The sequence below is a fragment of the Kitasatospora sp. NPDC056138 genome (assembly GCF_042264695.1).
Classification (GTDB): domain Bacteria; phylum Actinomycetota; class Actinomycetes; order Streptomycetales; family Streptomycetaceae; genus Kitasatospora.
In genome coordinates, this window is sequence record NZ_JBHJVK010000015.1 from 1 (window position 1) to 57,671 (window position 57,671).

The window sequence follows — 57,671 nt, forward strand, 5'->3', positions numbered from 1 at the left end:
CCAGCTTATCAGATGTTTTCCGCTCCGTTTTCCGGAGTTTCACTCACCCGATCCGCTTTCCTTCGGCCTTTCGGCGATCCAGACTCTATCAGATCACTCTGACCGTCTTTCGCGCTTCCCGGGCTTTCAGGAGGCTTTCGCCGAACCGACCTGACGGCCTGTCCGACGCCTTGAACCTTAGCCGATCGCCGCTCCGAGAAGCGAACCCGACCACAATCCAGAAAAACACACAACAATTCCAGCCAAGACATGCCGGAGCACGACTCAGCTCGAACAGAAGAAGTGGTGTTTCAGAGGATTGGCCGCCCCGGGACCGTCCGCGCCGATGCGTGTCCGGTGCTCCCTGCCGAGCGACTAGAGAACACTACCCCCATCGGGGACCGGGGGCAAACCCGAGCTGGTCCGGCCGGGGGAAGGCGAGTCCGAGCATCGGGTGCGCCCGCACCTGGAGCCGGTCGACCGGTCGACCCGGTCGACAGCACGTACTCGTCGCCCCCGGAACGGCGGGATGCCCGAGTGCGGCGGCGCCGCTCGCGCGCCCGGTGTGCTGGGCGCGGAAGCGGGGGCGTCAGGCATTGAGGTAGGCGAGGACCGCGAGGACCCGCCGGTTGCTGTCGCTGTCCGGGGGCAGCATGAGCTTGACGAAGATGTTGGAGATGTGTTTCGCCGCCGCGCCTTCGGTGATGAAGAGGCGCTGGGCGATGGCGGTGTTGGAGCAGCCCTCGGCCATGAGTTCCAGTACGCCCCGTTCACGTGCCGTCAGCGCGCCGAGCGGCTCGTCGCGGGCGTGGCTCACCATCAGCTGCGAGACCACGGCGGGGTCCATGGCGGTACCGCCGGCGGCCACCCGGCGGATCGCGTCGATGAACTGTTCGTTGTCGAAGACGCTGTCCTTGAGCAGGTAGCCGATCCCGCCGGTGCCGTCGGCGAGGAGCTCCCGGGCGTACATCTGCTCGACGTGCTGAGAGAGCACGAGGATCGGCAGGCGGGGGATCTCGCGCCTGGCCTGGAGTGCCGCCTTCAGGCCTTCGGTGGTGAAGGTCGGCGGTAGCCGGACGTCGACGATCAGGATGTCGGGACGGTGCCTGGCGGCGGCTTCGAGCAGGTCCGGACCGTTGTCCACGGCGGCCACGGTCTCGAATCCGTATGCGTCAAGGAGCTGAATCAGCCCCTGCCTCAGGAGGAAGAGGTCTTCGGCGAGGACAACACGCACGGTATCTCCATCTTTATTACGGTCGGACCGCCCGGAGGGCTGCTGATGTCCAGGGTTCCGTCGAACGTGGCCAGTCGGCGGCGGATGCCGTGCAGCCCGGTGCCCTTGCTGGCGTCGGCGCCGCCGCGGCCGTCGTCGGTGACCCGGGTGTGCAGCACGCCGTCGTCGTGCCAGGCGGCGACCTCGACGTGGTCCGCACCGGAGTACTTCAGTGCGTTGGTCAACAGCTCCGACACGGAGAAGTACACGGCGGACTCGAGCGGCGGGGCCGGCTGGCCGGGGATGTCCACCGTCACCTCGACCTGGAGCGGGCTCGCGAGTCCAAGGGCCCGCAGCGCGTCGGCGAGACCGCGTTCGGCGAGGACCGGGGGGTGGATGCCGCGGACCAGGTCACGCAGCTCCCGCAGGGCCGACACGGAGGACGCGCGGGCGTCGAGCAGCAGTCTGCGTGCCTCGTCCGAGTTGCTGTCGAGGTGCCGCTCCACGGCCCCGAGGGTCATTCCGAGGCTGACCAGCCTGGCCTGGGCGCCGTCGTGCAGGTCGCGTTCGATGCGGCGCAGCTCGGCGGCCGCTGCGTCCAGCGCGCCGGACCGGGTCTCGGCCAGGTGCCGGACCCTGGTGGCGAGCACGGCCCGTTCGGTCGGGCCGAGCAGGAAGCGGGTGAAGTACGCGTGCGCCTTGAGGATCGGCGGGCTGACCCACATCCAGGCGAAGAACAGGGCCACCGCGGCGACCGCGGCCAGCAGGGCGCTCGGCGAGCCCTGGACCGGGACGAAGAAGTACTCCCGGCCGCTGCCGCGGGCCTGCAGCACGGGCCGCCAGAGGCCGCCGGCCAACGCCAGCCCTTCGAGGACGTAGTAGAGGATCGCGGCGGGCAGGAATCCGATCATGCCGACCACCGAGTTGAGCAGCAGCCACAGCAGGTCCCGCCAGCTGGCGGGGTCGGTCAGAATCCATTTGCAGCGGCGGATCCACCCGACGATGTCCTTCTCGAACTCCTTGGGCTCCGGCCGGTACGGGACGGCGACCGGGACACCGGACCGTCCGGCGGTGCGACGGCTGGCGTTGCAGAGCCAGCGGACCGCCTTGGTGACGATCGGCAGCATGACCGCGCCGATGCCGATGACGAAGAGGATCACGAAATAGGCGGTGACCAGGAACAGGCAGACGGACGCCATGGCCCCGAGTGCGATCATCACGCCGACCACCAGGTCTCCGCAGGCCCGGCGGAACCGGGCGGGCACCTCGCGGAGCAGGGCTCCGGTGCTCACCGGGAGTCGTCCGGGGCCGTGCGTAAGCCGGAGCCGGAACCTGAGGAGCCGGGCCGTACGTTCGTGCGGTAATCGAAGCACACCAGAGTGATCGTCCATCCGTGACAGCAGCGATCCCGCGAGCCCCGCGTCCTTCGGGTGCGTAGACGCACCGCCCGGACGAGGCTAGCGGGTTTTCCCGGTGATCGCCACGCTACTAAATCTCAACGAGCCGTGACGAGTTGACTGGTGGTCGGCCGGATCCGGGCCACGTGCGGCCGGTCGCACCACGGGGCCGCTCCCCCGTCCGACGACGGAGGAGCGGCCCCGGGTTTCCGGTCAGGCGGGGGTCCTGGCCGTCTCGATCGGCGGCGTCCGCATCCCCCTCCAGGAGGGGAACAGGGTCGCGCCGAAGATCAGTGCGAGAGCGCCGCCGATGATCGCCAGGTAGATGCCGATCGAGCCGGACGGCAGCGGCGAGTCCGCCTTGACCAGGCTGTACGGGACGATCGTGGTCGCCGCGGCGATGGTGCCGAGGACGGTCGCGATGACCGCGACCAGGGCGCCCTCGACGCTCAGCATCCCGATCACCTGCGCCCGGGTGGCGCCGGTCAGCCGCTGGAGGCCGAACTCGCTGCGCCGCTTGCGGGTCACCGCCACCAGGGTGTTGATCACGGTGATCGCCGCGTATCCGACGATCATGGCGACGATGGTGTAGTTGGACGAGACCAGGATCTGCTGGATCTGGGAGTTCTCGCTGGTCAGCGTGGAACGGTCGGCGATCCTGGTGCCGGGCACCGAGGCCGCCACCGTGTCCAGGTGGGCCTGGAGCTGGCCGGAGTCGGCGCCCGCCTGGGCGCGGACCAGGATCTGCTTCGGCAGGCCGGCGGTGGTGTGTGCGGCCAGCACGGTGGAGGGCAGCAGCAGGTACTCCTGCTTGGGGTTGTCGGCGTAGAGGGCGACCACCTTCGGGGCGGCCGCGACGCCGTCGCCGAAGTGGATCTTCAGCGAGTCCCCGATCCGCACGCCGAACTTCTCCGCCTGCTTGTCCGACAGGGCCACCGTGTCGCCCTGCAGTTCGCCGATCGAGCCGGTGAGCGAGTCGAGCGCGATGGTCTGCCCGGCCCCGTCGGCCGACACGCCGCGCAGGTCCATGTCGGTGCTTCCGCCGGAGGCGTCCACGAAGCCCTTCGAGGTGACCAGTTCCGAGGCGCCGGCCACGCCGGGGACGGCGCGGACCGTACCGACCACGTTCGGGCCGAAGCCGCCGGTCGAGGAGTCGAGCACGTAGTCGGCGAGCACGTTGCTGGAGTAGCTCTTCGCGGAGACGTGGTCCTCCGTGGACTGCATGTACAGCGTGCCGGTGGCGATGCCGATCAGCAGCACGATCGGTGCGACCGCGCCCGCCATCCGGACGTTGTTCGTGGTGGCGTTGCGGATGGCCATGTACCCGGACAGGCCCGTCAGCAGGCGCACCGGCCAGCTCAGCGCCACCACCACGGCCTTGGTGATGCCGGGCGCCAGCAGCGCGAGGCCGATCGCGAAGAGCACGGAGGCCGGTCCCGCAGTGCTCGCCAGGGTCGGGCCGTCGGTCATGACCGTCGCCGTGATGACCGACAGGGTGACACCGTTGACCAGGAAGAACAGCGCCAGCAGCAGCCGGGTGAGGGTGAACCAGCGGGTCTGGACGGTGCTCTCGGCCAGCGCCGCGACCGGCTTCGTCCTGGCCGCCTTCCGGCCGGCGAACAGGGTCGCGCCGAGGGCGGCCGCGATCGCCGCGAACGCACCGACCGTGATCGGGATCCAGCCCTCGTGGAAGGTGATCGCCTTCGACACCACGCCGTTGCCGGTCAGTTGGTCGAACAGCAGCTTGCCGACGACGTACCCGGGCGCCACCGCCAGGGCGGTGGCCAGCACCGACAGCACCGCGGTCTCACCGAGGATCATCCGGCGCACCTGCCGGGAGGTGGTGCCGATCGCCCGCAGCAGCGCCATCTCGTGCGCCCGCTGCTGCAGCGACAGCCCCAGCGTCGAGGCGACGCCGAACATCACGATCAGGACCGCCCAGCTGCCGAAGATCGCCGCAAGGATGGTCACCGTGCGCTGGCTGGAGAGGGTGCCCGGCAGGTCCGCGAGGCCGCGCCGCTCACCGGTGAGCACCATGGCCTTGCCGCTCACCGCCGACTCCACGGACCTGCCGAGCTCGGGCACGTCCACTCCCGGCGTCGGCAGGACGCCGACGGAGTCGAACCTGCCGCCGGAGCCGGCCAGTTGCTGCGCCTCGGCGTCGGAGAAGAACACCGCGGGCTGTGTCGTTCGGTCGGCGTCCTGCCGGGCGATGCCCGCCACCGTGAACTTCCGGGTGGCGCCGTGCACCGCCAGGTCGACGCCGGAGCCGACCGAGGCACCCGAGTCGGCCGCCAGCGTCGCGTCGAGGACCACCTGGCCGGTGCCCACCGGGGCCGCGCCCTGGGTCAGGGTGTAGGGCGTCAGGCCCGAGCTGGTCCAGTTGTGGCCGGCCGACCCGGTGGAGACCGGCTTGCCGCCGGTCAGCACGGTCGCCGGGAAGGACAGGTCGGTGATCGCCCGGGCGACGCCGGGAACCGCCTTGACGGCATCGACCACGCCGGAGTCGATCCGGTTGCGCTCGGTCAGTGCCGTGGAGTCGTAGGTCTGCTGACCGGTCACCACGATCGGTACCCCGGCGAGCCGCTGCGGCGGGGCCGCCATCCGGACGCCGGTCTCCATGAGTCCGCCGCAGGCCATCACGATCGCGGCACCGAGGAACATCGCAACGAAGGTGGCGATGAAGCCGATCTTACGGAACTTCAGGGTGCGGAACGCCAGCATCCACATCAGCGTCCACCCCCCGCCAGTGCCGAGGAGGACTCGTGGTTCTCGTCGTCCCAGGCGCCGAGCCTGGTCATCCGCGCCGCGACCGCCTCGGCGGTCGGCTGGCGCAGCTCGCCGACGAACCGGCCGTCCGCGAGGAAGACCACGCGGTCGGCGTACGAGGCGGCCACCGGGTCGTGGGTGACCATGACGAGGGTCTGGCCGCTGGCGGTCACCGACTCGCGCAGCAGGCCGAGCACCGCCGCCGCGGTCCGGGTGTCCAGTGCGCCGGTCGGTTCGTCAGCGAAGATGACGGCGGGCCGGGTCACCAGGGCGCGGGCGATCGCCACCCGCTGCTGCTGACCGCCGGAGAGCTGGCCGGGCAGGTGGTTCAGCCGGTCGGCCAGGCCGACCCGGTTGACCACCATCAGGATCTGGTTCTTGTTCGGACGCTTGCCGGCCAACTGGAGCGGCAGCACGATGTTCTGCATCACCGTCAGTGCCGGCAGCAGGTTGAACGACTGGAAGATGAAGCCGATCCGGTCGCGGCGCAGCTTGGTCAGCCGCACCTCGTCGAGGTCCGCGAGGTTCGTGTCACCGACCAGGACCGCGCCCGAGGTGGGCTGGACCAGACCGGCGGCGCAGTGCAGGAACGTGCTCTTGCCGGATCCCGAGGGGCCCATGACGGCCGTGAAGGTGCCGGTCTCGAAGGTCATGCTCAGTCTCTTGAGCGCGGCCACCTCGTTGTCGCCCTTGCCGTAGATCTTCTCGACCGCTTCCAGCCGCACGGCCACTGTCTGCTGACCGCTTTCCTGAGTGTGCACTGGAACTCCCCACCGGATTGTCACGCACCTCGCGCTAACTGACATCCACGGTAGGAGCGGAGGCAGTTCGGCACATTGGCACTGGTTGGCGTATCCGAGGTAGAGGTTTCTCTACCATCGCCGTCGTTGCACGGGTATGCGAAGGGGCGCGGGGCCGCTGCGTCGAGCAGGGCCCCGCGCCCCGGGTGAACGGGTCAGCGTCCGAGGGTGGACAGCCAGTCGTCGATCGCCTCGGCGGCGGCCGGCGCGGACTCCTCCAGGATGGTGAAGTGGGTGCCGGGCACCTCGCGCAGCACGTGCTCGCCGGGCCACGAGGCGCGCCAGTTCTCGGTACCCGGTCCCTCGGCGAAGGACTCGGCCGGGCGGACGAACAGCACCGGGGCCGACAGGGTGCCGGGCAGGCAGTCCACGATCAGGTCGCTGTAGCGGCTCATCGCGGCGAGCCTGGCGGCGCTGAACCGGCCGAACGAGGACTCGCGGTCCAGCATGCCCCGGAACATCTGGGGCCAGAGCTCGTCCTGGCCCTCCGTGTCGGGCAGGTAGGTGTCCATCAGCACCACGCCGTCGGCCGGGGTGCCCGCCTTCTCCAGCGCCTCCGCGGTCGCGTGCGCGAACTGGCCGCCGGAGGAGTAGCCGACCAGGACGAAGGGCTCCCCCGCCGCCGCGGCCCGCACGCCCTCGGTGAAGAACTCGACTGCGGCGTCCACCGAGAGCGGCAGCGCCTCACCCGGGCCGAATCCCGGCACGGGTGGCACCAGCACCTCCCGGCGGCCGCGGAAGTGCGAGGCGAGGCGCGCGTACTGGTGGGCTCCGCCGAGTGCCATCGGGGACGGGAAGCAGATCAGCTTGGGTCCCTGGTCGCCCTGGGCGAGGCGCACCGGCTCGGCCGGCCGGGGCGCCCCGGCCGCCGAGGAGAACGAGGGGAGGATCTCGGCGACCGCGTTGAGCAGGCTCATCCCCTTCATCATCCGGCCGTCGGCGGCCGCCCTGCGCAGCAGGCCGCTGATCGACTCCAGGTCCTCGGCCGCCGCCGCGGGCGGCCGGGAGCCGCCGTGGAGCAGTTCGGTACGCAGGTGGCCGGCCAGTTCGGCCGGGGTGCGGTGGTCGAAGACGACGCCGGCCGACAGGGCCAGCCCGGTCGCCGAGGCCAGTGCGGTCCGCAGTTCCGTCCCGGAGACCGAGTCCATCCCGGCCTCCAGGAAGCCGAGGTCCGGCTCGATCCACTCCGGCCCGGGGTGGCCGAGGACGGCGGCCGCCTGCGCGCGCACCAGCTCGACCAGTAGCTGCTGCTGCTCGGCCTCGGACGCGCCGGCCAGCCGCTCGCGCAGCGGTTCCCGCTCCTCGGCCGCGGGCTGCTCGGGCGTGCTGAGCGCGCCGACGGTCAGGGCGACGTCCGCCGCCAGCCAGTACCGCTGGTGCTGGAAGGCGTAGGTCGGCAGCGGGGCCTGCCCGGTGCCGGGGAACACCGCCTGCCAGTCCGGGGACAGGCCGTCCACGTAGAGCCGAGCCAGTCCGGACAGCAGGGCCGCGGTCTCCGAGCCGCGTCGGCGGCCCAGCGCGACGAAGGCCGCGTCCGGTGCGCCGGCGCTCTCCCGGGCCATCCCGGTCAGGACGGCGTCCGGACCGAGCTCCACGAACCGGCCGACGCCGGCCTCGGCCAGCGCGCGCACGCCGGCTTCGAACCGGACCGGTTCGCGGACGTGCCGGACCCAGTAGCCGGGGTCGCGCAGCAGCTCCGGGTCCGCCAACCGCCCGGTGAGGTTGGACACCAGGGGGATCACCGGCTCGTGGTAGGTCATGCTCTCGGCGACCGCGCGGAACTCCGCGAGCATCGGCTCCATCAGCGGCGAGTGGAAGGCATGACTGACCGCCAGCCGCTTGGTCTTCTCGAAAGCCCCCGCGATCCGCAGCACCTCGGCCTCGTCACCCGAGACCACCACCGACGCAGGACCGTTGACCGCCGCGATACCCACCCGCTCGTTCAACAGCGGCAGCACCTCGCCCTCGGACGCCTGCACCGCCACCATCGCACCACCGGCGGGCAACGCCTGCATCAACCGCCCACGAGCAGCCACCAACCGACAGGCATCCGCCAACGACAGCACACCCGCCACATGCGCGGCAGCCACCTCACCGATCGAATGACCCGCCAGGAAATCCGGCCGCAGACCCCACGACTCCACCAACCGGAACAACGCCACCTCGAAGGCGAACAGACCGGTCTGGGCGTACAGGGTCCGGTCGACCTGCTCGGCGTCCGTACCGAAGAGGACGTCGGCGGTGCCGACCCCGAGGTGTTCGTTCAGCTCGTCGAAGGCCGCCGCGAACACCGGCTGGTGGGCGCGCAGTTCGGCGCCCATCCCGAGCCGCTGCGCGCCCTGCCCGGTGAACAGGAACGCGGTCCTGGTACCGGTGCGCGCCCGGCCTCGGACGACGTTCGGGGAGCTGTCCCCGGCGGCCAGCGCCCGCAGGCCGAGCAGGAGTTGCTCCCGGTCCGCGCCGACCACGGCGGCCCGGTGCTCGAAGACGGACCGCCTGGTGCCCAGCGCCCTGGCCACCGCGCCCGGTTCCAGCTCCGGCCGGTCCGCCGCGAAGGCGTGCAGCCGCTCGCCCTGGGCGGGCAGCGCCTGCGGCCCGCGTGCGGACAGCGGCCACAGGACCCTGGCCGGCGCGGGGTCGGGCGCGGGGTCCGGCGCGGGCTCGGTGGCCGGGGCCGCCTCGATGATGACGTGGGCGTTGGTGCCGCTGATCCCGAACGAGGAGATCCCGGCCCGGCGCGGACGCCCGGCCTCGGGCCACTCCCGCGCCTCGGTCAACAACCGGACCTCACCCGCCGACCAGTCCACCTTCGTCGACGGCTCACCCACGTGCAACGTCCTCGGCAGCACACCGTGCCGCATCGCCTGCACCATCTTGATCACACCCGCCACACCCGCAGCCGCCTGCGTGTGACCGATGTTCGACTTGACCGACCCCAACCACAACGGCCGCCCCTCCGGACGGTCCTGACCGTACGTCGCCAACAACGCCTGCGCCTCGATCGGATCACCCAACGTGGTCCCCGTACCGTGCGCCTCCACCACATCGACATCCGACCCCGACAACCGGGCACTGGCCAACGCCTGCCGGATCACCCGCTGCTGCGACGGACCGTTCGGCGCCGTCAGACCGTTCGAAGCACCGTCCTGATTCACCGCGGAACCCCGCACGACCGCCAGCACCTCGTGCCCGTTGCGCCGCGCGTCCGACAGCCGCTCCAGTACGAGGACACCGATGCCCTCGGCGAAGCCGGTGCCGTCCGCACCGTCCGCGAACGCCTTGCACCGGCCGTCCGGGGAGAGCCCCCGCTGGCGGCTGAACTCCACGAAGGTGCCGGGCGAGGCCATCACGGTGACCCCGCCGGCGAGCGCGAGCGTGGACTCGCCCTGCCGCAGCGACTGCGCCGCCAGGTGCAGCGCGACCAGCGACGAGGAACACGCCGTGTCGATCGACAGCGTCGGCCCCTCCAGCCCCAGCGTGTACGCCACCCGCCCCGAAACGATGCTCCCACTGCCGAACGCACCGAAGTAGTCGTGGTACATCACCCCGGCGAACACACCGGTCCGACTCCCCTTCAACGACAGCGGATCGATCCCCGCACCCTCCAACGCCTCCCACGAACCCTCCAGCAACAACCGCTGCTGCGGATCCATCAACAGCGCCTCACGCGGCGAGATCCCGAAGAACCCCGCATCGAACTCACCCGCACCGTGCAGGAACCCGCCCTCGGCGGTGTAGGACCTGCCCTCCAGGCCCGGCTCGGGGTCGTAGAGGTCGGTGTCCCACCCCCGGTCGGCCGGGAAGGGGGTGATTCCGTCCCCTCCCCCGGCCACCAGGTCCCACAGGTCCTGCGGCGAGGCCACGCCGCCCGGGTACCGGCACGACATGCCCACGATCGCGATCGGCTCGCGCAGGGTCGCGGTCAGCTTGCGGTTCTGCTCCCGCAGCCGCTCGGTCTCCTTCAGCGAGGCGCGGAGCGCTTCGAGCATCCTGGTGTCCGGCTTCTCGGACTGAGCCACGTTCCCACTCCTTGTCACAGGGCGTCGTCCTCCCCGGCGAGGTCGTCGAGTGCCAGGCTGATCAGGCTCTCGGCGTCCATCGCGTCGATCGACTCGCCGCTCTCGGCCCGCTCGTCGCTCTCCGGCTGCGGCTTCAGCCCGGCCAGTTCGAGCAGGCTGTCCAGCAGGCCGGAGTCGCGCAGCCGGGCCAGCGGGATCGCTCCCAGCGCCCGGCGGACGGCGTCCTCCTGGTCACCGCCGCCCGCTCCGTCGGCCGGGGCCAGCTCGGCCTCCAGGTGCTGCGCCAGGGCCGACGGGTTCGGGTAGTCGAAGATCAACGTGGCCGAGAGCCGCAGCCCGGTGGCCTCGTTGAGCTGGTTGCGGAACTCCACCGCGGTCAGCGAGTCGAAACCGAGCTCGCTGAACGCCCGGTCGAGGGCCACCTCGGCGGTTCCGAGCACCCCGGCCGCCTGGGTGCCGACCAGGTCGAGGAGCCGCGCGGTACGCTCCTCGGCCGGCAGTTCGGCCAGGCTGCGCCGGAGCGCGGCCGAGGCCGTCGAGGCGGCCTGCACGACCCGGCGCGGGGACGACGAGCGGACGAGTGAGCGCAGCAGCGGCGGGACCCGGTTGCCCTGTGCCAGTGCGGCGAGGTCGAGCAGGGCCGGCATCAGGACGGCTTCGTCGCTGCCGACGGCGGCGTCGAACAGGGCGAGGCCGGCCTCCTCGGTGAGCGCGCCCACCCCGGACTGTGCCAGCCGGCGGCTGTCGGCCTCGCCGAGCCGGTCGGCCATGCCGCCGCTGCCGGACCACGCGCCCCAGGCCAGCGAAGCGGCCGGGAGGCCGACCGCCCTGCGGTGCCGGGCCAGGCCGTCGAGGAACGCGTTGGCGGCGGCGTAGCTCGCCTGTCCCGGGCTGCCGAGCAGGCCGGCCGCCGAGGAGAAGAGGACGAACGCCGTCAGCGGCCGGTCCTTGGTCAGCTCGTGCAGGTTCCACGCCGCGTCCACCTTGGGCCGCAGCACGGCGGCCAGCCGCTCGGGCGTGAGCGAGGAGACCGTGCCGTCGTCGAGCACACCGGCGGCGTGCACGACTCCGGAGACCGGGTACTCGGCCAGTACCTGCGCCAGTTGCTCGCGGTCCGCCAGGTCGCAGGCGACGACGGCCACGTCGGCGCCGAGCCCGGTGAGCTCGGCCTGCAGCTCCTGCGCGCCGGGGGCCCGCAGACCGCTCCGGCTGAGCAGCAGCAGGCGCGGCACCTCGTGCTCGGTCACCAGGTGGCGTGCCACCAGGCGGCCCAGCGCACCGGTCCCGCCGGTGATCAGGACGCGGTCGGCCCAGCCCGCCGGAGCCCCGGGGGCGGGCAGCGCGGCCCTGGTGAGCCTCGGTGCACTGAACACGTCCGAACGCAGCGCCAGTTGCGACTCCCCGGAGGCGACGGCGGCCGGCAGCAGCCGGTACCCGGTGTCGGAGTCGTCCAGGTCGACCAGCACGATCCGGCCGGGGTGCTCCGACTGCGCCGAGCGGATCAGCCCCCAGGCCGCCGCACCGGCCAGGTCGGTGACGTCCTCACCGGCGAGGCCGACGGCTCCGCCGGTCACCACGGCCAGGGTCGAATCGGCGAACCGCTCGTCGGCCAGCCAGGACTGCACCCGGCCCAGCAGCACGGCCAGGCCGTCGCGGACCGCCTGCGGGTCGTCGCCGCCCGCGAAGGGCAGCACCATGACGTCCACCGGGTCCGCGAACGCGGTCGCCGCCTCGTCGAGGCCGCCGACCGCGGTCACCACCGCGACCTCCCCGGCCAGGACGTCGACCAGCCGCTGCCGGTGCGTGCCGAGCACCGCCCAGCGTCCGGCCGTCGGGGTCGCGCCGCCCGGCGTCCTGACCCACTCCACCGCGAACAGCGAGTCGTTGCGGTTCGCGGCGGCGGCCAGCCGGTCGGCGGAGACCTCGCGCAGCACCAGCGACTCCACCCGGGCCACCGGGACGCCCGCCCCGTCGGCGGCCTCGATCCGTACCGCGTCGGAGCCCGCCGGGCTGATCCGCACCCGCAGCGCCCGCGCGCCCACGGCGTGCAGTTCGACCCCGGTCCAGGCGAACGGCAGCGTCATCCGCTCCGCCGCCCCCTCCCGCAGTCCGATCGCGTGCAGGGCGGCGTCGAACAGCGCCGGGTGGATTCCGAACTGCTCGGTCTCGACGGGGAGTTCGACCTCGGCGAACACCTCGTCGCCCTGCCGCCAGGCCGCCCGCAGCCCCTGGAACCCGGGGCCGTACCCGGCACCGAGCCGCGCCAGCCGCTCGTACGTGCCGGCGAGTTCGACCGGCTGGGCTCCGGCCGGCGGCCAGGCCGTCGGGCCGGACGGGGCCGGGGCCCGGCCGGCGCCCAGGACGCCGGTGGCGTGCGAGGTCCACGGGTCGCCGTCCGCCGTCCGGGAGTACACCCGGAACGTCCAGGTGTCCGGGCCGTCCGGCTCCACGGTGCACTGCAGGCGGACCGTGCCGCTCTCCGGCAGCACCAGGGGTTCGGCGATGGTCAGTTCCTCGACCGTGCCGCACCCCAGCCGGGCACCGGCCGCGAGCGCCATCTCCACGAAGGCCGTCCCGGGCAGCAGCACCACGCCGCCGATGGCGTGGTCGGCCAGCCAGGGGTGGGTGTGCAGCGACAGCTGTCCGGTGAACAGCGTGCCGTCGGCTCCGGCGAGTTCCACGGCGGTGCCGAGCAGCGGGTGGTCCGCCGGCGCCCGCAGGCCCGACGCGTCGCTCGCCATCCAGTACCGGCTGCGCTGGAACGCGTACGTCGGCAGGTCGACCGCGGGCCCGGACGGCAGCAGCCGTGCCCAGTCGACCGTCCCGCCGTGGACCCCGACCGCGCCGAGTGCGGCGAGGACCGCCGCCGGCTCGTCCCGGTCCTTGCGCAGCACGGGGACCAGTGCGGCGTCGCCGCTCAGGCACTCGGCGGCCATCGCGGTCAGCACGCCGCCCGGGCCGATCTCCACGAAGCGCCGCACGCCCGCGTCCTCCAGGGCCCGGACGCCGTCGGCGAAGCGCACCGCCGAACGCGCGTGCCGCACCCAGTACTCCGGTGAGCACAGCTCCTCCGGGGCGGCCTGCGCGCCGGTCAGCGTGGAGACGATCGGGATCCGCGGCGGGGCGCAGTCCAGCCCCGCGGCGATCTCCCGGAACTCGGCGAGCATCGGCTCCATCAGCGGCGAGTGGAAGGCGTGGCTGACCGCCAGCTCCCTGGTCCGCTCGAACCGGCCGGCGATCGCCCGGACCGCCGCCGCCTCGCCCGAGACCACCACGGAGGTGGGCCCGTTGACCGCCGCGATGCTCACCCGGTCGGTCAGCAGCGGCTCGACCTCGGCCTCGGCGGCCTTGACGGCCACCATCACGCCGCCCCCGGGCAGCTCCTGCATCAGCCGGCCGCGCGCGGCGACCAGCCGGGCGGCGTCCGCCAGCGACCACACCCCGGCCACGTGGGCGGCGGCGAACTCGCCGACGGAGTGCCCGGCGAGCAGGTCGGGGCGGACACCGAAGGACTCCAGCAGGCGGAACAGCGCGACCTCGACCGCGAACAGCGCGGGCTGGGTGAACTCGGTCCGCTCCAGCAGCTCGGCCGAGGCCAGCACCTCGCGCAGCGGCCGGTCCAGCAGCGGGTCGAGCACCGCGCACACCTCGTCGAAGGCGGCCCCGAAGGCGGGGAACGCCTCGGCCAGTTCCAGTCCCATGCCGGCGCGCTGCGAGCCCTGTCCGGAGAACAGGAACGCGGTCCTGCCCTCCTTCGCGGTGCCGACGGTGACCGCCGGCGAGGCCGCGCCTTCGGCCAGCGACCGCAGACCGTGCAGGAGTTGCTCCCGGTCCGCGCCGCTCACCGCCGCCCGGTGGGCGAGCGTGGTCCGCGCGGTCGCCAGCGCCGCCGCGACCCGGCGCGGATCGAGCTCGGGCCGCTCGGTCAGACGGGTCAGCAGCCGGTCCGCCTGGGCCCGCAGCGCCTGCGGGCCGTGCCCGGAGAGCAGCAGCGGGAGCTGCCCGGCCGGCAGCACCGCGCCCGGCTGGTCCTCGGCGGGCGCCTCGGCCGGGGCGGCCTCGATCACCACGTGCGCGTTGGTTCCGCTGATCCCGAACGAGGAGATCCCGGCCCGGCGCGGGTGGTCGTACGCGGGCCACTCCCGCGACTCGGTGAGCAGCCGGACGTGGCTGTCGGTCCAGTCGACGTGCCGGGACGGCTCGTCCACGTGCAGGGTCCTGGGCAGCACCCCGTTGCGGATGGCCTGCACCATCTTGATCACACCGGCCACCCCGGCCGCGGCCTGGGTGTGGCCGATGTTCGACTTGATCGAGCCCAGCCAGAGCGGGCGCTCGTCGGTGTGCTCGCTGCCGTACGTCGCGATCAGGGCCTGCGCCTCGATCGGGTCGCCCAGCGTGGTGCCGGTGCCGTGCGCCTCCACCACGTCGACCTCGCCGCCCGGCACGCCGGCCGCGGCCAGCGCCCGACGGATGACCCGCTGCTGCGCCGGACCGTTGGGGGCGGTGATGCCGTTGGACGCGCCGTCCTGGTTCACCGCGGTGCCGCGCACCACGGCCAGCACCTGGTGGCCGTTGCGGCGGGCGTCCGAGAGCCGCTCCAGGAGCAGCACGCCCGCGCCCTCGCCGAAGCCGGTCCCGTTGGCCGCGTCGGCGAACGGACGGCACCGCCCGTCCCGCGACAGGCCGCGCTGACGGCTGAACTCGACGAAGGTCCCCGGGGTCGCCATCACCGTGACACCGCCGGCCAGCGCCAGCGTGCAGTCGCCCTGCCGCAGCGACTGGACCGCGAGGTGCAGTGCCACCAGGGAGGACGAGCAGGCGGTGTCCACCGACAGCGTCGGCCCCTCCAGGCCGAGGGTGTAGGCGACCCGGCCCGACACCACGCTGCCGGAGCCGTAGCTCTCGAAGTAGTCGTGGTACATCACGCCGGCGAACACCCCGGTCGCGCTGCCCCGCAGCGAGGCCGGGTCGATGGACGCCCGCTCCAGCGCCTCCCAGGACGTCTCCAGCAGCACCCGCTGCTGCGGGTCGGTGACCAGCGCCTCGTCCGGCTCCATGCCGAAGAAGCCGGCGTCGAAGTCGCCCGCGTCGTAGAGGAACGCACCGTGCCTGGCGTAGCTGGTGCCGGGACGGTCCAGGGTCGGGTCGTAGAGCGACTCCAGGTCCCAGCCACGGTCGGCCGGGAACTCGCCGACGGCGTCCACCTCGCCGACGACCAGCTTCCACAGGTCCTCGGGCGATTCGACGCCGCCGGGGTAGCGGCAGCTCATCCCGATGATCGCGATCGGCTCGTCGTCGAGCGCCGCGGGCGCCGCCGCCACCGGCGCCGCCACCAGGTTGCCGACCAGCTGGTCGAGCAGGTACCCGGCCAGCTCGGCCGGGGTCGGGTAGTCGAACACCAGGGTCGCCGGCAGTCGCAGGTCGGTCGCCGCCGTCAGGGCGTTGCGCAGTTCGACGGCGGCCAGCGAGTCGAAGCCCAGCTCGCGGAAGGCCCGGTTCTGCTCCACCGCGTCCACCGAGCGGTGCCCGAGCACCGAGGCGGCGCGGGTGCGCACCAGCTCGACCAGGACCGCGCCGCGCTCCGCCGCCGGGAGTGCCGCGAGCCTGCTCCGCAGCGAGTCGGCGCCCGAGGCCGGACCGTCCGAGACGCTCTGGCGCTGGGTGCGCACCAGGGCGCGGAAGAGCGGTGCCAGGGCGTCGCCCTGGGCCCGCAGGCCGGCCGGTTCCAGCTTCATCGGAAGCACCGCCGGGTGCTGCGCCCGCATGGCCGCGTCGAACAGGGCCAGGCCCTCGTCGGTCTCCAGCGCCGCCACGCCGCCCCGGGAGATCCGGGAGAGGTCGGTGTCGTCGAGGGTTCCGGTCATCCCGCTCGCCTGCGCCCACAGCCCCCAGGCCATGGACTGCGCGGGCAGTCCGAGCGCCCGCCGGTGACCGGCCAGCGCGTCGAGGAAGGCGTTCGCCGCCGCGTAGTTGGCCTGGCCCGGCGAGCCGAGGGTGGCGGCGGCCGAGGAGAACAGCACGAACGCCTTCAGGTCCAGTTCGGCGGTGAGCTCGTGCAGGTGCCAGGCCGCGTCCACCTTGGGGCGCAGCACGGTGTCCAGGCGTTCGGGGGTGAGCGAGGAGAGCACGCCGTCGGCGAGCACGCCGGCCGCGTGCACCACGACGGTCAGCGGGTGCTCGGCCGGGATCCCCGCCAGCACCTCGGCGAGGCCGTCGCGGTCCGCCACGTCGCAGGCGGCGGTGGTGACCCGGGCGCCGAGTCCGGTGAGCTCGGCCACCAGGTCGGCGGCCGCACCGCGGCGGCTGACCAGCAGCAGGTTCCGGGCGCCCCACTCGGTCACCAGGTGACGGGCGATCAGTCCGCCCAGCGCGCCGGTCGCACCGGTCACCAGGACGGTGCCCTCGGGGTCGAACCCGGCCGGGCTCCCGTCCTCGGCCGGATCGGCCCGGACCAGCCTGGGCAGCCGGATCACGCCGTCCCGGATCGCGACGTGCGGTTCGCCGACGGCGACCGCGGCCGCCAGCAGGGCCGGGGAGGCCGGGTCCTCGTCGAGTTCGACGAGGACGATCCGGTCGGGGTTCTCCGTCTGGGCCGAGCGCACCAGTCCGGCGACCGCCGCTCCGGCCAGGTCGGCGCCGGTGGCCACCACCAGGGTGGCGTCGGCGAGTTGTTCGTCGGCCAGTTTGGCGCGCAGCTCGTCCAGGACGGTCCCGACGGCTGCCCGGACCTCGTCGGCACCGGTACCGGCCGGGGTGCGCAGCACCTCCAGCCGGCGGTCGGGGCCGGCGGCCGGTGCCGGCGCGGGGACCCAGTCCACCCGGTAGAGCGAGCCCGCCCGCGCCGACCTGGCGGCGGCGGCGAGCTGGTCGGCCGGGATCGGCCGCAGCGCGAGCGAGCCCACGCTCGCCACCGGCAGGCCGGCGGCGTCGGCGAGGTGCAGCGACACCGCGCCCGTCCGGTCCAACGGCCGTACCCGGACCCGCAGTTCCCTGGCGCCGGTCGCGTGCAGCTGCACCTCGGACCAGGCGAACGGCAGCAGTGCGTCGTCCGCGGCGATCCCGGTGAGGCCGACCGCGTGCAGGGCGGCGTCCGAGAGGGCCGGGTGCAGGCCGAAGCCGTCGACCTGCTGGGCGACCGCCACCTCGGCGTACACGTCCTCGCCGTGGCGCCAGGCGGCGCGCAGTCCCTGGAAGGCCGGGCCGTAGCCGAGTCCGGCCCCGGCGAGCTGCTCGTAGAGCCCGTCCAGCGCGATCGGCTCGGCGCCGGCGGGCGGCCACGCCTGGAGTTCCGGCTCGGCCGGGGCGCCGGCCGGGGCGAGGACGCCGTCGGCGTGCCTGGTCCACGGCAGCTCGTCCTCGGCGCTCTCGGCCCGTGAGTAGATGCCGACCGGGCGCCGGGAGTCCTCGGCCGCGCCGATCACCACCTGGAGCTGGACCGCACCGTGCTCCGGGAGCACCAGCGGGGCGTGCAGGGTCAGGTCGGCGACCCGGCCGAGGCCGACCCGGTCGCCCGCCTGGACGGCGAGTTCGAGGTAGCCCGTGCCGGGGAACAGCAGCTCCCCGCCGACCACGTGGTCCGCCAGCCAGGGGTGGGTGCCCACCGAGAGGCGGCCGGTGAGCACCACGCCGTCGGTGTCGGCGCGGGTCATCGCGGCGCTGAGGATCGGGTGGTCGGTCTGGGTGAGGCCGGCCGAGGTGACGTCGGCGTTGCCCGACACGCTGTCCAGCCAGAACTGCTCGTGCTGGAAGGCGTAGGTGGGCAGCTCGACCCGGTTCGGGCGCGGGCCGTCGAAGAACGTCTGCCAGTCGACCGCGATGCCGTGGGCGAACGCCTCACCGAGGGCGGCGGCGAACCTGGCCCGGCCGCCGTCGTCCCGGCGCAGCGAGCCGATGGCCCGGACACCGTCGAAGGTCTCCTGGAGGCCGACGGTGAGCACCGGGTGCGGGCTGGACTCGACGAAGACGCCGTGCCCCTTGCGGACGGCGGCGCCGGCGGCCTGCTCGAAGAGCACCGTCCGGCGCAGGTTGGTGTACCAGTACTCGGCGTCCAGCTCGGTGGTGTCGATGACGTCACCGGTGACGGTCGAGTAGAAGGGCACCTCGGAGGGGAGCGGCCGGACGTCGGCCAGGGTCTCCAGCAGCCGGCCGCGGATCGACTCGACCTGTGCGGAGTGCGAGGCGTAGTCGACCGGGAGCCGCTTGACCCGGATGCCCTCGTCCTTCAGCTGGGCCTGCAGGCGGTCCAGGGCGTCGACGAAGCCGGAGACCACGACCGAGCCCGAGCCGTTGTGGGCCGCGATCGAGAGCTGTCCGTCCCAGGCGGCGAGCCGCTGCTCCAGTTGCTCGACGGACTGGGCGACCGACATCATGCCGCCCCCGCCGGACAGGTCCTCGGCGATCGCCTTGCTGCGCAGGGTGACGATCCTGGCGCCGTCCTCCAGGGAGAGGGCCCCGGCGACGACGGCCGCCGCGATCTCGCCCTGGGAGTGCCCGATCACCGCGGCGGGGCGCACCCCGTACGAGATCCAGGTCTGCGCCAGCGAGACCATGACCGCCCAGAGCAGCGGCTGGACGATGTCCACCCGGTCCAGCGAGCCGGACAGCTCGGCCAGCAGGTCCCACTCGACGTGGGGCGCGCAGGCGGCGGCGCACTCGGCCATCCTGGCCGCGAACACCGGTGAGGACGCCAGGAGTTCGGTGGCCATGCCCTGCCACTGCGAGCCCTGGCCGGGGAAGACGAACACCGGCCGGGACCCGGCGGCGACCCCCTCGACCAGCCCTGGGGCGGTGCCGCCGGAGGCCAGGGCGGCGAGCGAGTCGCGCAGTTCGGCGCGGTCCGCCCCGGTGAGGGCGGCGCGGTACTCGAAGTGCGCGCGGGTGGTGGCCAGCGAGAAGCCGATGTCCGACGGCTCCAACCGCGGGTCGGCGTCGACGAGGGCCAGCAGCCGTTCGGCCTGGGCGGGCAGCGCCGCGCGGGTCTTCGCCGACAGCAGCCACGGACCCGTCGCGGGCGCGGCCTGGTCGGCCGGTGCGGCGGCGGTGCGCTCGGTGGCCGGGGCCGCCTCGATGATGGTGTGGGCGTTGGTGCCGCTGATCCCGAACGAGGAGATGCCGGCCCGGCGCGGACGCCCGGTCTCGGGCCACTCCCGGGCCTCGGTCAGCAGCCGGACCTCACCCGCCGACCAGTCGACGTGGGTGGACGGCTCGTCGACGTGCAGGGTCTTGGGCAGCACACCGTGCCGCATCGCCTGCACCATCTTGATCACCCCGGCCACGCCGGCCGCGGCCTGGGTGTGGCCGATGTTCGACTTGATCGAGCCGAGCCAGAGCGGCTGTCCCTCGGGGCGGTCCTGGCCGTAGGTCGCCAGCAGGGCCTGGGCCTCGATCGGGTCGCCCAGCGTGGTGCCGGTGCCGTGCGCCTCCACCGCGTCGACGTCGCTCGCCGTGAGGCCGGCGTTGGCCAGGGCCTGCTCGATCACCCGCTGCTGGGACGGGCCGTTGGGCGCGGTCAGCCCGTTGGAGGCACCGTCCTGGTTGACGGCGGTGCCCCGGACCACGGCCAGCACCTGGTGGCCGTTGCGCCGCGCGTCCGACAGCCGCTCCAGCACCAGGACACCGACGCCCTCGCCCCAGACGGTGCCGCCGGCGGCGGTGGCGAAGGGGCGGCAGCAGGCGTCGGGCGCGAGCGCGCCCTGCCGGCTGAACTCCACGAACGGGTCCGGGGTCGACATCACCGCGACACCGCCCACCAGCGCCATGGTGGACTCGCCCTGCCGCAGCGACTGCGCCGCCAGGTGCAGCGCGACCAGCGACGAGGAACACGCCGTGTCGATCGACAGCGTCGGCCCCTCCAGCCCCAGCGTGTACGCCACCCGCCCCGAAACGATGCTCCCACTGCCGAACGCACCGAAGTAGTCGTGGTACATCACCCCGGCGAACACACCGGTCCGACTCCCCTTCAACGACAGCGGATCGATCCCCGCACCCTCCAACGCCTCCCACGAACCCTCCAGCAACAACCGCTGCTGCGGATCCATCAACAGCGCCTCACGCGGCGAGATCCCGAAGAACCCCGCATCGAACTCACCCGCACCGTGCAGGAACCCACCCTCGCGGACGTAGCTGGTGTCCGGGCGCTCCCGCGTCGGGTCCCAGATCCGGTCGATGTCCCAGCCCCGGTTCTCCGGGAAGCCGCTGATGGCGTCGGTCTCGGCGGCCACCAGGTTCCACAGTTCCTGCGGCGAGGTGACCCCGCCCGGGTACCGGCACGACATGCCCACGATCGCGATCGGCTCGTCGGTCCTGGTCGCCGTGGTCCGGCCGGACCTTCGGGGACCGGACTTCGCGCCGCCGAGCTGGGTGGCGAGGTAGCCGGCGAGCGCCTCGGGCGACGGGTAGTCGAAGACCAGCGTCGCGGGCAGCCGGTGCCCGGTCTCGGCGGTGAGCGCGTTGCGCAGTTCGACGGCGGCGAGCGAGTCGAAGCCGAGGTCCTGGAACGCGCGGCCGGGGTCGATCGCCTCCGGGGAGGTGTGTCCGAGCACGGCCGCGACCTGGACCCGGACCAGCTGCAGCAGGGCGTCCGCCCGTTCCTGGTCGCCGAGTTCGGACATCCGCTCGGCGAACGAGAACTCGGAGCCCTCGGCCGCCGCCTCGCGCCGTACCGTCCGGCCCACCAGGGCGCGGAACACCGGGGCGAGCGCGGCGCCCTGGCCGCGCAGCGCCGCCAGGTTCAGCCGCACCGGGGCGAGGGCGGGCAGCGCGGTGCGGCGGGCCAGGTCGAACAGCGTCACGCCGTCCTCGGCGGACAGCTCGGCCATGCCGCCGCGGGAGATCCTGGCCCGGTCGGCGCCGTCGAGGCCGCTGGTCATCCCGCCGACCGGCACCCACGGGCCCCAGGCCAGCGAGAGCGCGGGCCTGCCGTGCGCGGCCCGGTGGGCCGCGAGCGCGTCGAGGAACGCGTTGGCGGCGGCGTAGTTGCCCTGCCCCGGCGCGCCGACCACGCCTGCGACCGAGGAGAACAGCACGAACGCCCGCAGGTCCGCCGCCGCGGTGAGTTCGTGCAGGTTGAGCGCGCCGTCGACCTTGGGCCGCAGGACGGCGTCGATGCGCTCGGGGGTCAGCGAGGCGACCACGCCGTCGTCGAGCACACCGGCGGCGTGCACCACGGCGGTCAGCGGGTGCTCGGCCGGGATCCCCGCCAGCACCTCGGCGAGGCCGTCGCGGTCCGCCACGTCACAGGCCCGGACCGTCACCCGGGCGCCGAGGGCGGTGAGTTCGGCGACCAGGTCGCCCGCGCCGCCGCTCCGGCTGAGCAGCAGCAGGTGCCGGACGCCGAGGGCGGAGACCAGGTGCCGGGCCAGCACGGGACCGAGGCCGCCGGTCGCGCCGGTCAGCAGCACGGTGCCCTCGGGGTCGAACTCCACCGCCGTGTGGGAGGCGGTCTCGACCCGGCTCAGCCGGGCCGCGTACACCGCCCCGGCCCGGACCGCCAGCTGCGGCTCGCCCGAGGCGAGCGCGTGCGGGACGAGTGCGTCGGCGTCGGCGGCGTCGTCGAGGTCCAGCAGGACGAAGCGGTCGGGGTTCTCCGACTGCGCCGAGCGCAGCAGGCCCCACACCGCGGCACCCGCGAGGTCCGGTACGTCCTCCCCGGTGGCCGAGACCGCGCCACGGGTGACCACGACCAGGGTCCGCGCGTCGTCGGCCTGCAGCGCCTCCAGCGCCGCGCCGGTGGCCGCCCGCACCGCGGCGGCGTCGGCACCGGCGGCGCTGTGCAGGACGCGGTACTCGGCCTCGGGGGCCGCGTCGTCCAGTCGGACCGGGTTCCACCCGAGCCGGAACAGCGCGTCGGCCGAACCGCCCTGCGGCCGGCGCAGGTTGGTCAGCGGCCGGGAGGCCAGCGAGGCCACCGTGGCGACCGGCGCGCCGGTCGCGTCGGCCAGGTCGACCGAGAAGGAGTGGGGACCGGACGGAAGCAGCCGCACCCGCAGCACCGAGGCTCCCACGGCGTGCAGCGAGACGCCGGAGAACATGAAGGGCAGGCGGGCGGTCTCGTCGTCCGAGCCGTCGCCGAGCAGGGCGAGCGCGTGCAGCGCGGCGTCGAAGGCGGCCGGGTGCAGGCCGAAGCGGCCGGCGTCGGCGGCGGGCCGCTCGGCCAGCCGTACCTCGGCGAACAGTTCGTCACCGCGCTGCCAGGCCCCGTGCAGGGCCTGGAAGGCCGGGCCGTAGTGCAGGCCGGAGGCGGCGTGCCGCTCGTACAGGCCGGTGGTGTCCAGCTCCTCGGCGCCGGCCGGGGGCCACTCGGCGAGGCGTTCGCCCGCGGCCGCCGGTCCCCGGCCGAGCAGGCCGGAGGCGTGCAGGGTCCACGGCTGTTCGGCGGCGGCGTGCTCGGCGCGCGAGTACACGCCGACGGTACGGCTGCCGGCCGCGTCGGGGGCGCCGACCGTCACCTGGACCCGGATGCCGTCCTGCTCGGGCAGGATCAGCGGCACCTCCAGGGTGAGCTCCTCCAGGTGGCCGCAGCCGACCTGGTCGCCGGCCCTGATGGCCAGTTCGACCATGGCCGTACCGGGCAGCACCACCGAGTCGCCGACGACGTGGTCGGCCAGCCACGGGTGCGTCCGCACCGAGAGCCGGCCGGTGAGCACCGCGCCGTCCGAGTCCGCCAGCATGGTGGCGGCGCCGAGCAGCGGGTGCTCGGTGGAGTCGAGGCCGGCCGAGGCGACGTCCCCGACCGAGGCCGGGATCTCGGCCCAGAAGCGGCTGCGCTGGAACGCGGTGGTGGGCAGGTCGATCCGGGCCGCGCCCGTGAACAGGGCGCCCCAGTCCGGGGAGAGGCCGCCGATGTGCAGCTGGGCCAGCGCGGTCAGCAGCGTCCGGGTCTCGGAGCGCTCGCGCCGGGTGGCGGCGGCGAGCACCGTGCCCTCCTCGGCGGAGGACTCCAGGCAGTCCCGGGTCATCGCGGTCAGGACGGCGTCCGGACCGAGCTCCAGGAACCGGGTGACGCCCGCGGCCTCCAGCGCCCGGATGCCGTCGTGGAAGCGGACCGCCTCGCGGACGTGCCGGACCCAGTACTCCGGGGAGCTCAGCTCCTCGGTGGCGAGTGCGCCGGTCACGTTGGACACCACCGGGACGGTGGCCCTGGCGTAGGTCATGCTCTCGGCGACCGCGCGGAACTCCGCGAGCATCGGCTCCATCAGCGGCGAGTGGAAGGCATGACTGACCGCCAGCCGCTTGGTCTTCTCGAACGCCCCCGCGATCCGCAGCACCTCGGCCTCGTCACCCGAGACCACCACCGACGCAGGACCGTTGACCGCCGCGATACCCACCCGCTCGTTCAACAGCGGCAGCACCTCGCCCTCGGACGCCTGCACCGCCACCATCGCACCACCGGCTGGCAACGCCTGCATCAACCGCCCACGAGCAGCCACCAACCGACAGGCATCCGCCAACGACAGCACACCCGCCACATGCGCGGCAGCCACCTCACCGATCGAATGACCCGCCAGGAAATCCGGCCGCAGACCCCACGACTCCACCAACCGGAACAACGCCACCTCGACCGCGAACAGTGCGGCCTGGGTGGTGGCGGTCCGGTTCAGCGGCTCGGGGTCGGTGCCGAACACGAGGTCCCGCAGGCCGTCGTCGAAATGGCCGCAGACCTCGTCGAAGGCGGCCGCGAACGCCGGGAACCCCTGGTACAACTCCCGTCCCATGCCGGCGCGTTGGGAGCCCTGGCCGGTGAACAGGAAGGCGGTGAGGCCCTTGGCGGTCCGGCCGTGCAGCACGCCGGGCGCGCCCTCGGCCAGCGCGGTGAGGCCGCTCAGCAGCTGCTCGCGGTCCTGGCCGAGCACCACGGCCCGGTACTGGTGCGCGGTCCTGGTCGTGGCCAGGGAGAACCCGAGGTCGGCGAGGTCCGCCGTGTCCGCCACGGACACCAGGCGCCGGGCCTGCTCGCGCAGGGCCTCGGCGGTCCGTCCGGAGACCGGCCACGGGATCGTCGAGGGCGCGGTGCCGGGCTCGCGGTCGGGCAGGTCCTCGGCCGGGGCCTGCTCGATGATGGTGTGGGCGTTGGTGCCGCTCGCGCCGAACGAGGAGATCCCGGCCCGGCGCGGACGCCCGGCCTCGGGCCACTCCCGCGCCTCGGTCAACAACCGGACCTCACCCGCCGACCAGTCCACCTTCGTCGACGGCTCGCCCACGTGCAACGTCCTCGGCAGCACACCGTGCCGCATCGCCTGCACCATCTTGATCACACCCGCCACGCCGGCCGCGGCCTGGGTGTGGCCGATGTTCGACTTGATCGAGCCGAGCCAGAGCGGCTGCCCCTCGGGGCGGTCCTGACCGTACGTCGCCAGCAGGGCCTGGGCCTCGATCGGGTCGCCCAGCGTGGTGCCGGTACCGTGCGCCTCCACCACGTCGACATCCGACCCCGACAACCGGGCACTGGCCAACGCCTGCCGGATCACCCGCTGCTGCGACGGACCGTTCGGCGCCGTCAGACCGTTCGAAGCACCGTCCTGGTTCACCGCGGAACCCCGCACGACCGCCAGCACCTCGTGCCCATTGCGCCGCGCGTCCGACAGCCGCTCCAGCAGCAGCATCCCCGCGCCCTCGCCCCAGCCGGTGCCGTCCGCACCGTCCGCGAACGCCTTGCACCGGCCGTCCGGGGACATCCCCCGCTGGCGGCTGAACGCGATGAACGAGCCGGGGGTGGTCATCACCGAGACACCGCCGGCCAGCGCCAGCGTGCACTCGCGCTGCCGCAGCGACTGCACCGCCAGGTGCAGCGCGACCAGCGCCGAGGAGCATGCGGTGTCGATCGTGACCGAGGGGCCCTCGATACCGAGGGTGTAGGAGATCCGGCCGGAGATCACCGCTGCCAGGGTGCCCGTGCCGATTGCCGCCTCGGGGTCCTGCGGCAGCTTGGACAGCAGGTCCCGGTAGTCCTGGCCGTTGGTGCCGGCGAACACGCCGACCCGGCCGCCGCGCACCGAGTCCGGCGCGATGCCGCCCCGCTCCAGCGCCTCCCAGGCCACCTCCAGCAGCAACCGCTGCTGCGGGTCCATCAGCACGGCCTCGCGCGGCGAGATGCCGAAGAAGTCCGGCTCGAAGTCGGCGGCGTCGTGCAGGAATCCGCCCCGGCGGACGTAGGTCTTGCCGGACGCGTCGGGGTCGGGGTCGTAGAGCGCCTCGACGTCCCAGCCCCGGTTGTCCGGGAACTCCGTGATGGCGTCGGTGCCCTCGTCGACGAGCTGCCAGAGCTCCTCCGGGGTGCTGACGCCACCGGGGAAGCGGCAGCTCATCGCCACGATGGCGATCGGTTCCTGCTCCTCGGTCTCCACGTCGCGCAGCCGCTGCCGGGTCTGGTGCAGATCCGCGGTGACCCTCTTGAGGTAGTCGAGCAGCTTGTCATCGTTGGTCATCGAGTGTCGCCACTTCTGTGCGGAAGATTTGGCCTGACGTGCGGGGGCGGTGGGCGGGCCCGGTCACGCCGTGCCGAGTTCGTTGTCGATGAACGCGAAGATGTCGTCGGCGGACGCGTTCTCCAGCCGCCCCGCGATCGACTCGCCGTCACCGGCGGCCAGGGTCTCGGCCAGTGAGTTGAGCATGGTCTGCAGGCGGGCGGTGATCCGCCCCTGCTCGATGTCCTCGGCCGTCAGTTCGCCGAACCTGGCCTCCAGCCGGTCCAGTTCGGCGAGCAGCGAGTCGGCCGACGCATCGCCCGACTCGCCCAGTTCGGCGCCGAGGTGCTCGGCCAGTGCGGCCGGCGTGGCGTAGTCGAAGATCAGCGTGGCCGGCAGGGCCACCCCGGCCGCCGTGCTGAGCCGGTTGCGCAGGTCGACCGAGGTCAGCGAGTCGAAGCCGAGGTCCCGGAAGGCCGTGCTCGGCTCGATCGAGCCCGCACCGCCGTACCCGAGCACGGTCGCGGCCTGGGTGCAGACCAGGTCCACCAGGGCGCGCTTGCGCTCGCCGCCGGTCATCGCGGCCAGCTGCTGCGCGAAGCCGTCGGGGACCGAGGTGTCGCCACCGGACGCCGCCAGGCCCTGGACCTCGGGCAGGTCGGCCAGCAGCGGACTGCGGCGGGTGGATCCGAAGGCGGGCGCGAACCGGGTCCAGTCCACGTCGGCCACGGTCAGCGTGGTCTCGCCGCTCTCCAGCGCGCGGCGCAGCGCCGTCAGCGCCCGGTCGGGGTCCATCGCCCCGATACCGAGGCCGCGGCCCGCGTCGCGGACGGCTCCGTGGTCGGCCATGCCGCCGCCGCCCCACAGTCCCCAGGCGATCGAGGTGGCGGCCAGGCCCTCGCCCCGCCGGTACTCGGCCAGACCGTCGAGGAAGGCGTTGGCGGCCGCGTAGTTGGCCTGGCCCGCGCCGCCGACGGTGGCGGTGAGCGAGGAGAAGAGGACGAACGCCCGCAGGTCGTGACCGGCGGTGAGCTCGTGCAGGTTCCAGGCCGCGTCCGCCTTGGGCCGCAGCACGGTGCCGAAGCGCTCGGGGGTGAGCGCGTCCAGGACGCCGTCGTCCAGCACGCCGGCCAGGTGGACCACGGCCGTCAGCGGGTACTCGGCCGGTACGGAGGCGAGCAGCGCGGCGAGGCCGTCCCGGTCGGCCGCGTCGCAGGCGGCGAGCGTGACCTTGGTACCGGTCGCCGCCAGCTGCCGCAGCAGTTCGTCGGCGCCGGGCGCCTGGTCGCCGCGCCGGCTGGTGAGCAGCAGGTGCTCCGCGCCCTGCTCCGCCAGCCACCCGGCGACCCGGGCGCCGACCGCACCGGTGGCACCGGTCACCAGCACGGTGCCGGTGGGCTGCCAGGCGGTGCCGGGCCGGACGGGCGCGTGCTCCAGGCGGCGGGCGAAGACTCCCGACTCCCGGATCACCAGCTGGTCCTCGTCACCGGATCCGGTGAGCACGGCCGCCAGCCGGGCCGAGGTGAGCGGGCCGAACTCGGCCGGCAGGTCGAGCAGACCGCCCCAGCGCTCGGGGTGCTCCAGCGCGGCGACCCGGCCGAGTCCCCAGACCTGCGCCTGGCGGAAGCCGCCGGGCCGGGCCGAGGGCTCGTGCGCCATCGCGTCCCGGGTGGCGGCCCACAGCCTGGCGTCGATCCCGGCGTCGCCGAGGGCCTGGACGAGGGCGGCGGTGACGGCGGCCGGGGTGTCCAGTGCCAGCAGGGAGAGCACGCCGTCCACGGCGCTGCGGCCGGTGAGCAGTCCGGCCAGTTCGGCCCGGTCCTGGGCGGCGGCGGGCACCTCCAGTACGTCGGTGGTCAGGCCCCGGTCGGTCAGCGCCGCCAGCGCGGCCTCGACCCACGGGTCGCCGGCCAGGCTCTCGGGGACGGCCACCAGCCAGTGGCCGGTGGCGATCCGGTCCTCGGAGCCGGGCAGCATGCGCCAGCCGATCCGGTAGCGCCAGCCGTCCACGGTGGAGTTCGCCTGCCGCTGGTCGTACCAGGAGGCCAGGGCCGGGATGAGCGCGGCCACCGGGGCCTCGTCGTCCACGCCGAGGGTGGCGGCGACCGCGGCGACGTCCTGGTCCCGGACCAGGTTCCAGAACTCGCCGCCCTCGTCGGCCACCCCGCCCCGGCCGGGCGCCGTCGAGATGGACGGGGCGTTCTCCCAGTGCCGGTTGCGCTGGAAGGGGTAGGTGGGCAGGTCGACCCGGCGGGCGCCGCCGAACAGCGCGGACCAGTCGGGGCTGACGCCGCTGACGTGCAGCCGGCCGACGGCGGTCAGCAGGGCCCTGGCCTCGCCCTGGTCGCGGCGCTGGGTCGCGACAGCCTCGGGGACGATGTCCTGGGCCATGCCGGCGAGCACCGAGTCGGGGCCGACCTCCAGCAGCCGGACGACGCCCTCGGCGGCCAGCGTGCGGACGCCGTCGTGGAACCTGACGGCCTCCCGGACGTGGCGGACCCAGTAGTCGGGCGAGGTCAGCTCGTCGGTGATCTCGCCGGTCAGGTTGGACACCACGGGGAGCTGCGGCTCGTTGAAGTCCAGCCCGTTGAGCACGGTCCAGAAGGACTCCAGCATGTCGTCCATCCGGTGCGAGTGGAACGCGTGCGAGACCCGCAGCCTGGTGGTCTTCTCGAACTCGGCGGCGACGGCGAGCACCGCGTCCTCGTCGCCCGAGACGACGACCGCGCGGGCACCGTTGACCGCGGCGAGGTCGGCGCCCGCGGTGAGCAGCGGGACGACCTCCGCCTCGGTGGCCCGGATCGCGACCATCGCGCCGCCCTCGGGCAGCGCCTGCATCAGCCGGCCGCGCGCGGCCACCAGTGTGACGGCGTCGCCGAGCGACAGCACTCCGGCGACGTGGGCGGCGACCACCTCGCCGATCGAGTGCCCGCCGAGCAGGTCGGGACGGATGCCCCAGGACTCCAGCAGGCGGTAGAGCGCGACCTCGAAGGCGAAGATGCCGGCCTGGGTGAACACGGTCTGGTTCAGCAGCTCGGAGTCGGTGTCGAAGACGACGTCCCGCAGCGGCCGGTCGAGGTGCCGGTCGAACTCGGCGCACACCTCGTCGAAGGCCCGCGCGAACTCGGGGAAGTGCCGGTGCAGTTCGCGTCCCATGCCGGCCCGCTGGGAGCCCTGGCCGGAGAACACCACGGCGAGCCGGCCGGGGCCGGACGCGACCGTGGGCACCTCCCGGCCGTCGGCCAGCGCGCGCAGCCCCTCCAGCAGTTCGTCGCGGTCCTGGCCGACCACCGCGGCGCGGTGGGTGAACAGGGAGCGGGTGGTGGCCAGCGAGAAGCCGACGTCCACCGGGTCGAGGCCGTCCGCGACGGCGAGCAGCCGGCTCGCCTGGGCCTTCACTCCGTCGGCGGTCTTGGCGGAGAGCACCCAGGGCACCGCCGGGAGCGCCGCGCGCGGCGTCCCGTCCTCCGGTTCGGCGGCCGGGGCCTCCTCGATGATGGTGTGCGCGTTGGTGCCGCTGATCCCGAAGCCGGAGACGGCGGCGCGGCGCGGCTGGCCGTGGCTCGGCCACGGCCGGGCCTCGGTCAGCAGCTCGACGTCGCCGGCCGACCAGTCCACCGCGGGGGTGCGGCGCTCGGAGTGCAGCGACTTGGGCAGCACGCCGTGGCGCATCGCCATGACCATCTTGATCACGCCCGCCACACCGGCGGCGGCCTGCGGGTGGCCCATGTTGGACTTGATCGAGCCGAGCCACATCGGCCGGCCCTCGGGGCGGTTCTGCCCGTAGGCGGCGATGACCGCCTGCGCCTCGATCGGGTCGCCGAGCCTGGTGCCGGTGCCGTGCGCCTCGACCACGTCGATCTGGTTCGGGGACAGCTGCGCGTCGGCCAGTGCCTGCTGGATCACCCGGATCTGCGCGGGGCCGCTCGGCGCGGTCATGCCGTTGGAGGCGCCGTCCTGGTTGATCGCGCTGCCCCGGATCAGCCCGAGCACCTGGTGCCCCTTGCGGCGGGCGTCCGACAGCCGCTCCACCAGCAGCACGCCCACGCCCTCGGCCCAGGCCGCGCCGTCGGCGTCCTCCGAGAAGGACTTGCAGCGGCCGTCGGCCGACAGCGCCCGCCGCTCGCTGAACTCGATGAACATCTCCGGGCTCGCCATCACCGCGGCGCCGCCGACCAGGGCGAACTCGCACTCGCCCCGGCGCAGTGCCTGGGAGGCCTCGTGCAGGGCGACCAGCGAGGAGGAGCACGCGGTGTCCATGGTGACCGCGGGCCCTTCGAGGCCGAGGGTGTAGGCGATCCGGCCGGAGACGATGCTGCCCGAGATGGTGCCGCCGACGTAGTCGTGGTGCATCAGGCCGACGAACACGCCGGTCTGGGTGCCCTTCATCGACAGCGGGTCGATCCCGGCCCGCTCGAACGCCTCCCAGCTGACCTCCAGCAGCATCCGCTGCTGCGGGTCGGTGCCGGGTGCGTCCTTCGGGCTGATCCCGAAGAACGCGGGGTCGCACTCGGCGGCGTCGTGCAGGAAGCCGCCGTGCCGCACGTAGCTCTTGCCGGGCTTCCCGGGCTCGGGGTCGTAGAGCGCCTCCACGTCCCAGCCCCGGTCCACCGGGAAGCCCGACACCACGTCGGTGCCGTCGCTGACGATCTGCCAGAGGTCCTCGGGGGTGCGGATCCCGCCGGGGTAGCGGCAGCCCATCCCGATGATCGCGATCGGCTCCTGGTTGCGCTCCTCCAGCTCGCGCACCCGGCGGCGGCTGCGCTCCAGCTCGCTGGTCGCCCGCTTCAGGTAGTCGCGGAGCCTGTCGACGTTGGCCGGTTCTACCATCACTGGACTCCAAGTTCGTTGTCGATCGTCGCGAAGAGTTCTTCATCGGTGGCGGTGTCGAGGGCGTCCGGCGCCCCGGCGGCACCCGCGCTGCCGTGGGTGTCGCGCCAGGTCCGCAGGAGCGCTTCGAGGCGCGCGGTGATGCGGGCGTGCGAGCCGTCCTGGTCGGGCAGCGCGGTCAGTGCGGCCTCCAGCCGGTCCACCTCGGCGACCATCAGCCGGGCCTGGTCGGCGGGGCCGGGGACGAGTTCGGCCTTGAGGTAGGCGGTGAGCACGGCCGGGGCCGGCTGGTCGAACACCAGGGTCGCCGGGAGGGAGAGCCCGGTCGCCGCCCCCAGCAGGTTGCGCAGTTCCACGGCGGCGAGCGAGTCGAATCCCATCTCCTGGAAGGCGCGTCCCGGGTCGACCGACTCCGCCGAGGCGTGCCCGAGCACGGCGGCGACGTTGGCCAGCACCAGTTCCAGCAGCAGCCGGTCCCGTTCGGCGTCCGGCAGCGGCGCGAGCCGCTCCTGCCAGGAGGCCGGCGAGGTGCCCGCGCCGCGGGCCGCCCCGGCGGTCCGGCGCGGCGCGCTGCGGACCAGTCGGCGCAGCAGGGTCGGGACCCCGTCGGTCCTGGCCCGTACCGCGGCGACGTCCAGCCGCATCGGCACCACCAGGGCGTCCCCGGTGTCCAGGGCTGCGTCGAAGAGTTCCAGGCCCTGGGTGGCGGGCAGCGGCGGCAGGCCCATCCTGTGCATACGTTCGAGGTCGGCCGCGTCCACCTGGTCGGCCAGACCGCCGACCTCCGACCACAGGCCCCAGGCCATCGACACCGCGGGCAGTCCGGCGGCCCTGCGGTGCGCCGCCAGCCCGTCCAGGAAGGCGTTGGCGGCCGCGTAGTTGGCCTGGCCGCCGCCGACCAGCAGGCCGGCGGTGGAGGAGAAGAGGACGAAGGCGGCCAGGCTGCGGTCCCTGGTGAGCTCGTGCAGGTTCCAGGCTGCGTCGACCTTCGGCCGCAGCACCCGTTCCACCTGCTCGGGGCTGAGCGTGGCGAGCATCCCGTTGTCGACCACACCGGCCGAGTGCACGACCCCGCCGATCTCGTACTCGGCCAGCAGCGCAGCCAGTTGCCCGCGGTCGGCCGCGTCGCAGCGGGCGACGGTGACCTCGGCGCCGAGCCCTTCGAGCTCGGCCCGCAGCTCGGCCGCGCCGGGGGCGTCCTCGCCGCGCCGGCTGGTCAGCAGCAGCCGGCGGACGCCGTGCGCGGTCACCAGGTGGCGGGCGACCAGGCCGCCGAGGCCGCCGGTGCCGCCGGTGATCAGCACGGCCGCGTCGGTGTCCCAGACCGGTCGCTGCCCCGGCTCCGCCCTGGCCAGCCTCGGCGCCCACAACGCGCCGTCGCGCACCGCCACTTCGGGCTCGCCGGCGGCCAGCGCTGCGGCCAGGCCCGGCGTACCGTCGGTGTCCACGAGCAGGAACCGGCCGGGGTTCTCCGCCTCGGCGGCGCGGACCAGACCGGCCAGCGGCGCGTGCGTGAGCTCGCCGGCCCTGGTCACCACCGCCAGCCTCGACCGGTCGAAGCGCCGGTCGCCGAGGAAGCCGCGCAGCACGGCCAGGGTGCGGCCGACGGTCCCGTGCACCGCCGACGGCAGGTCCGGCGTCGTGCCGGGTACCGCCACCGGCAGCACCAGCAGGGCGGGCACCGGTCCTTCGAGCGACTCCAGGTCCGGGTGCAGCGGTGCCCCCAGGCCGAGGTCGTCGGTGCCGCAGACCGCGAGGTCCGCGAGGTCCACGAGGTCCGTCCCGGCCGGTTCCGGCACCGGGACCAGGTCGACGCGGAACAGCGACTCCCCCGGTTCGGCGGCCAGTTGCCCGGCCGAGACCGGGCGGGCGACCAGGGTGCGGACCGTGGCGACCGGTGCACCGGTGCCGTCCGCGACCGCCAGCGACACCGCGTCCCGGCCGGCCTTGGCGACGTGCAGCCGCAGCACCGACGCACCGCCCGCGTGCAGCGAGACCCCGCCCCAGCTGAACGGCAGCACCGCCTGGTCGTCGCCCAGGTCGAGCAGGTTCACGTGCAGCGCGGCGTCCAGCAGGGCCGGGTGCACGCCGAACGAGCCGGCCGTGGCCCGCGCCCGCTCCGGCAGCGCGGCCTCGGCGAACAGGTCGTCACCCCGCCGCCAGACCGAGCGCAGCCCCTGGAACACCTCGCCGTAGCCGTAGCCGACCCGGGCCAGCCGCGGGTAGAGGTCGCCCAGCTCGACCGGTTCGGCGCCCTCGGGCGGCCAGACGCCCAGATCGAACCCCGGCTCCTCGGCGACGGACCCGAGCACACCGCTCGCGTTGCGGCTCCACGGCGCCTCCGGCGCGTCGGCGGGCCGCGAGTGCACCGCGAGGGAGCGCCGGCCCGCCTCGTCACCGCCGACCGCGACCTGCACCGCGACCGCGCCGTGCGCCGGCAGGACCAGCGGCGCCTGGAGCGTCAGCTCCTCGACCACCGCGCAGCCGACCCGGTCACCGGCCTGGACCGCCAGCTCGACCAGGGCCGTGCCCGGGAGGAGCACCGTGCCGTGCACCGCGTGGTCGGCGAGCCAGGGCTGGGCGGACAGCGAGAGCCGCCCGGTCAGCACCAGGCCGCCCGAGTCGGGCAGTTCCGTCACCGCGCCCAGCAGCGGGTGGCCGGCCGGCTGCTGCCCCAGGCTGCCCGGGTCGCCGCCGCTGGCGGTGGCCTCCAGCCAGAGCCTGCTGCGCTGGAACGGGTACAGCGGCAGGTCGACCCGCACCGCCCCGCGGCCGGCGAACAGCTCCGCCCAGTCGACCGGCACCCCGTCGGCGTGCAACCGTCCGAGCGCACCGATCAGTTCGCGCTCCTCGGCACAGTCGCGGCGCATGGTCGCGGCCGCCACCGGCTCGGCGGTGACGCAGTCCTGCGCCATCGCGGTCAGCACCGCGTCCGGGCCCAGTTCCAGGAACCTGCGGACGCCCAGGTCCTCCAGCGCGCGCACCGCCGCCTCGAACCGCACCGGCTGCCGGACGTGGTCCACCCAGTAGTCCGGCGAACCCAGCTCCTCGGCCCCGGCCGGGGCACCGGTCAGCGTGGACACGATCGGGATGCGCGGCGCACCGTACGACTGCGCCTTGGCGACCTCGGCGAACTCGGCCTGCATCGGCTCCATCAGCGGCGAGTGGAAAGCGTGCGAGACCTTGAGCCGGGTGCTCTTCCCGAACCCGACGGCGACCGCGAGCACCGCGTCCTCCTCGCCCGAAACCACCACCGAGCGCGGCCCGTTGACCGCCGCCAGGCCGACCCGCCCGGAGAGCAGCGGCAGCACCTCGGCCTCGGTGGCCCGGATCGCGGCCATCGCGCCGCCCTCCGGCAGCCGCCGCATCGAGCCGCCGCGCGCCAGCACCATCGCGGCCGCGCCCTCCAGTGACAGCACGCCGGACACGTGCGCGGCGGCCAGCTCGCCGACCGAGTGGCCGACCAGGTAGTCCGGGCGCACGCCGAGCGACTCCAGCAGCCGGAACAGCGCCACCTCGACGGCGAAGATCGCCGCCTGGGCGTAGTCGGTGCGGTCCAGCAGCTCCGGCTCGGCCTCGATCACCCGGGCGAGCGGAATCTCCAGTTCCGGGTCCAGCAGTGCGCACACCTCGTCGAAGGCGGCCGCGAACACCGGGAAGGCCCGGTACAACCCGCGTCCCATGCCGAGGCGTTGCGAGCCCTGGCCGGTGAACAGGAAGGCCAGCCTGCCGCCGCCGGCGGGGGTGCCGACCACCGAGGCCAGGCCGGCCAGCAGCTCCTCGGTGTCCCGGCCGACGACCACCGCGCGGTGCTCGAAGGAGGAGCGGGTGGTGGCCAGCGAGAAGGCGACGTCGGCCGGGTCCAGCTCCGGCCGGGCGGCGAGGTGGGCACGCAGGCGGCGGGTCTGCTCGGCGAGCGCCTCCGGGGTCCGGGCCGACAGGATCCACGGCAGTGCGGTCGGCCGCGGCGCGGCGGCCACCTCCCCCTGTTCGACCGCCGCGGGCCGCTCGTCGGCCGCTTCCCTCCCGGCGGCCGCTTCCTGCCCGGCGGCCGGCGGCGCATCGGCGGGCCCGGCCGCCTCGGACGGCGCCGGCGCCTGTTCGAGCACCACGTGGGCGTTGGTCCCGCTGATCCCGAACGAGGAGACCGCCGAGCGGCGCGGCCGCCCGGCCTCCGGCCAGTCCTGCGCCTCGGTCAGCAGCCGGACGTCGCCGGCCGTCCAGTCCACCTGGGCGGAGGGCCGGTCGACGTGCAGGGTCCTGGGCAGCACACCGTGCCGCATCGCCTGCACCATCTTGATCACCCCGGCCACGCCGGCCGCGGCCTGGGTGTGGCCGAGGTTCGACTTGATCGAGCCCAGCCAGAGCGGACGGCCCTCGGGGCGGTCCTGGCCGTACGCCGCCAGCAGCGCCTGCGCCTCGATCGGGTCGCCGAGCGAGGTGCCGGTGCCGTGCGCCTCGACCGCGTCGACGTCCGACGCCGAGAGACCGGCGCTCGCCAGCGCCTGCTTGATCACCCGCTGCTGCGAGGGGCCGTTCGGCGCGGTCAGCCGGCTGCTGGCGCCGTCGGAGTTGATCGCGGTGCCCCTGACCACGGCGAGCACCCGGTGACCGAGCCGCTGCGCGTCGGAGAGCCGCTCGACCAGCAGCATTCCGGCGCCCTCACCCCAGCCGGTGCCGTCCGCCCCCTCGGCGAAGGCCTTGCAGCGGCCGTCGGGGGACAGTCCGCGCTGCCGGCTGAAGTCGACGAAGGTCTCGGGCGTCGACATCACGGTCACCCCGCCGGCCAGCGCCAGGGTGCACTCGCCCGACTGCAGCGCCCGGACCGCCCAGTGCAGTGCCACCAGCGAGGACGAGCAGGCCGTGTCGATGGTGACGGCCGGCCCCTCCAGGCCGAAGGTGTAGGCCACCCGGCCCGAGGCGACACTGGCCGCGCTGCCGTTGGCCAGATAGCCGTCGAGGTCGTCCGGCACCGACTGCAGCCTGGTGGCGTAGTCGTTGTACATGACCCCGACGAACACGCCGGTCCGGCTGCCGCGCAGCGCCGCCGGCACGATGCCCGCGTCCTCGAACGCCTCGAACGAGGTCTCCAGCAGCAGCCGTTGCTGCGGGTCCATCGCCAGCGCCTCGCGCGGCGAGATGCCGAAGAAGTCGGGGTCGAAGTCGGCGGCGTCGTGCAGGAAGCCGCCGGTGCGCGCGTAGGTCTTGCCCGGACGCTCGGGGTCGGGGTCGTAGAGGGACTCCACGTCCCAGCCCCGGTCGGTGGGGAAGTCCGACACCGCGTCGGTGCCGGCCGCCACCAGCTCCCAGAGCTCCCGGGGTGTGCGCACGCCACCCGGATACCGGCACGCCATGCCCACGATCGCGACCGGCTCGTGGGCGCGGTACTCGGACTCGCGCAGCCTGCGCCGCGTCTCGCGCAGATCCGAAGTGGTTCGCCTGAGGTAGTCGAGCAGTCGGTCCTCGTTGTTCGCCAACGCAGCCATCCGATCGGGATCGAAGCCTTCGGAAACGCGGGCTCCCGGCTCCTCGGTCCATGTCCCCGCCTTTGGGAGGCTAGGGAGCAGGGGGTGTCGGGGTCACCCCCTAGTCCCCCCTGTGGCGACCGGTGGACCCGGCTTATCCCGGCCCGTCCGAATGCCGTCACCGATTGGTTCGACGACGCCGGGCCCCCGGACACACCGGGTCTCCACAGGCCGACCACCGGCCGTTGGCCTGGGATAGCGGCGGTTGACAACGTTGGCGGCCCCAACATAACGTCAACTCAGGACTCGGGCACGGCGGAGTGCCCCTGAACAGCCATAAGTTCGTGATCGGCGCAGGCAGTCCAGCCGGGCCAGGTGGGCCCGGGGAGCGTCTGGGCCGGCTCCCGAGAACTCCACCGAGCCGTCCTGCAACCCACTCCAAGCGAAGGGCTGGAAGGGGCCAGCAATTCCTATTATGACATGTGCATGAATTTTCCATGTCAAGCAGATTTCACCGCCGCATTCCACTGAATACTCCACGGCAGGCAGGCGCTTTCGGGGGCCGCACGGGGGCGTGCAATCCTTGAGCGAAACCCTGCACTGCTGTTTGCAATTACAGGAATACTGACCACGGGGGAGGTCATGGTGCGCCTGTTAGAGCGCCACCGAGAGCTGGAACTCTTACGCGAGGCATACGCCGAATGCGTCGACGGATCCGGGCAGCTCGTGATTGTCAGCGGCGGCCCGGGACTCGGGAAGACGGAACTCCTGCACGAGTTCTCGAAATCCGCGGCCAAAGCGGGGGCCCGGGTGCTCACCGCCACCGCCAGCCTGTGCGAGCGGGCCCATCCCATGGGCGTCATCAGGCAGCTGCTGCACAGCGGCGAGATCCCCGCGGAGGTTCTCGACCGCCCTGCACAGCCTGGTACCGACGGTGACACCCCGTCAAGGGCCGTCGGCGAGACTGTGTCAGGTTCGTTCGACCCCGACGGTTCGGAATACGCCGCAGAAGCCGTCGTCCGGGGCGCGTCCGCGCCGATCCTGGAGCTGGCCGGAGAACGTCCCCTGGTCATCGCGGTCGACGATGCCCACCTCGTGGACCCCTACTCCCTGCAGACCATGCTCCACCTGCTCCGGCGGGCCCGGAACAAACGGATCCTGGTGGTCTGCGCCGGCTGGGAGCAGTCCGGATTACCGGACCCCCTCGTCCACACCGACCTCATCCGCCAGCCGCACCGCCGGGTCCGGCTGGCACCGCTCTCCGAACAGGGCGTCGCGCAGATACTCGCCGCGCAGACAACTCAGCTTCCCCCCAAGGAAATCAGCGCCTCCTATCACCGGGCGACCGCCGGAAACCCCATGCTGGTGCATGCGCTGCTGGACGACGGCACGCAGTTCGGCGCCGAGATCGGTGAGCCCGTCGCGAGCATCGCCTACCGGCAGGCGGTGCTCGCCTGCCTGTACCGGGGCGAGCCCAGACACCTCTCCGTCGCCAGGGCGGTGGCCGCGCTCGGCGAGCTCGCCTCCGCCCGGACCACCGCGCTGCTGCTGTCCGCGAGCACCGACGCGGTGCAGGTCGTGGTCGAGGTGCTGAGCTCGACGGGGCTGCTCGACGGCTACCGGTTCCGTCACCCCGCCGCCGCGAACGCGGTGTTGAGCGACCTCGACCCCGCCGAGCGCGCCCGGCTGCACGGCGAGATCGCCCGCCTGCTCTACCTGGACGGTGCGGCCGCCCCGGTCGTCACCGAGCACCTCATGGCCGCGGACCGGGTCGTCGAACCCTGGGGGCTGTCGGTGCTGCGGCTGGCCTCCGAACTGGCCCTGGCCGCGGACGACGTCGAACGGTCCACCGGGTACCTGCGGCTGGCGCTGCGCGAGTGCGCGGACGAGCAGGAGCGGCACGCCCTCTCCATCGCCCTGGCCCGTGCGGAGTGGCGGGTGAACCCGGCGGCCGTGGCACCGCACCTCACACCGCTGCACCCGGTCGTACTGGACGACGCGCTGGACGCGCGGGACGCGGCCACCGTCATCCGGCACATGCTGTGGCAGGGCGACACCGGCCCGGCCGCCGAGGCCGTGAGCGCCCTGGCCGCCTCGCTCGACCCGGTCGACGCGCACGTACTGGCCGAGGTGGAGTTCGTCCGGCACTGCTTCTACGGCGCACCCCGGGTCAGCCACCGCGGCGACCTCGCCAAGGTGGCCACCCTGGAGCGCGCCACCACGGGCAAGGTCAGCGCCCTGTGGGCCACGGTGGCCCTGCTGGTCAGCGGAGACGTCACCGACGAGTCGGTGGCCCATGTGACCGAGGCCCTGCTCAGCGGCCAACTCAGCGACATGAAGCTGGAACTGACGGTCTTCTCGCTGCTGGTCATCGCCTTCTCGGGCCGGACGGCGACCGCGGTCGAGGTGTGCGAGGCGCTGCTGGCGGACGCCGTGCAGCGCCGGGCGCGGACCTGGGAGGCACTGCTCCGCGGCGTCCGGGCGGAGATCGCCCTGCTGCAGGGCGACGTGGTCACCGCGGAGGCCAGGGCCACCGAGGCCCTCGACCTGCTGCACCCGCAGGGCTGGGGCGCGCTCATCGGCATGCCGCTGTCCACGGCGATCTTCGCCAACACGGCCATGGGCCGGCACGAGGCCGCGGCGCACCTGCTCAGGCGCAAGGTGCCCGACGCCATGTTCAACACCGTCTTCGGCGTCCAGTACCTGCGCGCCAGGGGGCACCACTACCTCTCCACCGACCGGGCCTTCGCCGCGCTGAACGACTTCGAGACCTGCGGACACCTGATGCGCGACCGGAACCCCGACCTGCAGCCGCTGGTCCCCTGGCGCAACGACCTCGCCCAGGCCAACCTGCGGATCGGCAAGACCCGGGTCGCCAAGGAGTGGGCCGAGGAGCAGATCGGGCTGCGCAGCACGCTCGCCTCGCGGCCACGCGGCATCGCCCTGCGCATCCTGGCCGGCACCAGCCAGCCGAGGCACCGCACGGCGCTGCTGCGCGAGTCGATCGACCTGCTGCAGGCCTGCGGCGACCGCCTGGAGCTCGCCGTGGCGTTCGCCGACCTGTCCGCCGCCCACTACGAGCTCGGCGACTACGCCAGAGCACGCCTGGTGGCACGCCAGGCCGCCCAGGAGGCCGGGATCTGCGACACCGATCCGCCGGTGGACGGCCTCCCGGCCGGTCCGCCCCGGGGCGAGGCACCGCCGGCCGACACCGACGGCGCCTCGGTCCTCAGTGACGCGGAGGGCCGGGTCGCCGCACTGGCCGCGCTCGGGTACACCAACCGCGAGATCAGCAGCCGGATCCACGTCACGGTCAGCACCGTCGAGCAGCACCTCACCCGCGTGTACCGCAAGTTGAACGTCGCCAGTCGGACCGAACTGCCGTCGAAGGTGCTCGAGCACCAGATCCCGGCCATGTCGGACCACAGTCCCGGAGCCGACCGCCGCCCGAGCGGCGGCGTGCTGACCAAGGACCTGCTTCCGCTCTGGAAGCGCCTGGCGCTCTGACTCCACTGTCCCTCCTTCGGGTGCGGGGCTCCGCTCGATCGGGCGGAGCCCCGCACCCTTGTCGCGTCGTACGGTCGGCCGACTGACTGACTGACTGACTGACAGGCTTGCTGGCTTGCTGGCTTGCTGGCTTGCTGGCCGACTGTTCGGCCGACTGTCTGACTGTCCGCCGGTGGGGTCCGCCCCGCCCGGTCGGGCAGGGGCGGGGCGGACCCCCGTCACCCGGCGGTCAGTTGAAGCTGCCGAGCTCGTCGTCCAGGATCCCGAACAGTTCGTCCGCGGTGGCCGAGTCAAGCTCGGGACCGGCCTCCCGGTCGGCTTCCGGCAGGCCGCCGTCGCCGGTCCACCGGGCGGTCAGCGCCCGCAGTCGCAGGGCCACCCTGGAGCGCTGCTCCTCGTTGACCGCGGCCGCGTCCAGCAGGGCTTCGAGCCGGATCACCTCGGCCTCGACGTCCGGGGTGTCCTCGTCCGTGTCCCCGCCCAGTTCGGCGAAGAGGTGGTCGGCGATCGAGGCCGGGGTCGGGTAGTCGAAGGTCAGCGTGGACGACAGCCTCAGCCCGGTGTCGGCACCGATCCGGTTGCGCAGTTCCAGGGCGGAGAGCGAGTCCACCCCGAGTTCGCCGAAACCCCGCTCCGGGTCGACCGCGTCGACGCCGGAGTGCCCGAGGACGTCGGCGACATGACCCCGCACGGTCTCCAGCAGCAACTGCCTGCGGTCCGCCGGGGGCAGTGCCGCGAGCCGCTCGGGCAGCGCGACGGGCCCGGTCCTCCCGGTGCCGGCCGGGGCGGCCTGCGCCGTCCGGCGGGCCGGCACCCTGGCGAGGGCCCGCAGCATCGGTGCCGCGTGCCCGGTCGGCTGGACCCGCATCGGCAGGAGCAGCGACCGGTCCGACGCCAGCGCCCGGTCGAACAGCGCGAGGGCCCGGTCGACCGGCAGCGGCTGGATGCCGTCCCTGGCCAGCCGTCGCAGCTCGGCCTCGCCGAGCGAGCCCGCCATGCCCGAGCCGGTGTTCCACAGACCCCAGCCCAGCGAGAGCGCGGGAAGTCCGGCCGAGCGCCGGTGGACCGCGAGCGCGTCCAGGAAGGCGTTGGCGGCCGCGTAGTTGCCCTGGCCGGCGGCGCCGAGGGTGGCAGCGGCCGAGGAGAACAGCACGAACGCCTTCAGGTCCAGCCCGGCGGTGAGTTCGTGCAGGTTCCAGGCGGCGTCCGCCTTGGGCCGCAGCACCGCGTCCAGCCGGTCGCCGGTCAGTGCCGAGACCAGGCCGTCGTCCAGCACTCCGGCGGCATGGACCACCGCCGTCAGCGGGTGCTCGGCCGGGATCGCGGCGAGCAGCGCGGCCAGTGCCTCGCGGTCGGCCGCGTCGCAGGCGGTCACGGTCACGGTCGCGCCCAGCTCGCGCAGTTCGCCGGGCAGGCCGGGTGCGCCCGCCTCGCCGCTGCGGCTGCTCAGCACCAGGTGCCGGACGCCGTGCCGGGTGACCAGGTGCCGGGCGAGCAGGCGGCCGAGGCTGCCGGTGCCGCCGGTGACGAGCACGGTGCCCTCCGGGTCCAGCCCGGTGAACGAGCCGTCGACGGCGGTTTCGGCCAGCCTCGGGGCGTACGCCCTGCCCGCCCGCAGCGCCAGTTCCGGTTCGCCGGTGGCCACCGCCGCCGCCAGGGCGGCTTCGGAGGCGGGGTCGTCGTCGAGGTCGACCAGCACCAGCCGGTCGGGGTGCTCGACGGCGGCCGCCCTGACCAGGCCCCAGATCCCGGCCTGGGCGAGGTCGGGCACGCCGTCCAGCGCGACCGCTCCCCTGGTGACGACCACCAGGCGCGAGCCCTCGGGGTTGTCGGCGTCCCCGGTCGCCCCGGCGTCCTCGGCGAGGCGCTCCTGGAGCGTGCCGAGTGCCCGGTGCACGATCTCCCGGGCCGCGGCCGGAGCGTCGGCGCCGGCGGCGGGGGCGAAGGTCACCGTGTCCGGCCGGACCGCCGTCCCGGCGGCCGTCGGCACCGGCACCCAGTCCAGTTCGAACAGGTCGCCGGCGGCGGGGGCGGCCGCACTCAGCTGCTCGGCGGTCACCTGCCTGATCCGCAGCGCGGAGACCCGGGCGACCGGCGCGCCGGTCGCGTCGAAGAGCTGGAGCGCCATCTGCTCGGTGCCGTGCGGGGTGAGCCGCAGCCGCAGGGCCGAGGCGCCCGCCGCGTACAGCGACACCCCCTCCCAGGCGAACGGCAGGGTCATCACCGTCGGGTCCTGGCCGTCCAGGAGGTCGATCGCGTGCAGTGCGGAGTCGAGCAGCGCGGGGTGCAGGCCGAAGCCGGCCACCTGGGCGTCCTCGGGCAGCGCGAGTTCGGCGTAGACCTCCTCGCCGAGCCGCCAGGCGGCGCGCAGGCAGCGGAACAACGGCCCGTAGCCGTAGCCCTGTTCGGCGAGGTGGTCGTACGTGCCGGTCAGGTCGACGGCCACCGCGCCGGCCGGCGGCCAGACGTCGAGGGCCGCGGGTTCCGGTGCGGCCGACGGCGCGAGTACGCCGGTCGCGTGCTTGGTCCACACCGCGTTCGCGTCCTCGGTGCGCGCGTGCACCGTGACCGGGCGCCGGCCGGAGCCGTCCGCGGCGCCGGTGACCACCTGGAGCTGGATCCCGCCCTGCTCGGGCAGGACCAGCGGGCGTTCGATGGCCAGTTCCTCGACCAGGCCGCTGCCGACCCGGTCACCGGCCTGGACCGCGAGCTCCACGAACGCGCTGCCCGGCAGCAGGACCACGTCGGCGACCGCGTGGTCGGCCAGCCAGGGGTGGGTGCCGAGCGAGAGCCGCCCGGTCAGCGCGACACAGTCGCTCTCGGCCAGCACGAGCTCGGCGCCGAGCAGCGGGTGGTCGGCGGCCGACTGGCCGAAGCCGCTCACATCGGCGGGACCCGACGGTCCGTCGTCGAGCCAGAACCGCCGGCGCTGGAAGGCGTACGTCGGCAGGGCGATCCGGCGCGCGCCGGTCCCGGCGTGGACCTGCTCCCAGTCGACGGCGACACCGCGTACCTGGAGCGCGGCCAGCGCGGTGGCCAGCGCGACGGGTTCGTCCCGGTCCCGGCGCAGCGCTGGGACGAGAACGGTGCGCTCGGGGTCGGCGAGGCAGTGCGTCCCCATGGTGGAGAGCACCGCGTCGGGCCCCAGTTCGAGGAAGGTCCGCACGCCGTCGGCCTCCAGGGTCCGGATTCCGTCGGCGAACCGGACGGCCTCGCGGACGTGCCGCACCCAGTACCCGGGCGAGGTCAGCTCCTCGGCGGTCGCCCGCAGCCCGGTCAGGTTCGAGACGATCGGCACGGTAGGCGGAGCGAACCGCAGGGTCCGGGCGACCTCCTCGAACTCCTTCAGCATCGGCTCCATCAGCGGCGAGTGGAACGCGTGGCTGACCCGCAGCCGCCTGGTCCTGCGGTGCGCGAACGCGGCCTCGACCGCGGCCACCGCCGGCTCCTCGCCGGACACCACGACGGCGTTCGGTCCGTTGACGGCGGCGATGCCGACGGCGGCGCCGAGGTGCGGCAGCACCTCCTCCTCGGTGGCGTCGACGGCCAGCATCGCGCCGCCCGCGGGCAGTGCCTGCATGAGGCGTCCCCGGGCCGCGACCAACCGGGCGGCGTCCGCCAGGCCGAACACGCCCGCGACGTGCGCGGCGGTCAGCTCGCCGATCGAGTGGCCGGCCAGGAAGTCCGGCCGCAGCCCCCAGGACTCGACGAGCCGGTACAGGGCCACCTCGACGGCGAACAGGGCGCTCTGGGTGTACACCGTCTGATCGAGCAGTTCGGAGTCCGGGTCGAGGAGCAGGTCCAGCAGCGGCCGGTCGAGGTGCTGGTCCAGCTGGGCGCAGACCTCGTCCAGTGCGCTGCGGAACACCGGGTGCTCCTGGTACAACTCCCTTCCCATGCCCGGTCGCTGGGCGCCCTGGCCGGTGAACAGGAAGGCGAGCTTGCCGGCGGCCGGCTTGCCGCGCAGCACGTTCGGCGCGGTCTCGCCGGCTGCCAGCGCGTCCAAGGCGGCGGCGAGTTCGTCCCGGTCGCGGGCGACCAGGGCGGCCCGGTGGCCGAGCGCGGCCCGGCCGGTCGCCAGGGAGAAGGCGAGATCCGCGATCGGCGCGTCCACCACCGACCTGAGCCGCTCCGCCTGGGCCGCGAGCGCCTCCGGGCTGGTCCCGGAGAGCAGGACGGGCAGCAGCGGCGCAGTGGTGTCCGCCGGCGCGGCGGGCTCCTCGGCGACCGCCTCGATGATGGTGTGGGCGTTGGTGCCGCTGATCCCGAACGAGGAGATCCCGGCCCGGCGCGGACGCCCGGCCTCGGGCCACTCCCGCGCCTCGGTCAACAGCCGGACCTCACCCGCCGACCAGTCCACCTTCGTCGACGGCTCGCCCACGTGCAACGTCCTCGGCAGCACACCGTGCCGCATCGCCTGCACCATCTTGATCACCCCGGCCACGCCGGCCGCGGCCTGGGTGTGGCCGATGTTCGACTTGATCGAGCCGAGCCAGAGCGGCTGCCCCTCGGGGCGGTCCTGGCCGTAGGTCGCCAGCAGGGCCTGGGCCTCGATCGGGTCGCCCAGCGTGGTGCCGGTGCCGTGCGCCTCCACCACATCGACATCCGACCCCGACAGCCCGGCACTGGCCAACGCCTGCCGGATCACCCGCTGCTGCGACGGACCGTTCGGCGCGGTCAGACCGTTCGAAGCACCGTCCTGGTTCACCGCGGAACCCCGCACGACCGCCAGCACCTCGTGCCCGTTGCGCCGCGCGTCCGACAGCCGCTCCAGCAGCAGCATCCCCGCGCCCTCGGAGAGCGCGGTGCCGTCGGCGCCGTCCGCGAAGGACTTCGCCCGGCCGTCCGCCGCGAGGTTCCGCTGCCTGCTGAAGTCCACGAAGGTGTCCACGGTGGACATCACCGAGACACCGCCGGCCAGGGCCAGTGTGCACTCGCCGTTGCGCAGCGCCTGCGCCGCCAGGTGCAGCGCGACCAGCGACGAGGAACACGCCGTGTCCACGCTGAGGGTGGGCCCCTCCAGGCCGAGGGTGTAGGCGACCCGGCCGGACGCCACGCTGCCGAGGCTGCCGTTGCCCAGGTAGTCCCGCACGTCCTCCGGCGCGTTGGCGAGCCTGCTGCCGTAGTCGTGGTACATCACGCCGGTGAAGACACCCGTCCGGCTGCCCCGCACCGAGTGCGGGTCGATGCCGGCCCGCTCCAGCGCCTCCCAGGAGGTCTCCAGCAGCAACCGCTGCTGCGGGTCCATCGCGATCGCCTCGCGCGGCGAGATGCCGAAGAAGTCCGGCTCGAAGTCGGCGGCGTCGTGCAGGAACCCGCCCTCGCGGGTGCTGCACCGGCCGGCTTTGCCCGGCTCCGGGTCGTAGAGGCCCTCGACGTCCCAGCCGCGGTCCGCCGGGAACCGCGAGATCCCGTCACCGCCGTCCGCCAGCAGCTCCCACAGCTCCTCCGGGGTGCTGACACCGCCGGGGAATCGGCAGCTCATCGCCACGATCGCGATCGGATCGTCGGTGACCGGCTGCGGGCCGGCCGGCCCGGCGTCGACCGGCTCGTCCGAGCCGAACAGCTCGGCCTTGAGGTAGCCGACCAGCGCGATCGAGTCCGGGTAGTCGAAGACCAGGGTGGCCGGCAGCCGCAGTCCGACCGCGAGACCGAGCCGGTTGCGCAGTTCCACCGCCGTCAGCGAGTCGAATCCCCACTCGCGGAACGCCCGGCGCGGATCGAGCACCATGTCCGGGTCGTGGCCGAGGACCGCGGCGACGTGGGTGCGGACCAGTTCGAAGAGCACCGCGTCGCGCTCGGCCGGCGCCAGGGCGGCCAGCCGGTCCAGCGCCGTACCCGCCGCCGCGGCCGCCGCGGCCGCACGCCTGGCCGACGGGCGCACCAGGCCGCGCAGCACCGGCGGCACCGTGCCCGCCGCGCGGAGCGCGGGCAGGTCCAGGCCGATCGGCAGCAGCAGCGCCTCCTCCGAGGCCAGCGCCAGGTCGAACAGGCCGAGGCCCTGGGCGGTGGCGATCGGGCGGACCCCCGCCCTCGCCATCCGCACCACGTCGGCGTCGCTCAGGTGAGCGGTCATCCCCGTGCGCTGCTCCCAGAAGCCCCAGGCCAGCGAGACGGCGGGCAGGCCGAGCGCCCGGCGGTGGTGGGCCAGGCCGTCGAGGAAGGCGTTGGCCGCCGCGTAGCCGGCCTGGCCCGCGCCGTCCACGGTGCCCGCCGCCGAGGAGAACAGCACGAAGGCGGCCAGGTCCGTGTCCCTGGTGAGTTCGTGCAGGTGCCAGGCCGCGTCCACCTTGGGGCGCAGCACCGCGTCGAGCCGCTCGGGGGTGAGCGCGGTGGCCAGGCCGTCGTCCAGGGCGCCGGCCAGGTGCACGACCGCGGTCAGCGGGTGCTCGGCCGGCACGGAGGCGAGCAGGTCGGCGAGCTGGTCGCGGTCGGCCGCGTCGCACTTGGCCACGGTCACCTCCGCGTCCAGGTCGGCGAAGTCGTCCTGGGCCACACCGCTGCGGCCGGCCAGCAGCAGCCGGCGCGCGCCGTGTTCGGCCACCAGGTGCCGGGCGACCAGGCCGCCGAGCACCCCGGTGCCGCCGGTGATCAGTACGGTTCCCCCGGGTGCGAACGCGGGGGCCGAGCCGCCGGGCGTGCTCCTGGCCAGCCGGGGGACGTGCACCGTGCCGTTGCGCAGGGCCAGTTGCGGCTCGCCCGAGGCGGCCGCGGCCGCGACGGCCTGCTCGACGGTGGTGTCCGCGTCCGCGTCCAACAGGACGAACTGGTCGGGGTTCTCGCCCTGTGCGGCGCGGACCAGGCCCCAGACGGCGGCCGCGGCCAGGTCCTGGACGCCCTCGGCGCCCACCGCCACGGCTCCCCTGGTGAGCACCACCAGGCGGGAGGCGGCGACCCGGTCGCTGTCCAGCCACTGGCGTACCGTCTCCAGCACCCGGTCGGCGGCGGCCCTGGTCCCTTCGACCGGGTCTCCGGCCCCGCTCAGCGGGAGGACCACGAAGGCGGGAGGCGGGGCCAGCTCGTCGAGGCCGCCCGCGCCGAGCACCGCGTGGTCGACTGCGGGTCCGTCCACCGCCAGCACCGGCCAGTCGAGGCGGAACAGGGCGTCGAGGTGCGCGGCGGCGCCGAGTGCGCCGGGGTCGACGGCGCGGGTGGTCAGGCCGTCCACCGAGGCCACCGGGGCGCCGGTGGTGTCGGCGAGCTGGAGGGTGAGGGAGTCCGTGCCGACGATCCGCAGCCGCAGCGCCGTCGCGCCCGCCGCGAACAGCGACACGCCGTTCCAGACGAACGGCAGCCTGGCCGGGCCCGACTCGGCCTCGCCGGCCCCCGCAGCGTGCAGGGCGGCGTCGAACAGTGCCGGGTGCAGCCCGAACTGTGCTGCTTCCACCGGGAGTTCGACCTCGGCGAAGGTCTCCTCGCCGCGCCGCCAGGCCGCCCGCAGGCCCCGGAACGCGGGGCCGTAGTGGTAGCCCTGCTCGGCCAGCCGGTCGTACACGCCGTCCAGCGGGACCGGCTGCGCGCCGGCCGGGGGCCAGGCCGCGAGGTCGAATCCGGCCTCCGCGGTGTCCGGTTCCAGCAGGCCGGACGCGTTGCGCGTCCAGTCGCCCTCGCCGCCCTCCGGGCGGGAGTGCACGGCCAGCGGGCGCCGGCCGGACTCGTCCGCCTCGCCGAGGTGGAGCTGGAGCTGGACCGCTCCGCGCTCGGGCAGCAGCAGCGGCACCTCCAGGGTCAGTTCGGCCACCCGTCCGCAGCCGACCTCGTCGCCCGCCTTGACGGCCAGTTCCACGAACGCGGTGCCGGGCAGCAGCACCGTGCCGTTCACCGCGTGGTCGGCGAGCCAGGGGACGGTGCCGGTGGAGAGCCGGCCGGTGAACAGCGTGCCGCCGCCGTCGGCGACGGTGACCGAGGCACCGAGCAGCGGGTGTCCGGCGGCGGCGAGACCGGCCGCGGCCACGTCGCCGACCGCCGGGGAGCTGCCGAGCCAGAACCGCTCGCGCTGGAAGGCGTACGTCGGCAGGTCGACCTTGTGCACGGGCGTCCCCGCGAAGACCGTGGCCCAGTCGACCGGCACCCCGTGCACGAACGCCTCGGCCAGGGAGGCCAGGAACCGCTGGGGGCCGCCGTCGTCGCGCCGCAGCGAGCCGAGGCCCACCACGTCCGCGCCGGCCGCGTCCGCCGTCTCCTCGATGCTGTGCAGCAGCACCGGGTGCGGGCTGCACTCGACGAACACGCCGTACCCGCCGGCCAGCAGCACCCGGGTGGTCCGGTCGAAGAGCACGCTCTGGCGCAGGTTGGTGTACCAGTACTCGGCGTCCAGGCCGCCGGTGTCGAACAGTTCGCCGGTCACGGTGGAGTAGAACGGCACCTCGGCGGAGCGCGGGGCGACCCCGGCCAGCTCGGTCAGCAGCCGCTCGCGGATGCTCTCGACCTGGGCGGAGTGCGAGGCGTAGTCCACCGGCAGCCGCTTGGCACGGACGCCGTCCGCCTTGAGCAGCCCCGCCAGCTCGCCGATCGCGTCGGCGTCACCGGAGAGCACCACCGAGGTCGCCCCGTTGACCGCGGCCACCGAGACCCGGCCGTCGTACCCGGCGATCCGCTCCCGCACCTGCTCCACCGGCAGCGCGACCGACATCATCCCGCCGCGCGCTGACAGTTCGTCGGCGATGGCCACGCTGCGCAGGGCCACCACCTTGGCGCCGTCGGCGAGGGAGAGCGCTCCGGCCACGCAGGCCGCCGCGATCTCGCCCTGCGAGTGCCCGATCACGGCGGCCGGCCGGATGCCGTGGGAGCGCCACAGCTCCGCCAGCGAGACCATGACCGCCCAGAGCACCGGCTGCACCACGTCCACCCGCTCCAGCGGCGCCGAGCCGCGGACGGTGGCGAGCAGGTCCCAGTCGACGAAGGGGGCCAGCGCCTCGGCGCACTCCGCCATCCTGGCGGCGAACACCGGGGAGGAATCGAGCAGTTCGGCCGCCATGCCGACCCACTGCGAGCCCTGTCCGGGGAAGACGAAGGCGACCCGGGACTCGCCGCGCACCGCGCCCTGGACCACGTTGGCGGCGGCCCGTCCGGCGGCCAGCTCGGTCAGCCCGGCGGCCAGCGCGGAGCGGTCCGCGCCGATCACCACCGCGCGGTCGCCGAGCGCCGCCCGCGAGGTCGCCAGGGTGTAGGCGAGGTCGGGGAGCGGTGCGCCGTCGAGGTGGTCGAGCAGCCGCTGGGCCTGCGCCGCCAGCCCCTGCTCCCCCTTGCCGGTGAGCACCAGCGGCAGCGGTCCGGTCGGCTCGCTCCCGCCGGAGGGGACGTCGGGCTCCGGCACGCCTTCGAGGATCACGTGGGCGTTGGTGCCGCTGATGCCGAACGAGGAGACGGCGGCCCGCCGGGCGTCGCCGGTCAGCGGCCACTCCCGGGCCTCGTCGAGCAGTCGGACCGCGCCCTCGGTCCAGTCCACCTGCGGGGTGGGGGCGTCGACGTGCAGCGTCTTCGGCATCCGGCCGTGCCGCATGGCCATCACCGCCTTGATCACACCGGCCACGCCGGCGGCGGCCTGGGTGTGACCGATGTTCGACTTGACCGAGCCGAGCCAGAGCGGCTCCGCGCGGTCCTGCCCGTACGTCGCGAGCAGGGCCTGTGCCTCGATCGGGTCGCCGAGCGGGGTGCCGGTGCCGTGCGCCTCGACCAGGTGCACCTGGTCCGCGGTGAGCCTGGCGCTGGCCAGCGCCTGGCGGATCACCCGCTGCTGGGACGGGCCGTTGGGCGCGGTCAGCCCGTTGGAGGCGCCGTCCTGGTTGATCGCGCTGCCCCGGACCAGGGCGAGCACCCGGTGTCCGTTGCGCTCGGCGTCGGAGAGCCGCTCCAGCAGCAGCATCCCGGCGCCCTCGCCCCAGCCGGTGCCGTCCGCCGACGCGGCGAACGACTTGCAGCGGCCGTTCTCGGCGAGGCCGCGCTGGCGGCTGAAGTCCACGAAGGTGTCCGGGGTGGACATCACGGTCACGCCCCCGGCCAGGGCGTAGGAGCACTCCCCCTGCCGGAGCGCCTGGACCGCGAGGTGCAGGGCGACCAGCGAGGACGAGCAGGCGGTGTCCACGGTGACCGCCGGGCCCTCGAGACCCAGCGTGTAGGAGACCCGGCCGGAGGCGACGCTGCCCAGGTTGCCGTTGCCGAGGTAGCCCTCGACGCCCTCGGGCACCTCGGCCAGCCAGCTGCCGTAGTCGTGGTACATCACACCGGCGAAGATCCCGGTCCGGCTGCCGTGCATGGTGTGCGGGTCGATGTTGGCCCGTTCGAACGCCTCCCAGGCGATCTCCAGCAGCAGGCGCTGCTGCGGGTCCATCGCGATAGCCTCACGCGGCGAGATGCCGAAGAAGGCGGCGTCGAACCGCGGTGCGTCGTAGAGGAATCCGCCCTCGCGGACGTGGGTCTTGCCGGGCGTGTCCGGGTCCGGGTCGTACAGCCCCTCGACGTCCCAGTCGCGGTCCGCCGGGAAGTCCCCGACGGCGTCGACGCCCCGGTCGACCAGCTGCCACAGCTGCTCGGGCGAGCCGACGCCCCCGGGGTAGCGGCAGCTCATCGCCACGATCGCGATCGGCTCCTGCGCTGCGGCCTCGATCCGCGTGGTGTGCTGCCGCAGCCGTTCGTTCTCCAGCAACGACTCGCGCAGCGCCTCGACTATCTGCTCGACGGGTGTATCCACGGTCTGTGTCGCTCCCTGATTACTTGGCGTCGCTGCGGTCGAGCGCGGTGCGGATGAGGTCGGCGATGTCCATGCTCTTGATCGCCGTGGTCCGGTCGCCCGCGGGCTCGGTCGGTGCACTTGGTTGGGACGGCTTCGGTTCGGACAGCTTCAGCAGGCGGTCCAGCAGGCCGGCCTCCCGGATCCGGGCCACCGGGATCGCGGCCAGCAGGTCCTGCAGCCGGGAGTCGTCCGCCTCCTCGGCCGGTGCCTCGGTCTGCTGCGGCAGCAGCTTGGCCAGCAGGAAGGCGGCCAGGGCCGCCGGGGTGGCGTAGTCGAAGATCAGCGTGGACGGCAGGCGCAGCCCGCTCACCGCGTTCAGCCTGTTGCGCAGCTCCACCGCCGCGAGCGAGTCGAAGCCCAACTCGGAGAAGGCGCGCCGGGGTTCGACCGAGGCCACCCCGTCGTGACCGAGCACGGCGGCGACCTCCGCCCGGACCGCGTCCAGCACCACGTGGTCGCGGTCGGCGGCGGGGAGCGTGCCCAGCCGCCGGGCCAGCGACGCCGGCGCGCTGTCGGCGGCGCCGCGCGCCTCGCGGCGGACCGCCGGCCGGACCAGCCCGCGCAGCACCGCGGGGACGCCGTCGCCGCGCTCGCGCAGCGCCGCCAGGTCCAGCCTGGCCGGCACCAGGGTCGGGTGCCCGGCGCGCAGCGCGGCGTCGAACAGCGCCAGCCCCTCGGCCGGATCGAGCGCGCCGATGCCGGAGCGTTCGATGCGCAGCAGGTCGGCCTCGCCGAGCTGTCCGCCCATCCCGCCGGTGCCGGCCCACAGGCCCCAGGCCAGCGCGGTGGCCGGCAGGCCCAGCGCGGCCCGGTGCTCGGCCAGCGCGTCCAGGAAGACGTTGGCGGCCGCGTAGTTGCCCTGTCCGGTGGCGTCCAGCGTGCCCGCCGCCGAGGAGAACAGCACGAACCGCGCGATCTCCTGATCCAGGGTCAGCTCGTGCAGGTGCCAGGCGGCGTCGGCCTTGGGCCGCAGCACCGTGTCGATCCGCTCCGGGGTCAGCGAGCCGATCAGGGCGTCGTCCAGGACTCCGGCGGTGTGCACGATGCTGCCGATGGGGTGCTCGGCGAGCAGTGCGGCGAGCGCCGCCCGGTCGGCGACGTCGCAGGCGACCAGTTCGGCGTGGGCGCCGAGCCCGGCCAGTTCGGCCTGCAGCGCCGTCGCCCCGGGGGCCTGCGGGCCCCGGCGGCCGGCCAGCACCAGCCGGCGGACGCCGTGCGCGGTCACCAGGTGCCGGGCGACCAGCGCGCCCAGACCGCCGGTACCGCCGGTGATCAGTACGGTGCCCCAGTCCCGGTCGGCGCCGTCCGGCTCCGGCTGCCGCACCCTGGTCAGCCGCGGTACCCGGATCTCGCCGTCGCGCAGCACCAGTTCGGGTTCGCCCGAGTCGAGTGCGGCGGCCAGCACCGGCAGCGCGAGCGGTCCTTCGCCGATGTCGGCGAGGACGATCCGGCCCGGGTCCTCGGCCTGGGCCGCGCGGACCAGGCCCCGTACGGCGGCGTCGGCCAGCCCGGCCCGGGTGAGCACGACCAGTGTCGCCTTGGCGTACCGGTCCTCGGCCAGCCAGTCCTGGACCGGGCCGAGCACGGCGTGCAGCACGGACCTGACGGCGGCCGGCAGGTCGCCGGAGCCCGTCGGCACCGGCAGCAGCACCACGTCGGGCACGGCGTCGCCGAACGAGGCCAGGTCCGGCCGGGTCGGCAGGCCGAGCCCGAGGTCGTCGGTGCCGAGCAGCTCGCACCGGCGGTCGCCGGGGCCGTCGGCCGCCAGGTCCGGTCGGGGCGTCAGCTCGACGGTGAACAGCGAGTCCTGCTGCGCGGTGAGCTGGTGGGCCGCGACCGGGCGGGTCACGAACGAGTCGACCGAGGCGATCGGTGCCCCGGTGCCGTCCGAGAGCTCGATCCGCAGGCCGTCGGCGTCCTGGCGCACGAGCCGCACCCGGGCCGCCGAGGCGCCGCCGGAGTGCAGCGCGACGCCGTTCCAGGCGAACGGGAGCAGCACCCGGCCGTCGTCGGCCGGCTCCGCCCCGTCGAGCAGCGAGGAGACGTGCAGGGCGGCGTCGAGCAGCGCGGGGTGCAGGCCGAAGCGGGCGGCCTCGGGCCGTTCGGACGCGGGGAGGTCGAGCTCGGCGAAGACCTCGTCGCCGCGCCGCCAGGCGGCCCGCACGCCCCGGAAGACCGGGCCGTACTCGTAGCCCTCGGTCCGCATGCGGTCGTAGAGCCCGGTGACGTCGACCTCGGCCGCGTCGGCCGGCGGCCACTGGGTGTACGGCTGCGGCGGTGTGCCGGCGCGGTCGGTCAGCAGGCCGGTCGCGTTGGTGGTCCAGTCGGCGCCGGGCGCGTCCTGGGGCCGGGAGAAGATCTGCACCGCGCCGTTCCTGGCGGCGGTGACCTGGAGCTGTACGGCACCCTTGGCGGGCAGCAGCAGCGGCGCCTGGAGGGTCAGTTCGTCCAGGACCGGGAGCCCGAGCAGATCCCCGGCCCGGATCGCCAGATCGACCAGGGCGGTTCCCGGCAGCAGGACCGTGCCCAGCACGGCGTGCTCGGCGAGAACCGGGTGGGTGGCGAGCGAGACCCGTCCGGTCAGCACCACGTCGTCGGAGGCGGCCATCCGGATCTCCGCGCTCACCAGCGGGTGGTCCACCGCCGCTTGGCCGAACCCGCCCGCGTCGCCCCGGGCGGGCGGGACGTCGAGCCAGAAGCGCCGGTGCTGGAAGGCGTACGTGGGCAGCTCCACCCGGCGTGCGGGGCGCGGGCCGTAGAGCGCGGGCCAGTCGAGTTCGGCGCCCCGGGTGTGGACCCGGGCGAGCGCGCCGAGCAGTTCCCGCACCTCGGGCTTGTTCCTGCGGGCGAGGGCGACGAAGGCCGCGTCGGTGCCGTCGGCGACGCAGTCCCGGCCGAGCGCGGTCAGCACGGCGTCCGGGCCGAGTTCCAGGAAGGTGCCGACGCCCTGGGCCGTCAGGGCGTCGACGGCGTCCGCGAAGCGCACCGTCTCCCGGACGTGCCGGACCCAGTACTCGGGTGTGCACAGCTCGGCCGCACCGGCCGGGCGGCCGGTCAGGGTGGAGACGAGGGGGATCACCGGGTCGGCGAAGGTGAGCTCGGACAGGACCTCGCCGAACTCGGCCAGCATCGCGTCCATCCGGGGCGAGTGGAAGGCGTGCGACACCGTCAGCCGCTTGGACCGCTCGAAGCGGGCCGCGAGTTCGAGCACCGCGTCGGTGTCCCCGGAGACGACCACCGCGCGGGGGCCGTTGACCGCCGCGATGCCCATCCGCTCGTCCAGCAGCGGCAGCACCTCGGCCTCGGTGGCCTGCACCGCCACCATCGCGCCGCCCTCGGGCAGCGCCTGCATCAGCCTGCCGCGGGCGGACACCGCCGTCGCGGCGTCCGCCAGCGACCAGACCCCGCTCACGTGCGCGGCGGCGAGCTCGCCGATCGAGTGGCCCGCCAGGTACTCCGGGCGCAGCCCGAACGACTCCAGCAGCCGGAACAGCGCCACCTCGGTCGCGAACAGCGCGGCCTGGGTGTAGGCGGTCCGGGCGAGCAGGTCCGCGTCCTGTCCGAAGACCACCTCGGCCAGCGGGCGCTCCAGTGCGCCGTCCAGGTGGGCGGCGGCGCGGTCGAAGTGCTCGGCGTAGACCGGGAAGGTCTCGTACCACTGGCGTCCCATGCCCAGGCGCTGGGAGCCCTGGCCGGAGAACAGGAACGCGAGGCCGCCCTCGGCGACCGTGCCGGTGACCAGGCCGGGGGCGTCCGTCCCCTGTGCCAGGGCGGTGAGCGCGGTGTCGAGTCCGGCGCGGTCGGCGGCCAGCACCACCGCGCGGTGGCGGTGCGCGCTGCGGGTGGTGGCGAGCGCGAGGCCCAGGTCGGCCAGGGGGGTGTCCGGCACCGCCTTCAGGCGTTCGGCCTGCGCGCCCAGGGCCTCGGGGCTCCGGGCGGAGACCGGCAGCGCCACCAGGGCCGGTCCGTGGCCGGCCGCCTCGTCGGGGCGGCCGGGCTCCTCGGCGGTCGCGGCCTCCTCGGGGGCGTCGGCCTCCTCCAGGATGACGTGCGCGTTGGTGCCGCTGATGCCGAACGAGGACACCCCGGCCCGGCGCGGGCCGGTGCCGCTCTCCCAGGGGCGGTCCTCGGTGAGCAGCGAGACCGCGCCGGCCGTCCAGTCCACCTGGGTGGACGGCGCGTCCACGTGCAGGGTCCTCGGGAGCACCCGGTGGCGCATCGCCATCACCATCTTGATCACCCCGGCGACGCCCGCGGCGGCCTGGGTGTGGCCGATGTTCGACTTGATCGAGCCCAGCCACAGCGGCCGGTCCCCCGGCCGCTCCTGGCCGTAGGTCGCCAGCAGCGCCTGCGCCTCGATCGGGTCGCCCAGCGTGGTGCCGGTGCCGTGCGCCTCGACCGCGTCGACGTCGGCCGCCGAGAGGCCGGCACTGGCCAGCGCCTGCCGGATCACCCGCTGCTGGGACGGGCCGTTGGGCGCGGTCAGCCCGTTGGAGGCACCGTCCTGGTTGACCGCGCTGCCCCGCACGACGGCCAGCACCTGGTGGCCGTTGCGCCGCGCGTCCGACAGCCGCTCCAGCACCAGGACACCGACGCCCTCGCCCCAGCCGGTACCGTCCGCGGCGGCCGCGAAGGACTTGCAGCGCCCGTCGGCGGCCTGGCCGCGCTGGCGGCTGAAGTCGATGAAGGTGTCGGGGGTGGACATCACCGTGACGCCGCCGGCCAGTGCCAGCGAGCACTCCCCGGCCCGCAGGGCCTGCGCCGCCAGGTGCAGGGTGACCAGCGAGGAGGAGCACGCGGTGTCCACCGTGACGGCCGGCCCTTCGAGACCGAGCGCGTAGGCCACCCGTCCGGAGACCACGCTGCCGAGGTTGCCGTTGCCGAGGTAGGCGGCGACGTCCTCGGGGGCGTCGGTGAGCCAGCTGCCGTAGTCGTGGTACATCACCCCGGCGAACACGCCGGTGCTGGTGCCCCGGACCGCCGCCGGGTCGATGCCGGCCCGCTCGAACGCCTCCCAGGAGACCTCCAGCAGCAGGCGCTGCTGCGGGTCCATCGCGATCGCCTCACGCGGGCTGATGCCGAAGAAGTCGGCGTCGAACCGGGCTGCCTCGTAGAGGAATCCGCCCTCGCGGGAGTACGTCTTCCCGGGCTTGCCCGGCTCGGGGTCGTAGATCGCGTCGGTGTCCCAGCCCCGGTCGGCGGGGAACTCCGCGATGCTGTCGACCCCGTCGGCGACCAGCCGCCACAGGTCCTCGGGCGAACCGACGCCACCGGGGTAGCGGCAGCTCATCCCGACGATCACGATCGGGTCGTCCGCTCCCACGGGCGCCGTCGTCGGCGCCGACGGGCCGGTGGGCGCGGTGCCGAACAGGGTGTCGCGGATGTGTTCGGCGAGCAGCCTCGGTGACGGGTAGTCGAACACCAGGGTGGCCGGCAGGCGCAGTCCGGTCGCGGAGTTCAGGCGGTTGCGCAGTTCCACGGCGGAGAGCGAGTCGAAGCCGATCTCGGTGAACGCCCGGGTCGGGCTGATCGCGGCCGAGCCCTCGTGCCGCAGGACCGCCGCCACCTCGGTGCGGACCAGCTCCAGCAGTGCGCGCTCCCGCTCGGCGGCGGGCAGCGCGCCCAGCGCGCCGTCGGCCGTCAGGCCACGGGACTCCCGCGCGGCGACCGCCCGTCGGGTGACCGGCCGCACCAGGCCGCTGAGCAGCGCGGGGATGCCGTCCGAGCGGTTGCGGACGGCGGTGGCGTCCAGCTCGACCGGGACCACCCGGGCCTCGCCGGTGCGGACGGCGGCGTCGAACAGCCGCAGCGACTGCTCCGCGCCCAGTCCGGGCAGCCCGTACCGGGCGATCCGGGACAGCGTCGCCTCGTCGAGCGCGGCGCCCATCCCGGCCCCGCCGGTCCACAGGCCCCAGGCCAGCGCGGTGGCGGGCAGGCCGAGGGATGCCCGGTGCTCGGCCAGTGCGTCCAGGAAGGCGTTCGCCGCCGCGTAGTTGCCCTGGCCCGCGCCGTCGAGCACGGCGGCGAGCGAGGAGAACAGGACGAAGGCGGTCAGCGGCCGGCCTTGGGTGAGCTCGTGCAGGTGCCAGGCACCGTCCACCTTGGCCCGGAACACCTCGTCGAGCAGGTCGTCGGTGAGCGAGCCGATCACCCCGTCGTGCACCGAGCCGGCGGCGTGCACCACCGAGTCGACCGGGTGCTCGGCCAGCAGTGCGGCCACCGACCGGCGGTCGCTCACGTCGCAGGCGGCGACGACCACCTCGGCGCCCAGTCCGGTCAGTTCGGCCTGCAGCTCGGGTGCCGAGCCGCGGCGGCCGGCCAGGACCAGCCGGCGCACGCCGTGCTCCCGGACCAGGTGCCGGGCCAGCAGGCCACCGAGGCCGCCGGTGCCACCGGTGATCAGGACGGTGCCCCACTGGGGTGCGGCGTCCGCCCCGGAGGGCAGGACCGCCAGCCGGGGCGCCCTGAACTCGCCGTCGGCCAGGGAGAGTTCGGGCTCACCGGTGGCCAGCGCAGCGCTCAGGTCGGCGTCGGACGGGACGCCCTCGTGCTCCAGCAGGACGAAGCGTCCGGGGTTCTCCGCCTGGGCCGAGCGCACCAGGCCCCGGACCGGCGCCTGGGCGAGCGCGGCCGAGGTGACCACCACCAGCCGGGAGTCGGCGAAGCGCTCGTCGGCCAGCCAGGACTGCAGGACGCGCAGCACCTCGCCGGCGGCGGCCCTGGCCGCGACCGGCGGCTCGTCCTCGGCCGGCGCGGCCCGGAGCACGACCACGTCGGGCACCGGGTCGGGGAGCTCGTCGGGACCGCCCGCGAGCACCGCGATCCGGGGCCGCGCGTTCTCGGCCGGCCTGCCGAGCGGCGACTGCCGCACCGTGTACAGCAGTTCGGCGTCGGGCACCGGGCGGGAGAGCAGGCCCCGCACGGTGGCCACCGGGGCGCCGGTGGCGTCCGCGAACCGGAGCGCGAGGGTGTCCTTGCCCGGGTGGGAGATCCGCACCCGCACGAAGGACGCGCCGACCGCGTGCAGCGACACGCCGGTCCACGCGAACGGGACCAGGACCTCGCCGCCGGGCTCCGCGTCCAGGTCGGCGGCGTGCAGGGCGGCGTCGAGCAGCGCCGGGTGCAGGCCGAACCCGGCTGCCTCTGCGGACAGTTCGTCGGGCAGGGCGACCTCGGCGAACACCTCACCGGCGTGCCGCCAGGCCGCGCGCAGCCCCTGGAAGGCCGGGCCGTACCCGTAGCCCTGGGCCGCCAGCCGGGCGTAGACGCCGGTGAGGTCGATCGGCTCCGCCCCCTGCGGCGGCCAGGCGTCCAGCCGCTCCGGCAGCGGCTCGGCCTCGGGCACGAGCACACCCGTGGCGTGCAGGGTCCACTGTCCGGCGTCCGCGCCGTCCGGCCTGGAGTGGATCGTCAACGGCCGGTACCCGGACTCCTCCGGCTCACCCACCGCGACCTGCACCGCCATCGCGCCGTCCGGCGGCAGGACCAGCGGGGCGCCCAGGGTCAGTTCCTCGACCGTGCCGGCGCCCACGTGGTCGGCGGCCCGCACGGCCAGTTCC

At 74.3% G+C, this 57,671-nt stretch carries 11 protein-coding genes (1 of these 11 running past the window's edge); 1 reads left to right on the top strand and 10 read right to left on the bottom strand.

Translation table 11 applies throughout. The features are described from left to right. Positions 1–568: 568 nt before the first annotated feature. The 8 genes from ACFC1R_RS12645 to ACFC1R_RS12680 form a co-directional block, all read right to left on the bottom strand. Positions 569–1,213: a response regulator transcription factor gene (locus ACFC1R_RS12645; protein WP_045306727.1), complete on the bottom strand. Its 645-nt coding sequence runs from the start codon at positions 1,211–1,213 to the stop codon at positions 569–571. Next, positions 1,177–2,409, bottom strand: coding sequence for a sensor domain-containing protein (locus ACFC1R_RS12650; protein WP_375937250.1), 1,233 nt, complete (start codon positions 2,407–2,409; stop codon positions 1,177–1,179). Before ACFC1R_RS12650 ends, ACFC1R_RS12645 begins: the two co-directional genes overlap by 37 nt. A 393-nt stretch (positions 2,410–2,802) precedes the next feature. Then, positions 2,803–5,313: an FtsX-like permease family protein gene (locus ACFC1R_RS12655; protein ID WP_375937079.1), complete on the bottom strand. Its 2,511-nt coding sequence runs from the start codon at positions 5,311–5,313 to the stop codon at positions 2,803–2,805. Between the two features lie 5 nt (positions 5,314–5,318). Then, positions 5,319–6,119, bottom strand: coding sequence for an ABC transporter ATP-binding protein (locus tag ACFC1R_RS12660; protein WP_375937082.1), 801 nt, complete (start codon positions 6,117–6,119; stop codon positions 5,319–5,321). Between the two features lie 194 nt (positions 6,120–6,313). Then, a complete protein-coding gene (locus tag ACFC1R_RS12665) occupies positions 6,314–10,177 on the bottom strand; it encodes a type I polyketide synthase (protein WP_375937085.1) in 3,864 nt (1,287 codons plus the stop codon). A gap of 14 nt (positions 10,178–10,191) precedes the next feature. Then, positions 10,192–25,581, bottom strand: coding sequence for an SDR family NAD(P)-dependent oxidoreductase (locus ACFC1R_RS12670; protein ID WP_375937253.1), 15,390 nt, complete (start codon positions 25,579–25,581; stop codon positions 10,192–10,194). An 81-nt stretch (positions 25,582–25,662) separates the two neighbouring features. Beyond that, the gene (locus ACFC1R_RS12675) at positions 25,663–30,408 is read right to left on the bottom strand and encodes a type I polyketide synthase (RefSeq protein ID WP_375937088.1); all 4,746 of its coding nucleotides are present in this window, start codon (positions 30,406–30,408) and stop codon (positions 25,663–25,665) included. Then, entirely contained in the window at positions 30,408–35,885 is a 5,478-nt protein-coding gene (locus ACFC1R_RS12680; protein ID WP_375937091.1) for an SDR family NAD(P)-dependent oxidoreductase, read from the bottom strand. The genes ACFC1R_RS12675 and ACFC1R_RS12680 overlap by 1 nt, the downstream gene beginning before the upstream one ends. A 630-nt stretch (positions 35,886–36,515) precedes the next feature. Here ACFC1R_RS12680 and ACFC1R_RS12685 point away from each other — a divergent pair. Further along, positions 36,516–39,380: an AAA family ATPase gene (locus ACFC1R_RS12685; RefSeq protein WP_375937094.1), complete on the top strand. Its 2,865-nt coding sequence runs from the start codon at positions 36,516–36,518 to the stop codon at positions 39,378–39,380. A gap of 229 nt (positions 39,381–39,609) precedes the next feature. On the opposite strand, the gene ACFC1R_RS12690 is transcribed toward ACFC1R_RS12685, so the two are convergent. Both ACFC1R_RS12690 and ACFC1R_RS12695 read right to left on the bottom strand, forming a co-directional pair. After that, positions 39,610–50,070 carry an SDR family NAD(P)-dependent oxidoreductase gene (locus ACFC1R_RS12690; protein ID WP_375937097.1) on the bottom strand — a complete coding sequence of 3,487 codons (10,461 nt, stop codon included), beginning with the start codon at positions 50,068–50,070 and terminating at the stop codon, positions 39,610–39,612. A 19-nt stretch (positions 50,071–50,089) separates the two neighbouring features. Further along, positions 50,090–57,671 carry the 3' portion of an SDR family NAD(P)-dependent oxidoreductase gene (locus tag ACFC1R_RS12695; RefSeq protein WP_375937100.1) on the bottom strand. It continues 3,164 nt past the right edge of the window, so 7,582 of the gene's 10,746 nt are visible here — the last part of the coding sequence; the start codon falls outside the window, past its right edge; its stop codon occupies positions 50,090–50,092.

Coding starts and splice junctions, on each gene's coding strand:
- ACFC1R_RS12675 (WP_375937088.1), bottom strand. CDS start 30,408: ATGGTAGAACCGGCCAACGTCGACAGGCTCCGCGACTACCTGAAGCGG.
- ACFC1R_RS12655 (WP_375937079.1), bottom strand. CDS start 5,313: ATGCTGGCGTTCCGCACCCTGAAGTTCCGTAAGATCGGCTTCATCGCC.
- ACFC1R_RS12650 (WP_375937250.1), bottom strand. CDS start 2,409: ATGATCGCACTCGGGGCCATGGCGTCCGTCTGCCTGTTCCTGGTCACC.
- ACFC1R_RS12685 (WP_375937094.1), top strand. CDS start 36,516: ATGGTGCGCCTGTTAGAGCGCCACCGAGAGCTGGAACTCTTACGCGAG.